Annotated in this window: 43 protein-coding genes and 1 pseudogene (1 of these 44 running past the window's edge); 32 read left to right on the forward strand and 12 right to left on the reverse strand. The window is 59.9% G+C overall.

All coding sequences use genetic code 11. From position 1 onward, the window contains the following. Nucleotides 1-507: the 3' portion of a DUF799 domain-containing protein gene (locus HK23_RS06680; protein ID WP_179193829.1), read on the forward strand. 165 nt of this gene lie to the left of the window's left edge; only the last 507 of its 672 coding nucleotides appear in the window; the start codon falls outside the window, past its left edge; it ends in the stop codon at nucleotides 505-507. Between the two features lie 104 nt (nucleotides 508-611). On the opposite strand, the gene HK23_RS06685 is transcribed toward HK23_RS06680, so the two are convergent. The 3 genes from HK23_RS06685 to HK23_RS06695 form a co-directional block, all read right to left on the reverse strand. Next, nucleotides 612-914 (reverse strand): putative quinol monooxygenase, encoded by a 303-nt coding sequence (locus HK23_RS06685; RefSeq protein WP_086653369.1) that lies wholly within the window; start codon nucleotides 912-914, stop codon nucleotides 612-614. Nucleotides 915-987: 73 nt separating this feature from the next. After that, on the reverse strand, nucleotides 988-1,977 hold the full coding sequence (locus HK23_RS06690) for a TPM domain-containing protein (RefSeq protein WP_179193830.1): 990 nt from the start codon (nucleotides 1,975-1,977) through the stop codon (nucleotides 988-990). Nucleotides 1,978-2,002: 25 nt separating this feature from the next. Continuing rightward, complete coding sequence (locus HK23_RS06695; protein ID WP_061491548.1) at nucleotides 2,003-2,596, reverse strand: LemA family protein; 594 nt, start codon at nucleotides 2,594-2,596, stop codon at nucleotides 2,003-2,005. 194 nt (nucleotides 2,597-2,790) lie between these two features. On the opposite strand from HK23_RS06695, the gene rfaD reads away from it, so the two are divergent. Genes rfaD through HK23_RS06720 form a run of 5 tightly spaced genes read left to right on the forward strand, consistent with a single transcriptional unit; the run spans nucleotide 2,791 to nucleotide 7,502 of the window. Further along, nucleotides 2,791-3,771, forward strand: a complete 981-nt coding sequence (gene rfaD, locus HK23_RS06700; protein ID WP_086653371.1) for an ADP-glyceromanno-heptose 6-epimerase — start codon at nucleotides 2,791-2,793, stop codon at nucleotides 3,769-3,771. A gap of 26 nt (nucleotides 3,772-3,797) precedes the next feature. Further along, nucleotides 3,798-4,652 carry a prolipoprotein diacylglyceryl transferase gene (lgt, locus tag HK23_RS06705; RefSeq protein ID WP_086653372.1) on the forward strand — a complete coding sequence of 285 codons (855 nt, stop codon included), beginning with the start codon at nucleotides 3,798-3,800 and terminating at the stop codon, nucleotides 4,650-4,652. A 14-nt stretch (nucleotides 4,653-4,666) separates the two neighbouring features. Beyond that, nucleotides 4,667-5,758 (forward strand): class I SAM-dependent methyltransferase, encoded by a 1,092-nt coding sequence (locus tag HK23_RS06710; RefSeq protein WP_086653373.1) that lies wholly within the window; start codon nucleotides 4,667-4,669, stop codon nucleotides 5,756-5,758. After that, nucleotides 5,755-6,555 (forward strand): peptidoglycan editing factor PgeF, encoded by an 801-nt coding sequence (pgeF, locus tag HK23_RS06715; RefSeq protein ID WP_086653374.1) that lies wholly within the window; start codon nucleotides 5,755-5,757, stop codon nucleotides 6,553-6,555. Before HK23_RS06710 ends, pgeF begins: the two co-directional genes overlap by 4 nt. Then, the gene (locus tag HK23_RS06720; RefSeq protein ID WP_063907012.1) at nucleotides 6,552-7,502 is read left to right on the forward strand and encodes a hypothetical protein; all 951 of its coding nucleotides are present in this window, start codon (nucleotides 6,552-6,554) and stop codon (nucleotides 7,500-7,502) included. The genes pgeF and HK23_RS06720 overlap by 4 nt, the downstream gene beginning before the upstream one ends. Nucleotides 7,503-7,585: 83 nt before the next feature. Here HK23_RS06720 and HK23_RS14750 read toward each other — a convergent pair whose 3' ends face one another. Both HK23_RS14750 and HK23_RS06730 read right to left on the reverse strand, forming a co-directional pair. Next, the gene (locus HK23_RS14750) at nucleotides 7,586-9,037 is read right to left on the reverse strand and encodes a hypothetical protein (protein ID WP_256940098.1); all 1,452 of its coding nucleotides are present in this window, start codon (nucleotides 9,035-9,037) and stop codon (nucleotides 7,586-7,588) included. A 290-nt stretch (nucleotides 9,038-9,327) separates the two neighbouring features. Beyond that, entirely contained in the window at nucleotides 9,328-10,767 is a 1,440-nt protein-coding gene (locus HK23_RS06730) for a transglycosylase SLT domain-containing protein (RefSeq protein ID WP_086653375.1), read from the reverse strand. A 228-nt stretch (nucleotides 10,768-10,995) separates the two neighbouring features. Between HK23_RS06730 and HK23_RS06735 the strand changes: the two genes are divergently transcribed. The 3 genes from HK23_RS06735 to HK23_RS06745 are packed head-to-tail and all read left to right on the forward strand — an operon-like array spanning nucleotide 10,996 to nucleotide 13,060. Next, complete coding sequence (locus tag HK23_RS06735) at nucleotides 10,996-11,862, forward strand: ABC transporter permease (RefSeq protein WP_086653376.1); 867 nt, start codon at nucleotides 10,996-10,998, stop codon at nucleotides 11,860-11,862. Then, complete coding sequence (locus tag HK23_RS06740; protein WP_086653377.1) at nucleotides 11,859-12,707, forward strand: ABC transporter ATP-binding protein; 849 nt, start codon at nucleotides 11,859-11,861, stop codon at nucleotides 12,705-12,707. The genes HK23_RS06735 and HK23_RS06740 overlap by 4 nt, the downstream gene beginning before the upstream one ends. A gap of 17 nt (nucleotides 12,708-12,724) precedes the next feature. After that, a complete protein-coding gene (locus HK23_RS06745; protein ID WP_043549575.1) occupies nucleotides 12,725-13,060 on the forward strand; it encodes a YnfA family protein in 336 nt (111 codons plus the stop codon). Nucleotides 13,061-13,110: 50 nt separating this feature from the next. Here HK23_RS06745 and HK23_RS06750 read toward each other — a convergent pair whose 3' ends face one another. The 5 genes from HK23_RS06750 to HK23_RS06770 form a co-directional block, all read right to left on the reverse strand. Next, entirely contained in the window at nucleotides 13,111-14,466 is a 1,356-nt protein-coding gene (locus HK23_RS06750) for an inorganic phosphate transporter (RefSeq protein WP_086653408.1), read from the reverse strand. Nucleotides 14,467-14,697: 231 nt separating this feature from the next. Further along, nucleotides 14,698-15,756, reverse strand: a complete 1,059-nt coding sequence (locus HK23_RS06755; protein WP_086653379.1) for a transporter — start codon at nucleotides 15,754-15,756, stop codon at nucleotides 14,698-14,700. Nucleotides 15,757-15,904: 148 nt separating this feature from the next. Continuing rightward, nucleotides 15,905-16,180, reverse strand: a complete 276-nt coding sequence (locus HK23_RS06760; RefSeq protein WP_086653409.1) for a hypothetical protein — start codon at nucleotides 16,178-16,180, stop codon at nucleotides 15,905-15,907. 174 nt (nucleotides 16,181-16,354) lie between these two features. After that, the gene (hisC, locus tag HK23_RS06765; RefSeq protein WP_086653380.1) at nucleotides 16,355-17,422 is read right to left on the reverse strand and encodes a histidinol-phosphate transaminase; all 1,068 of its coding nucleotides are present in this window, start codon (nucleotides 17,420-17,422) and stop codon (nucleotides 16,355-16,357) included. A 92-nt stretch (nucleotides 17,423-17,514) separates the two neighbouring features. Then, nucleotides 17,515-18,090: an ankyrin repeat domain-containing protein gene (locus HK23_RS06770; protein WP_086653381.1), complete on the reverse strand. Its 576-nt coding sequence runs from the start codon at nucleotides 18,088-18,090 to the stop codon at nucleotides 17,515-17,517. 546 nt (nucleotides 18,091-18,636) lie between these two features. Here HK23_RS06770 and tkt point away from each other — a divergent pair. The 9 genes and pseudogenes from tkt (at nucleotide 18,637) to HK23_RS06815 (ending at nucleotide 28,891) form a co-directional block, all read left to right on the forward strand. Continuing rightward, entirely contained in the window at nucleotides 18,637-20,739 is a 2,103-nt protein-coding gene (gene tkt / locus HK23_RS06775) for a transketolase (protein ID WP_086653382.1), read from the forward strand. 86 nt (nucleotides 20,740-20,825) lie between these two features. Beyond that, nucleotides 20,826-23,681 carry a bifunctional transaldolase/phosoglucose isomerase gene (locus HK23_RS06780; RefSeq protein ID WP_086653383.1) on the forward strand — a complete coding sequence of 952 codons (2,856 nt, stop codon included), beginning with the start codon at nucleotides 20,826-20,828 and terminating at the stop codon, nucleotides 23,679-23,681. Between the two features lie 33 nt (nucleotides 23,682-23,714). Further along, the gene (gnd, locus tag HK23_RS06785; RefSeq protein ID WP_086653384.1) at nucleotides 23,715-24,713 is read left to right on the forward strand and encodes a phosphogluconate dehydrogenase (NAD(+)-dependent, decarboxylating); all 999 of its coding nucleotides are present in this window, start codon (nucleotides 23,715-23,717) and stop codon (nucleotides 24,711-24,713) included. Between the two features lie 45 nt (nucleotides 24,714-24,758). Next, a complete protein-coding gene (locus HK23_RS06790; RefSeq protein ID WP_086653385.1) occupies nucleotides 24,759-25,673 on the forward strand; it encodes a Cof-type HAD-IIB family hydrolase in 915 nt (304 codons plus the stop codon). Nucleotides 25,674-25,676: 3 nt separating this feature from the next. Next, a complete protein-coding gene (locus HK23_RS06795; RefSeq protein ID WP_086653386.1) occupies nucleotides 25,677-26,495 on the forward strand; it encodes a Cof-type HAD-IIB family hydrolase in 819 nt (272 codons plus the stop codon). Between the two features lie 4 nt (nucleotides 26,496-26,499). Then, on the forward strand, nucleotides 26,500-27,243 hold the full coding sequence (pgl, locus tag HK23_RS06800; RefSeq protein WP_086653387.1) for a 6-phosphogluconolactonase: 744 nt from the start codon (nucleotides 26,500-26,502) through the stop codon (nucleotides 27,241-27,243). 56 nt (nucleotides 27,244-27,299) lie between these two features. Further along, nucleotides 27,300-28,001, forward strand: a pseudogene (rpiA, locus tag HK23_RS06805) (ribose-5-phosphate isomerase RpiA); the annotation flags it as partial. 153 nt (nucleotides 28,002-28,154) lie between these two features. Next, nucleotides 28,155-28,637, forward strand: a complete 483-nt coding sequence (locus tag HK23_RS06810) for a gluconokinase (protein WP_086653410.1) — start codon at nucleotides 28,155-28,157, stop codon at nucleotides 28,635-28,637. A 23-nt stretch (nucleotides 28,638-28,660) separates the two neighbouring features. Next, on the forward strand, nucleotides 28,661-28,891 hold the full coding sequence (locus tag HK23_RS06815) for a hypothetical protein (protein WP_062142184.1): 231 nt from the start codon (nucleotides 28,661-28,663) through the stop codon (nucleotides 28,889-28,891). Here HK23_RS06815 and HK23_RS06820 read toward each other — a convergent pair. Further along, nucleotides 28,888-29,088 carry a hypothetical protein gene (locus HK23_RS06820; RefSeq protein WP_179193831.1) on the reverse strand — a complete coding sequence of 67 codons (201 nt, stop codon included), beginning with the start codon at nucleotides 29,086-29,088 and terminating at the stop codon, nucleotides 28,888-28,890. The genes HK23_RS06815 and HK23_RS06820 overlap by 4 nt on opposite strands. A gap of 104 nt (nucleotides 29,089-29,192) precedes the next feature. Between HK23_RS06820 and HK23_RS06825 the strand changes: the two genes are divergently transcribed. The 13 genes from HK23_RS06825 (at nucleotide 29,193) to HK23_RS06890 (ending at nucleotide 45,657) form a co-directional block, all read left to right on the forward strand. Next, entirely contained in the window at nucleotides 29,193-30,329 is a 1,137-nt protein-coding gene (locus tag HK23_RS06825; RefSeq protein WP_256940099.1) for an ABC transporter substrate-binding protein, read from the forward strand. 161 nt (nucleotides 30,330-30,490) lie between these two features. Continuing rightward, a complete protein-coding gene (locus tag HK23_RS06830; protein ID WP_086653389.1) occupies nucleotides 30,491-32,260 on the forward strand; it encodes a chloride channel protein in 1,770 nt (589 codons plus the stop codon). A 58-nt stretch (nucleotides 32,261-32,318) separates the two neighbouring features. Continuing rightward, nucleotides 32,319-32,891 (forward strand): Dabb family protein, encoded by a 573-nt coding sequence (locus HK23_RS06835; RefSeq protein WP_086653390.1) that lies wholly within the window; start codon nucleotides 32,319-32,321, stop codon nucleotides 32,889-32,891. A gap of 131 nt (nucleotides 32,892-33,022) precedes the next feature. Then, the gene (gene dld, locus HK23_RS06840) at nucleotides 33,023-34,744 is read left to right on the forward strand and encodes a D-lactate dehydrogenase (RefSeq protein ID WP_063906995.1); all 1,722 of its coding nucleotides are present in this window, start codon (nucleotides 33,023-33,025) and stop codon (nucleotides 34,742-34,744) included. A gap of 49 nt (nucleotides 34,745-34,793) precedes the next feature. Then, nucleotides 34,794-36,443, forward strand: coding sequence for an ABC-F family ATP-binding cassette domain-containing protein (locus tag HK23_RS06845; RefSeq protein ID WP_086653391.1), 1,650 nt, complete (start codon nucleotides 34,794-34,796; stop codon nucleotides 36,441-36,443). Nucleotides 36,444-36,463: 20 nt separating this feature from the next. Further along, the gene (arfB, locus tag HK23_RS06850; protein ID WP_373270313.1) at nucleotides 36,464-36,889 is read left to right on the forward strand and encodes an alternative ribosome rescue aminoacyl-tRNA hydrolase ArfB; all 426 of its coding nucleotides are present in this window, start codon (nucleotides 36,464-36,466) and stop codon (nucleotides 36,887-36,889) included. A gap of 171 nt (nucleotides 36,890-37,060) precedes the next feature. Continuing rightward, nucleotides 37,061-38,017: an alpha/beta hydrolase gene (locus tag HK23_RS06855; protein ID WP_086653392.1), complete on the forward strand. Its 957-nt coding sequence runs from the start codon at nucleotides 37,061-37,063 to the stop codon at nucleotides 38,015-38,017. Between the two features lie 134 nt (nucleotides 38,018-38,151). Continuing rightward, nucleotides 38,152-39,186, forward strand: a complete 1,035-nt coding sequence (locus HK23_RS06860) for an NAD(P)H-quinone oxidoreductase (RefSeq protein ID WP_256940100.1) — start codon at nucleotides 38,152-38,154, stop codon at nucleotides 39,184-39,186. A 116-nt stretch (nucleotides 39,187-39,302) separates the two neighbouring features. Then, the gene (locus tag HK23_RS06865) at nucleotides 39,303-39,986 is read left to right on the forward strand and encodes a YggS family pyridoxal phosphate-dependent enzyme (RefSeq protein ID WP_086653393.1); all 684 of its coding nucleotides are present in this window, start codon (nucleotides 39,303-39,305) and stop codon (nucleotides 39,984-39,986) included. Between the two features lie 96 nt (nucleotides 39,987-40,082). Further along, entirely contained in the window at nucleotides 40,083-42,080 is a 1,998-nt protein-coding gene (locus HK23_RS06870; protein WP_063906990.1) for a potassium transporter Kup, read from the forward strand. Nucleotides 42,081-42,088: 8 nt separating this feature from the next. After that, nucleotides 42,089-43,249 (forward strand): radical SAM family heme chaperone HemW, encoded by a 1,161-nt coding sequence (gene hemW / locus HK23_RS06875; RefSeq protein ID WP_086653394.1) that lies wholly within the window; start codon nucleotides 42,089-42,091, stop codon nucleotides 43,247-43,249. A gap of 426 nt (nucleotides 43,250-43,675) precedes the next feature. Further along, on the forward strand, nucleotides 43,676-44,788 hold the full coding sequence (locus tag HK23_RS06880) for a nucleoside hydrolase (protein WP_082881589.1): 1,113 nt from the start codon (nucleotides 43,676-43,678) through the stop codon (nucleotides 44,786-44,788). A 428-nt stretch (nucleotides 44,789-45,216) separates the two neighbouring features. Next, on the forward strand, nucleotides 45,217-45,657 hold the full coding sequence (locus HK23_RS06890) for a DUF1489 family protein (protein ID WP_086653396.1): 441 nt from the start codon (nucleotides 45,217-45,219) through the stop codon (nucleotides 45,655-45,657). 96 nt (nucleotides 45,658-45,753) lie between these two features. On the opposite strand, the gene HK23_RS06895 is transcribed toward HK23_RS06890, so the two are convergent. Continuing rightward, nucleotides 45,754-48,705, reverse strand: a complete 2,952-nt coding sequence (locus tag HK23_RS06895; RefSeq protein WP_086653397.1) for a TonB-dependent receptor domain-containing protein — start codon at nucleotides 48,703-48,705, stop codon at nucleotides 45,754-45,756. A gap of 368 nt (nucleotides 48,706-49,073) precedes the next feature. On the opposite strand from HK23_RS06895, the gene HK23_RS06900 reads away from it, so the two are divergent. Then, nucleotides 49,074-51,209 carry a M3 family metallopeptidase gene (locus HK23_RS06900; RefSeq protein ID WP_086653398.1) on the forward strand — a complete coding sequence of 712 codons (2,136 nt, stop codon included), beginning with the start codon at nucleotides 49,074-49,076 and terminating at the stop codon, nucleotides 51,207-51,209. Nucleotides 51,210-51,304 lie beyond the last annotated feature (95 nt).

Genomic DNA, 51,304 nt, shown 5'->3' on the forward strand with positions numbered 1-51,304 from the left:
GCCTCCAATGGTCTGATTGCACAGATGACGCACCCACTGGCTGAAGGCGGCTATTATGTGGTGCCGGTGGCCGTGGAAATTGAAACTTTCCGCCAGAACGGGCTGGATACGCCGGATGACATCATGCAGGCCCCGGCAGCCAAATTGCAGTCCGTCTTTGGGGCAGATGCCGCGCTGTACACCACCATTACGGCCTATGGGTCTGTCTATCAGGTTCTCAGCAGCAATACGGTTGTCACGGCCACGTCCAAATTGGTGGATCTAAAAACCGGCAGCGTTCTGTGGAGCGGTTCCGGCACAGCCAATAGTGGAGATGTGGGAGACCCGCAGGTGGCAGCTGGGGGGATTATCGGCCTGCTCGTCACCGCTGCCGTGAAACAGGCTGTGCATAATCTGACAGACCAGAGCTTTGATGTGGCCCATGTGGCGGCAGAACGTCTGCTGCGGGTGGGGCCCCCAGATGGGCTGCTCTATGGCCCGCGGTCCGTAAAATACGGCACGGACTGAGTTCGCCTCAACGGCGGCCAGCACACGCTCTGCGCACAGACACAAAAAAACCGGGAGAGCCATCAGGCCATCCCGGTTTTTTTAACTCTCAGGACTGATGAAAATCAGATCCCGGCAACCGGCTTGAGTACATGCACAGCAGGCGGGGCAGCCAGATGGTCCTTCACGCTGGCAATCAGCACTTTGAAGTGCGGGGTTTCCATATGCTCGTTCAGAGTCTGGCGGCTGGTCCAGCGCTCCACAAACACAAAGGTCTGTGCATCGTCCTGATCCTGCTGCGGCACATAGGAAATGTTGCCCTCTTCCTTCAGCGTGGGGGCTACGCAGGCTGCCATGGCATCCGCCACGATCTGCTCTGAACCCGGTTTAGCTTTCAAAAAAGCGACAACTGTAATTTCTTCACTCACGTCGTTTATCTTCCACTCAGATCATTTTTAAAACAGGGCCAGACGGTTCAGGGACCACACGCCCCTGCCCGTCTTACCAGGAGTTTTGCGAGCCGCCGCCGCCGGAATCCCCTCCGCCGCCGCTAAAGCCGCCGCCTCCGCCCGAGGACCCGCCACCCCGGCCACCGCCACGACTTTGCAGAATGGCGGAGAGGATGTTGAGACCAAGGTTGAGGAAGAAGCTCATCTTAGCACTCCGCTCGGCCTGCACTTCCGGCGGCACATAGCCCCCCGGATACAGCGCGGCGCGGCGGCGAGACCGGCGGATCAGCCAGATCGGCAGCACGACAAACAGCAGGCCCAGCACAACCAGACCAATCAGCGCTTCCATAGCGTCTGTCTGGGAATCCGGCTGTTTGGCAGAAGCGCCCCCACCAATATCAGCAGGGTCCGCATGCGTCAGTTCAGAGGCCAGCGCATCCACAATACCGTTGATGGCCTGTGCGTAATGGCCTGCCTGCAGGTCGGGTTTGGCGGCTTGCAGGATGTCATTGGTTTGCAGGTCGGTCAGCACACCTTCCAGCCCGTAGCCTACCTCAATGCGGGACTGACGGTCCGGGATGTCCAGCACAACCAGCAGGCCGTTATCGACACCCTTTTTACCAATGCCGGTCTTGTGGAAAGCCTCGTTGGCATAGAGGCTGATATCCTCCACATGGCCGGGCAGAGAGACCAGAATCTGCGGGTTGCCCGGTACAGTCTGGGAGAGCTGATAGAGCTTGTGGGACAGAGCCGCGTTCTCATCGGCTGAGAGAACATTTTGCGGGTCCGTCACCCACTGCCGCAGCAGCACGCCATCATCCGCCCATGCCGGGGCAGCAAGACCTGCGCCCAGCCCGCACAACACCAGCCCCAGAAGTGAGGCCAGACCAAATGCACGGGCGCGGGCAACACGCGGCAGCGCCTGCCCCGCCAGCCAGCGGAACAGGAGCAGGCCAGAGCAGGCAGCCGCCATACGCGCCAGAAAACCAGCCTGCATCACCGGCTGCAAAGCGCGGAACGTCGTGGGGTCATCCTGCCGCATGGTGTTATGCCTCAACGCGCTGGTTTTAGTGTTTGGAGAAATCAACAACCGGCGGCGTCTGGGCTTCCGGGGAAGCCTGATAATAGACGCGGGCATGGTAGCCCATAATGCCGGCCACCAGATTACCGGGGAAGTGCATGACCGTCTGGTTATAAGACAGAATGGCCTGCTGGAGACGCTGGCGCGCTACGGTAATGCGGTTCTGGGAGCCTTCCAGCTGCACCATCAGGCGGGAGAAATCCTGATTGGCCTGAAGCTGCGGGGACTGTTCCACAACAGCGTTAATGGCGCTGATTTCCTTGGCGTTGCGGGTCTGGGCTTCCAGAATTTTCTGCTGGAGCGTGGCGTTGTCCACCGTGCGGGGGTCAATGCGGTTCAGCGGGGTTTCACCAGAGCGGGCGGCTGCGTAGTCGGTCAGCGTGTCATGCTCATGGGTGGCATAACCCTTCACGGTGTTGACCAGATTGGGGATGAGGTCAGACTGGCGCTGCACTTCATTCTGCAACTGGCCGGTTTGTTCCTGCACGTTCTGGTCTGCCGCCATGAAGCGGTTATAGCTGGACCCGAAAATAAACAGCAGGCCAACAATCAGAATCGCGGGGATGAGAAGCTTCTTCATCTAGGTATCCTTAGTAAACGCATCAAAACAGATCCGTTTCAGGGGACGCAAACCACCCCTCACGGTTCCGTGTGTTGCTTCTCTTTACGCGAAAACACTCCCGGAATGCGAAATATTTCCTTCTCTATAAAAAGAGAGCGCAAAAACCGCCTTACATCTTGGAGGGAGGGGCTGCGCCCTTTATAACTCCCGCCATGATTATCATTACCGGTGGCGCCGGTTTCATTGGCTCATGCCTTCAGGCTTCCCTCGCCCGACGCGGGGAGGAAACCGTCGTGGTGGACTGGCTGGGGTCTGACCTCAAATGGCGGAATCTGGCAGCCCATGCTCCGTCTCGCGTTGTGGCACCCGAAGAGCTTGAGGCTTTTCTGGCCACAAACCCCAAAGTGGACGCCGTGTTCCACATGGGTGCCATCAGTGAGACCACCGCACGGGATGCCGACCTTGTGTGGCGGACCAACGTGGCGCTGCCCCAGACGCTGTGGGACTGGTGCGCCCGCACGGACACACGCTTTATCTATGCGTCCTCCGCCGCCACCTATGGCGCTGCCGACAAGCCGGAGCTGTTCTCTGATGATCCGGCCAAGCTCGACCAGCTCACCCCGCTCAATCTGTATGGCTGGTCCAAACACACTTTTGATCAGCATGTGATGGCCGGGCTGAAAAAGCACGCACCGCAGCCCCCGCAATGGGCCGGGCTGAAGTTCTTCAACGTCTATGGCCCGAACGAATACCACAAGGGCAAGATGATCTCTGTGGTGAAGGTGAAGTATGACGAGGTGAAAGCCGGCAACCCGGCCCGCCTCTTCCGCTCAGACCGCCCGGACATTGCCGACGGCCAGCAGATGCGTGACTTCATCTGGGTGGGTGACGTCGTGAATGTCATGCTGTGGCTGTATGACACCCCCTCCGTCTCCGGCCTGTTCAACTGCGGCAGTGGCGTCGCCCGGTCCTATCTGGATCTGGCGCATGCCGTGTGTGACGCCGCCGGGTGCGAACGGCGCGTAGACTTTATCGACATGCCGGAAAGCCTGCGCGGGCAGTATCAGTCCTACACGCAGGCAGACCTCACCCGCTTGCGGGCGGCTGGCTACACCGGCACGTTTACCACGCTTGAAGACGGTATCCGCCAGTATGTGCAAGGCTACCTTGCCACGGGCAACCCGTATCTCTGATCCCCTCTGTCCGGACATCCTGACGCATGCTGCCAGTTCTTCTCTTTCCGCAATTTGACCCGGTGCTGGTGCATCTGGGGCCACTGACGATCCGGTGGTATGCGCTGTCCTACATTATCGGCATTGTGCTGGGGATTTCCCTGCTGCGCCGGCTGGTGCGCCTGACCCCGCGCGCGGCCACGACCGATCAGGCCGATGATTTTCTGGGCTGGGTCACGCTGGGTGTCCTGCTGGGCGGTCGGCTGGGCTATGTGCTGTTCTATCAGCCGGGCTATTACCTCACCCATCCGCTGTCCATTGTGCAGGTCTGGAAAGGGGGCATGTCCTTCCATGGCGGGGCGCTGGGCGTCATTATCGCCATGGCGCTGTTTGCCTGGCGCTACAAAATCAACTTTCTGGCGTTTGCAGACCGCGTGACTGTGGCCGTGCCTGTGGGCCTGGGGCTTGGACGCATTGCCAACTTTATCAACGGGGAACTGTGGGGGCGGGAAGCACCCACCACTCTGCCCTGGGCGATGATTTTCCCCGATGCCGGGCCGATCCCGCGCCATCCGTCCGAACTGTATGAAGCCCTGACGGAAGGGCTGCTGCTGTTCCTCGTCATGTTTATAGCCTCCCGCAAGCAGAGCGTGCGTGAGCGCCCGGGTTTTCTGGCCGGGCTGTTTCTGGCGGGCTATGCCTGCGCGCGCAGCTTTTGCGAGTTCTTCCGGGAACCGGATGCGTTTCTGGGCTTCCTGCCCGGAGGGGTCACCATGGGTCAGGTTCTGTGCGTGCCCATGCTGCTGGCCGGTGTGGCGCTGATGGTGCATGCCCGCCGCAACCCGGTTTACGCCGGTCTGCCCGAACCCGCCTCTGACACCACGCAGGGCCCCAAGGCCTGACGAGGCGCAGCGCTATGCCCGCGCATTCTCCTGCTCCCGACGGGCTGCCGCCACAACGGTCTGCGTCGGGACCTGAGCAGCAGCCAGAACGGCTGGATGCCTTCATGGCGCGGGCCAATGCGCAGTATTACGCCACGCATCCTCTGCTGACTGATTTTATTACCGCACCGGAAATCTCGCAGGTCTTTGGGGAGCTTCTGGGCGCATGGGCTGCCACCGTGTGGCTCAGCATGGGCCAGCCCAAGCGAGTCATTCTCGCAGAGGCCGGACCGGGGCGCGGCACCCTGATGGCCGACATGCTCCGGCTAATTACCGCCCGCGTGCCCGCTTTTGCGCAGGCGCTTGAGGTGCATCTGGTGGAAACCTCACCGCTGATGCAGCAGGCGCAGGCCAAAGCCCTTGCACCTTTTGTAGCCCGCTTTCCGGGGATTGCTCCGGTCTGGCACACCACGCTGGACAGCCTGCCGGACGGGCCGTTGATTCTGGTGGCCAATGAGTTTCTGGATGCGCTGCCCATCCGCCAGTTTCTGCACACTGCCGAGGGCTGGCAGGAGCATTACGTGCAAAACGGCGCATTCTGCTGTGTGCCCTGCCCCGCTCCCAGCCTGCCGGATGGCCGGACGCTGGACCCGGAGTACGTGGTGGAAGTATGTGAGCCGGCACTTGAGGTTGCCCGCCTGCTCGGCAACCGTTTTGCACGCTCACCCGGTGCCGCGCTTTTTCTGGATTACGGCCACACTTCCAGCAGGACCGGAGACTCTCTGCAAGCCCTGCGCCATGCCCGCCCCGCCAAACCGCTGGAAGCCGCTGGCGAGGCCGACCTGACAGCCCATGTGGACTTTACCGCTTTTGCCGCTGCGGCGCAGCAGGCCGGAGCAACGGTCCGGGGGGCTGTCACACAAGGGACGTTTTTACGTGCTTTAGGGCTGATGGAACGCACAGAACAGCTCGCCGCCCATGCCAGCCCGCAGGATGCGGCTGACCTGCGTAGCGGCGCACACAGACTGGCCGCACCGGAAAAGATGGGGCATCTTTTCCGGGTTATGGCCCTCACCTCCCCCTCACTCCCCATGCCCCCCGGCTTTATGAAAGGACCGGCTGAATGACATCCGGCCAGACCGCTCCCACACGTCCATCCCCCCTGACCAGCCCGCTGCTGGCCCCGGCCCGGCATGGCTTTTTTACGCGGGAAGGCGGCGTGTCGACCGGCCCGTATGCCAGCCTGAACTGCTCCACCCGTGCCGGGGATGACCCGGCCAATCTGGCTGAAAACCGCCGCCGCGTGGCCGAGTGCATGGGCGTAGCCCCGGAGAAGCTGCTGGGTGTCACGCAGATCCACTGCCCGCGCGTGATTACGGTGGAAACCCCATGGGCACCGGGGCAAGGCGAGCAGGCGGACGCTATGGTGACACGCCTGCCGGATGTAGCGCTGGGCGTGATTACCGCGGATTGTGCGCCGGTTCTGTTCGCCTCCAGGGACGGCCAAACCGTGGGTGCGGCCCATGCGGGATGGCGCGGGGCGCTGGCCGGGGTGCTGGAAACCACGCTGGAGGCCATGCAGGCACTGGGCGTGAAGCCCACCGATGTGCGCGCCGTGGTTGGCCCCTGCATTGCGCAGGAAAGCTATGAAACCGGTGAGGATATGCACGCCGCCATTACCTCAGCCGACCCTCAGGCCGCTCGCTTTTTTACCCCCGGCAAGCCCGGCCATTATCAGTTTGATCTGGCTGGCTGGTGCGTCTTCCGGCTGGAACGGGCAGGCGTTGGGCAGGTCGCCGCCCTTGGGGTGGACACGCGGTCGGACGAGAAACGGTTTTTCAGCCATCGGCGGCGTACGCTGGCCGGGGGCGGGCCGATCGGGCACCAGATTTCAGTGATTGCGACAGGAGTGCAGAACGGATGAGCGGTTTCTTCCGCCACACGGCCCTTCCTCTTTCGGGCCTGATCCTGCTGAGCGGCTGTATTGATATGCCGCGCCCCTTTGCCAACCCCGGCAAGGAAGCCACGCGACTGGCGGCCAATGCGCCTCCGTCCCGGCTGGATATCCCCGTCCCGACCGATAGCCAGCTTTCTCCCGATGCTGCAAAACTCTGGACCAAGGATGTGGCAGCGGAACTGCTGCAACAGACCATTCCGGCCATGGCCCAGCCCGTGCGCCCCGGTGACTGGTGGCTGAAGATGCGGGCCGACGTGCGGGGTGACCAGATTGTGCCGGTCTATATGGTCATGACGCCAAAGAACGAAATTCGCGCCACGCAGGAAGGTGAGCCGCTACAGGCCCAGCTCTGGGCGGCGGCAGACCCGGCCACACTCAGCCTTGCCGCACAGGATGCCGCCCCCAAGGTGGCCTCCGTGCTGACGGGCATTCAGGCCGATGACATGGAAAAAGACCCGCACAGCCTGAAGCATCGTGCTGCGCGCGTGTATTTTAAAGGTGTGACGGGGGCGCCGGGCGATGGCGATATCTCGCTCAGCCGCGCCTTTGCGGCATCCTTCCGCAACACGGCGGACACGCTCCAGAATGCGGCGGAAAACGCGGACTTCTCCGTTGCCACCACCGTCAAGCTGAGCCCCGGCCCCTCTGGCACCACGGGCCACCCGCAGCAGCATATTGAGATTGTCTGGCGCGTTGTGGACAAAAACGGCAAGGAAGCCGGGGCCGCCACGCAGCTGCATGATATTGAAGCACACTCACTGGACGGCTACTGGGGCGACATCGCCGTGGTTGCTGCGCAGGAAGCCGCAGGCGCTGTCCGCCAGATTATCGACCGCTATTCCGGCCGGGATAACGCGCCGCTGCCGCCGCCTGCCGCAGGAAGCAAAGACCAGAAAAAAGCAGGGAAAAACTGACACGCGCCGGATAGCATAAACAAATCGGCGCAAACTGCGGGGGTCTATCAGATGACAGGCCCCCGTTTTGCTATCGGTGTGTCTTACTGTGCGAGCCGGTCTTTGCGGACATAGACATCCGGGATACCGGGAAGCTGTCCGTACTGCGTCTGTAGAATTTCCACAGCACAGCCCATGAATTGCTCTGGCTTCCACAGCCCCCACACGGTCCAGTTATTAAAATAAATGACCGGCGGAAGATCTTTGGGAAGATCGACGCAGATATCACGCTCGTAGCCTTTGACAGGATGCTTTGCGTAATCCGCCTCCCACGGCAGATAATCATGATATTTTTTGATCGGGAGACGGTCGGCTTCAATATAGACATTCGGATTATACGGAAGCACCAGAATACGCTCATCCGGATGGGCATAGTCTCGGATTTTCTGATCAATCAGATCATTGCTGGCCATAAACGGATGGAAGCCTGAGCGTTTGCGCTGCACGTAATCCTCCCCAAAGGGAGAGGACACCGCATGCACCCCGACCAGAAGAGAACAGCCCACCAGAACCGCGGCACAAGAACTGAGCCTGAACCGTGTTTCATCCAGCCAGACGGGCAGCATTTGTGAAACCAGCCCCAAAGCTGCGACGACAAAAGCGCCATCATGAAACGTCGTGCCGCCACGGGCATCCAGAGAAAAAATACCGGCAATGGCAATCAACGCGGCCAGTTTGTAGCGGGTTTTAACAACAAGAATGAGGCTGCCAATCAGCAGCGTCAGGACCGCGAGGGTTTGCACCAGATTTTCTGGCAGCACAGACGGACGAAGGCTTTTGAGAACTGCGCCAAAACTAAACGGAATATAGTGCGCATAGTAAAACTGGTTGTTGATGAAATGGTAAACCACAAAGCCTTTCAGGTCTGCGTAAACCAGCATCCACACAAGGAAAATGGCGAAGGCCCCAAACGCTCCGGCAAGGCCGTAAACTGCGTCCGTCTTGCTCAGCTTTGAAGAGCGCCGGCACAAGACAACAAGAAGGCAGAGGGTGAACAGGAAGGTCACTGGCAGGAAGGAATAGGCAACAAAAGGCAGTAGAGCCAGCGCAGCCCCACCCCCTACAGCGCCCCATTTTTTAACAGGGAGGTCCAGAAGTGCCGGCACAACCAGCAGGGAGCCAGCCAGAACCGTCAGATCCCCGCCAAAAATCCAGTACCCATTCATGTTCAGGGCCTGAATAATCCAGACAGGTGCCAGCAAACCAAGAAAGAGGGCCGGGGAAAGCAGGCGCTCCCGCCATGACGCGGCGTTACTGGCATAATACAAACCAAATGCAGCCAGTAGCGTGATGAAAACAGCGTTCAGGCGGAACAGAAAGGCATATTTATAGCCAACAACTTTCCCTAAAAGCCATGTTGCGAAGAAAACAAGGGGGCCGTGGGCGTCAATATAGTCTCTGTAAAGGATATCACCCTTTTCAATAGCCCAGCCGCCAATATCATGCCCGGATTCATCCCCAAAGGAATGATAACCAAAGCCATAATAAACCTGCACCAGAAATATTGAAAAAGAAATGAGTGCGAATAATATTATTCTATTTCTTCCTGATAGCAGAGATTGAATTTCTCCACCCCAAAAACCCATTTTTTTATTGATCATAATCGCAAGAGAGCCCCTACACACATACGCCTCAGGGCCATGTCCATACATGGTCTCAATACGAAAAGCTTTTCTTTTTTCCGGGAAAACAGGGGCTTTTGAGCCAAAAAAAGACCAGTCTCAAACCCCGAAGGTTCAAGACTGGTCTTTTCTATAGCCTGCTTAAAAGAGGTGCTCGCCTGAAATCAGGACCGTGAAGAGTCCGGAGAAACCAGCACACATCCGCTCAGGCGGCGGCAGGCGGCTACGGCATCAGTGTGAGACAGGTTGGTCAGGCGGGCACGGTAGAGGCGGCCTTTTTTGACCTGCACGGCAGCGACCTGAGCCTTGGCACCAGACAGCGTGGCCTGATTACGCGCCTGCCCTGTGGCCTGCTGCGCCATGGAAGCCGTATTGAACGCCCCCACCTGAATGGCCCAGTTCCGTGGCTCCTGCGCACGGGCCTTCTTGCTCAGCAGCGGCGCCGGTTCTGCCATAGCCGGAGAGACCAGATGGAAGGACCGGCTGCGGCTAGGTGTGGCGGCAGGTGTGACAGCGGCAATGCGCAGCACATGGGGCTGAGCCGGAGCAACCGTTGCGGGGGTTGCGGCGGCCTGCGCTTCGTCCGCAGCATCCTCAACCGGTTCAGACGCATCAACCGCCTGCGCCACCTGCACGGGTGCCTCAGACGTGCCGCTATTTGCAGAACCAGAGCTTGCAAGACGCTGCGCCCAGACGGAGCTGACATCATTGCGCGTGGACGCCGGCGTTGTGGCGCGAGAGACCGGATGCCAGTCCGCACCGTAGGACGGAGCATCGGACCCGCTGCTGTCGGTTGCGGCTTCCGCCACCTGCACAGGCTGGCTGTCCGTCGGCAGGCCAGACTGCCTGCGCTGCCATGCCGTGCGGACGGAGCTTGTTGCCGTATTGGACTGCACCGGCTGATACGCCAGAGCCATGCTGTCATGGCTGGCCACCAGCATATCCGCCTGAGAACGGTTGACCGGCCAGATGCCCACAATCCGGCGGCCAATGGAGGCCACATAATTCCGGGTTTCACGCGGCAGGGTGCGGTTGCGCGTCAGGAAGTCCTCAAGCCGTCCGGGGCCAGCGTTATACGCCGCCAGAAAGCCGGGGGAGCCATACACATCATACATCTGACGGATATAGGCCGTGCCCGCCATGATGTTGTCATGCGGGTCAAACGCATCATCACCCAGATTGTAAGCGTAGCGCAGGGCATCGTACGTCGGCGGCATCAGCTGCATCAGGCCCATTGCACCGGGCGCCGAGGTGACAAACTGACCATTATGGAACAGGCGGCCACCGGATTCCTGCTGCATGACGGCACGAACCCATTCTTCCGGCACGTCAAACTTTTTGGAAGCTTCCTGAATATACGGTCCCCACGGATCTTCCGGCGGGCCGGGCGGGGCATAGTAAGAGCGGGCGTGGGCGCGATACTGCTCGGCTTCTTCCGCCACCGGCATGGAGGGTGAGCCACCGGTACCCGGCTGCCCCGCACAGGCCGCCAGCAGCGCCAGCAGGCCCAGAAGGGGAGACGTCCGCACAGCACGACGCAGAGCCTTGCGCCGCTGCGGGGCAAGGGACTGATAAAAACGGAAGGGGGGTCGTCTGGATGTCATGGATTATATCCGCCCTGCCCACGCGAGGAGGCACCACGGGCCAGCCCGGGATTCTCCTGAGAGTATATGGAAAGAATCTTCTCTAAGTCTCTATAACGCCAGCCTGCCTCATGCAACAGATCATCCCGGCTTCCGCCGCACTTCCGCCCGACTTTTCGGGCAGGGTTCCGGTTCTGCAGGATGGCGCAGGAGTTGCGGGCCGCTGCGTGATCGGATAGGCGAGAGAGCATGATGGTCAGTTCCGGTTCCCCCGAACATACGGGCTTTAAAGCCCCTGCCCCGCTGGATGCGGCACCGCGCACACGCTCACGCGTGATGATGGCCTGCAAGGATATTGCAGATGGCTTCCGGCTGTGGCGTCTGGCGGCAACATTGGGGTGGCTGGATATCCGGCTGCAATTCAGCGGGTCCACACTGGGGCCGTTCTGGCTGACGCTGACGACGGCAATCATGATCGGCTCCATGGGGTTGATCTATTCCCAGCTGTTTCATCTTGTTCTGAAAGATTACCTGCCCTACCTCTCAATTTCGATAATTCTATGGCAGACAGGCTTGTCCGCCCTGATTCTTGAGAGTTGTTCGACCTTTACCCGCGCCACGGAAACGCTGCGCTCGGTCAACATGCCGTATACAGTGCAGGCCCTGCGGACCATGATGCGCTGCGGAATTGTCTTTAGTTACAATCTGGTGGTGCCGGTCGTCGTCTTTCTGATTTTTGGCATCTCCCCCGGACCTGATGTGGTGCTGGCCCTGCCTGCCCTGCTGCTCTGGCTGGTGGATAGTGTGGCGCTGTGCCTGCTGCTGGGCTGCGCGTGTGCGCGCTTCCGCGATATTCCGCCCATTGTGGGCAGCGTCATGCAGATTATCTTCTACATCACGCCCATTATCTGGGAGCCCAAGCAGGTGGCCGCGCATGCCTGGCTGCTGTATTTCAACCCCTTCTATTCCCTGCTGGAAATTGTGCGCAGGCCGTTCCTCGGGCAGATCCCCTCCGCGACGTCCTGGCTGATTGCCGGGGCGACCAGCGTGGTCTTCTGCCTGCTCGCGCTGTTTGTGTTCTCCCGCTCCCGCAGCAAACTGGCGTTCTGGGTATGAGTGGCTCCGTTTTTGATGCCGGGCGCGTAGCCCCCGGCACGTCCTCCATCAGCATTCGAGACCTCTCGCTCGACTTCCCGATTTTTCATGGGGGCGCACGCTCGCTCAAGAAGCTGCTGTTCAAACGCGGCAAGGCGGCTCTCACCAGTTCCCGCAGCCTGCGCACCGGCGGTGAAGTGCGGATGGACCGGCCTGATGGCGGGCCGATTTATGTGCAGGCGCTGGACGATGTTTCCGTAGAAATCCGGACCGGAGAACGGGTTGGGCTGATTGGCCATAATGGCGCGGGCAAATCCACCCTGCTGCGCGTCATGGCGGGCATTTACATGCCGGACGCCCCCAATGTGGATATTCGCGGGCAGGTTGCGGCCCTGCTGGATGTGAATTCCGGCATGAACCCGGAACTGACGGGGCGTGAAAACATCACCCTGATGGGCCGCCACAAAGGGCTGAATACGGCACAGATCCGCCAGCTTGAGCAGGATGTGGAAGAGTTTGCCCAGCTAGATACCTTCCTCGACTTGCCGGTGCGGCTTTATTCCTCCGGCATGATTGTGCGTCTGGGCTTTGGACTGGCCACCGCCATAACCCCGCAGATTCTGCTGATGGACGAATGGTTCATGGCCGGGGATTTCCACTTCCGGGAGCGCGCGGAAAAGCGCCTGTCTTCCGTGGTGAACAACACGGATATTCTGGTCATTACCTCCCACGCGCTGGATGTGCTGGAAGAATGGTGCACCCGGCTGATCTGGATGGAAGGGGGGCAGATCCGCATGGATGGCCCGACTGCCGAGGTCATGGCAGCCTACCGCACGGACATGCAGGTGCCGGACGACAAGGCCTGAACAAACGGGGACAGACCGTGCTTTTGCTCAAACCGTTTCTGATTTATCTGGCTGCCGGATTTGCGGAAATTGCTGGATGCTTTGCTGTCTGGCTGTGGCTGAAGGAAGGCCGCTCCGCATGGTTGCTGGTGCCCGGCCTTGTCAGCCTGATTGTCTTCGCCCTTCTGCTCACCCGTATTGAGTCAGACTCCGCAGGCCGGGCCTACGCAGCTTATGGCGGGATTTACATCACTGCATCGCTCATCTGGATGCGCGTGGTAGAAGGCCGCACCCCGGACAAATGGGAACTGCTGGGCGCGCTGATCTGTCTGGGTGGGGCGTCCATGATCCTGCTGGCTCCCCGAGGAACCTGAGCAGTAAGCCCACTGCCCGCGCACAGTAGCGCAGGCAGAGGGCGCCGGTTTTACATGCTGATGACGTAAAACAGCGTCGCTGCAATAGCGATGGTAATGGGCAGGGTGAAGATCCATGCCAGAGCAATTTTGGTCAGCATCTTCGGGTTGATGCCACTGCCAGAGCCAAGCATGGTCCCGGCAATGCCAGCCGTGATGATGTGCGTGGTGGAAACCGGCAGACCGGTATAACCCGCCGTGGCAATCAGGCCCGCTCCCACCAGTTCGGCAGATGCACCCTGTGCGGGGGTCAGGTGGGTATTGCCAATCTTCTCACCCAGCGTGTGCACAATCCGCTTATAGCCGATCATGGTGCCAAGGCCGAGGCACAGGGCGCTGAGCAGACGCACCCACCAGGGGGCGTATTCTACGGTCGGGCGCAAAATGCCGCTGATGTCTTTGGCACTTTTCTTGTCCGCGGCAGATGCCTCGGTGCTGGAAGACACAGACTTCAGGCCAGCCAGAACTTCATAAATATCCGCGCGCAGCTGAGAAGCGACGACGTTGCTCGGGTCAGTCGTCTGCAGGCGTGCGACGGAGGCCAGTGCTTCTTCACGCAGGCCGTCATGGTCATACTGTTGCAGCAGCGGGGCTGCGATCACCGCCTGCGGAGCGATCTGCGGAATGTGGGAACCAGCGTTCGGGCTGAGTGCGAACGTGGCGGGCAGGATGCCGATAATGGTCAGCATGATCAGGCCGATGCTCTTCTGACCATCGTTGCTGCCGTGAGAGAAGCTGACGCCCGTGCAGGTGAGGATCAGCAGGCCGCGCACCCAGCCGTGCGGGGGCTTTTCACCCTGCGGCGGCTGATAGAGTTCCGGGTCCTTCACCACATGCTTCATGATGAAATAGAGGCCACCCGCGCCAACCAGACCAAGGATGGGGGAAATGGCCAGTGCGCGCAGCACTTTCCAGATCTGGGACCAGTCCACACTGTTGCCCAGCCCGCGTGTGTGCAGGAAGGCATCGCCAATGGCCACGCCAATCAGCGCGCCAATGACGCAGTGAGAGCTGGAGTTGGGGATACCGAACCACCAGGTCACCAGGTTCCATGCCAGCGCGGTGCCGAACAGAGAGATCAGCATCGGGATGGCCGGGTCTCCGTTGGGGGGAGACAGCACGTCCGCCGGCAGCAGCTCCACCAGCCCGTAGGCAACGCTGATGCCCCCGGCCAGCACGCCGACAAAGTTCATCAGGCCGGACCAGATGACGGCTACGCGCGGCTTGAGGGAGTGAGTGTAGATAACCGTGGCCACGGCATTGGCCGTGTCATGAAAACCGTTAACAAATTCAAAAACGCAGACCAGCAGAAAGCAGGTGGTCAGCGCCAGGATGGAAAGCACCGAATACGGAGCAAAATGAAGCATGGGAACCAGTACCTGTGTTGCACTGCCTCGCATTAAGACCAGTTTTATAGTTTTTTCATCGCCTCAACAGCGAAATTCATAAAACCTTAACTGATCCTGCTTTGTCTTTTTCTTGCGGCCAACTGGGAACGACCTGCCTTACGCACTCTGCCAAAGCAGTACAGATCCGAAACTTTCCAAGCAATTTTCGGGGCTTAGGAAAACCGGCAAGACCAGCCCCTCCGGCTCCGTTCAGAGCAGACGGGTGAACTTCAGCAGAACCCAGGTGCCCAGCATGATGGCAAAGCAGAGGCCGCCCGCTTCCACCGTGCCCCATGAGCCATCCGTGAGGAACATGCCGCCGGTGTTCATACCGAAAAAGCCGGTAACAAACGTGGCAGGCAGCATCAACGTCGTGCCGACGGAGACGATATACAGGCGATGGTTGGTTTCTTCCGCCTGATTGGACGTCAGCTCGTCCTGCAAAGAGCGCGCGCGGTCCTGCAACGCCAGAAGGTCATCCAGTGCGGCGTGAACCTGACGGTGAGACCGGTCACGCAGGTCATCCTCTGCCCATTCCGGCAGTTCCATCTCTTCATCTTTGAAAATACGGTCCACCGGGGCCAGCACGCGACGCAGTTCTGTAGAACGACGGCGCACAAGGCCGAGCAGACCGCTCATGCGGCCCAGATCGGTGTCCCGGTCCAGCATCAGCAGGACATCTTCCGCACGGTCCAGCTGGTCATCCAGCCGCGCGAAGTCCCGCCGCAGGGTATCGGCAAATTCCAGCAGCGCACGGTCCACCAGATTAGCGGGGGAACGCGGCACCAGCCCGCGCCGGAGTTCATGAAACACCACGCCAAGGGCGGGAATCGGGTGGCGGCGGGTGGTGATCAGCAAATCCGGCTCAAGCGCGAACCGCCATGTGCTGACGTTACGGTCATCATCCGTCGTTGTGTCATCAAAGGCAGGCAGCGCGCCAAACACCGTCTCGTCTTCACTATCCAGACGGATGCTGCGCTCAAGATTGGTGAGCACCTGCCGCACTTCTTCCGGCAGGGAGGGAATGCTTTCAATCTGGGTGCGGGAAAGTGTGTGGACAATATCAAAGTGGAACCACGCCCACCCGTCCGTATTGGCCAGTTCCGGCGGAAAAGCGCCGGTAAGCAGGCGTTGAGTCACAACGTCCCGCTCAAGCTCCACCGGCTCATGCCCCGGGCGGCAGAAAATGGCCCAGATCAGACCATCACGCAGCAATGTGCCGCCTTCCGAGATTGACTCAGGTAAAGTGGAGGAGGCTTTTCCGGCCATCACTGAACTCCCTGTTTCCCGAAAGGGCGATCGTTGCCTGTCCCGTAAGGAAGCGCACTGTCCACGACCGGTCGCCGCAAACTGGTCCGCTTCATATCACAGCAGGCTTACGGGACCAAGGCTCCCTTATTTTTGCGGTATGTTGACCTCAGCGCGGGCGCACGGGGCGGGCCGGACGACGGGCATCCCCGCCCGCACGGGCACCGGCTGCGGCAGGCTTACGGGCCGGTTTGAGCGCCGGGGCAGCCTTAATTTCCGCTTCAAGCTGGGCAATCCGCTTCCGCACGCTCTCCTTGAGGGCGGGAGAGGTGTGGGATTTCATGGCGGCCAGCGTTTCCTTCAGGTCGCGCAGCTGTTTCTGCTTTTCCGGCAGGCTGCGGCGGATGGGCTGGTTGTCTGACATTTGACCATGAAAGGCACGCATGGGTTTACTCCCTTGTTTATTGTAACAGCCCTTCAGCAGCCACAGGCTGCCAGAGCACACAGACACACGCCCGCCTCCGGACAAAGCCGGACAGGCGGGGAAAACACCGTTTTTTTATGTAGAGTACGCACAAATACCCATCTGGCAGGCTCAAGACCTGCCCGAACGCCGTATTCAGCGGTTGCGGAGGAGAATCTCCCGCAGGGCAGAGAGCAGCATCTCGCACTGCTGGTCTGTTCCAACCGTGATCCGCAGCCACGAGGATGTGCGCACACCGCGCAGATGCCGGACGATAATGGCGCGCTCCCGCAGGTCCGCCGCCAGTTCCGCGGCATCGCGGTCAGCATGGTGAACATAGACAAAATTAGCCTGTGAAGGCAAGACCTTGAAGCCCAGTTCAGCCAGTTTGGCAGACAGGATTTTGCGGGTGGTGATCACCTTTTCCACGCTGTTCAGAAACCAGCCTTCATCTTCCACCGCAGCGGTGGCCCCGGCCTGCGCAATGCGGTCCAGCGGGTAGGAATTAAAGCTGTCCTTGACCCGCGTCAGCCCTTCAATCAGCTCGGGCTGGGCAAAGGCAAAGCCCACCCGTGCCCCGGCCAGCGCGCGGGATTTGGAGAAGGTCTGTACCACCAGCAGGTTCGGATAGTCCTTCACCAGTGCCACGGCGCTTTCCGCGCCAAAATCCACATAGGCTTCATCCACCAGCACCACGCGGTCCGGGTGCATTTCAAGCAGGCGGCGGACATCATTCAGGTCCAGCGCGATGCCGGTTGGTGCATTGGGGTTGGCCAGCACCACGCCGCTGCATGGGCCGCCATAATCGGCCACATCAATACCCATCTCGTCATTCAGCGGCACAAGGCGATACGGCAGATCATACAGGCCGCAATAGACCTTGTAGAAACTGTAGGTGACATCCGCGAACAGGATCGGCTCGCCATGCGCAAAGAAGGCCTGAAAAGCGTGGGCCAGCACTTCATCCGAGCCATTGCCGACAAACACGTTTTCCGCCTTCAGCCCGACGCGCTCACCCAGCACGGTGCGCAGGCGGGTGGCTTCCGGGTCCGGATACAGGCGCATGCTGTCATCCGCAGCGGCCTTCATGGCCTCCAGCGCACGGGGGGACGGCCCGTAGGGGGATTCATTGGTGTTCAGCTTGATCAGGTCGGCCATTTTGGGCTGCTCGCCCGGCACATACGGCGTCAGGCGGTGAACAAGAGGACTCCAGAAACGGCTCATGGCTGAAACATCCGCAAAAAGAAAAGGCAGCCCCCGAATGGACTGCCTTCACCCCTAAACGATGCGTTTCCGCCTGAAAAGCCTGAGAGGCTTCAAGCCTGCCCGGCTTCCTGCGCCTTGATCAGCGCGACCAGCGCGGCATTGCCCTGCCGCTGAGCCAGATCGAGCGCATTCAGGCCCTCACCATCACGGTGGGTGGGGCTGGCCCCGGCTTTCAGCAGCAGCTTTGCCATATCATCACGCCCGAACATGACGGCAAACATCAGCGGCGTGCGGCCCACAGCGTTCGGCACATCGACCTTTGCACCGGCGTCCAGCAGCAGGCGGCCAATAGGCAGAAAACCTTTAAACGCCACGCCGGCCAGCGCCGTAGCGCCTTTTTCATCCTGCAAATCAGGCTTGGCCCCACGCGCCAGCAACGTGCTGACGGCTTCCAGATGGCCATTATAGGAAGCCAGAATCAGCGGGGTGTAGCCTTTTTCCGCCCGCAGGTTGGGGTCCATCCCCGCGTCCAGAAAGCTGGAAAGCAGGTCAGCCTCCCCTTCCCGCGCCGCGTTGATGAACAGGGCTTCCACCTGTTCCTGCGTAAAGTCACCAAAGAGCCCAGGTCCGGCCCCCGGGGTCTGCGTGCCCTGAGAACGCGGGTCCTGAGAAGAAACCTGTGTCATGCTCGACCTCCGGAAAAATTCTTACACATTAAAATGCAGCGTCTGCCACCCTCTATACTGCAAACGCCCCACCCTGTGCACCGTTTCCTGACCATGGCGGGGCTGACCTGCCGGACGCTGGCAACAGAGCACACCACCCCCGAAGGCAGATGGGGGAGAGCAAACCGCCTCTTTCTGCTGCCTCACGCGCAAGTGATAGAACGCGCAAAAGCAACGCCTTGTGATCGTCCGCCTGCAAAAAACGGGAGAAAAACCGGCTTTAACAGCTGCATTTCTGGAGGAAGAAAAGCCGGTTTTACGCTGCGGGACAGTCTCAATAATGAGATTCAACTCTGCACCAACGCAGCCACCACCCGCCATGCTGCGTTGGCTGTTCAGTCATCTGCCATCCGGGCGGCAAGGAAGAGGCAAAGTCTCGCACCTGCTCTCTTGCCCAATAACGCCGGACCGTGTGATTGTGCACAACCCTGATCTCTGCCGGGCTGCTCCGGTGCGTGGTCTCACCGGGCCAAAACAAAAAACGTCCACTCTGAAGGATAGGTTAGCATGCGTGCCTCTTTTCCCACCCCTCTTCGCGCACCGAACGGTTTGGAAGCCGGGGGGACGGCCAACCTCGATAACCTGTGCATCAACACCATCCGCACGCTCTCCATGGATGGGGTTCAGAAAGCCAATTCCGGCCACCCCGGCACTGCTATGGCGCTGGCTCCGGTGGCCTATACCCTGTGGCAGGACGTTCTGAACTACGACCCGGCAGATCCGCTCTGGCCCAACCGGGACCGCTTTGTGCTGTCCATCGGCCATGCCTCCATGCTTATCTATTCGCTGATCTACCTTGCCGGTGTCCGGCAGGTGAAGAACGGCAAGGTGACCAATGAGCCGTCCCTGACGATTGCCGACCTTGAGCAGTTCCGTCAGCTCGATTCCAAAACCCCCGGCCACCCGGAATACGGCCACACCACCGGCGTTGAGACGACCACCGGCCCGCTCGGGCAGGGCTGTGGTAACTCCGTCGGCATGGCAATGGCGGAAAAATGGCTCGCCGCACGCTTCAACAAGCCGGGCTTTGAGCTGTTCAACCACCATGTCTATACGCTGTGTGGCGATGGCGACATGATGGAAGGCATCTCCAGCGAGGCCGCCTCCACCGCAGGGCACCTCAAGCTGGGCAATCTGGTGTGGATGTATGATGCCAACCGCATCTCCATTGAAGGCTCCACCGACATTGCGCTGACAGAAGATGTCGCCGCCCGCTTTGCCGCCTATGGCTGGCAGGTGCTGGTGCTGAAGGACGCGAACGATACCGCCGCCCTGAAGGACCTTCTGGCGCAGGCCAAAGCCGAGACGGAACGCCCCACCTTTATTCTGGTCCATTCCGTGATTGCATGGGGTGCGCCGCACAAGGCAGGCACCGCCGCAGCCCACGGTGAACCGCTGGGTGTGGAAGAAATCCGCGAGACCAAAAAGGCCTATGGCTGGCCGGAAGACCAGAGCTTCTATGTGCCGGACGGCGTGCAGGCCCACATGCAGGACGGCATGGGCGCACGCGGCGCCAAAGCCCGCGCGGCGTGGGAAAAGCTGTTTGCCGAGTATCACACAGCCCACCCGGAACTGGCGGCTGAACTGGACGCCATCCTGAATGGCAAGCTGCCGGAAGGCTGGGATGCGCAGATCCCGGTTTATGAAACCAGCGAGAAAGGCATTGCCTCCCGCGCCAGCTCTGGTGAAGTGCTGAACGCTGTTGCGGGCCGCCTGCCCTGGCTGCTGGGTGGCTCGGCTGACCTTGCCCCCTCCACCAAAACGCTGCTGAAGGGTGAAGAAAGCTTCCAGCCTGCCGCATGGAATGGCTCCTACGCAGGCCGCAACGTCCACTTTGGTGTGCGTGAGCACGCCATGGGCGCGATTGTGAACGGCATGGCCCTGTATGGCCTGCGCCCCTTCTGCGCCGGGTTCCTGATCTTCTCCGATTACATGAAGGCCCCCATCCGGCTTTCTGCCCTGATGCACCTGCCGGTGACCTACATCTTCACGCATGATTCCATCGGCGTGGGGGAAGACGGGCCGACGCATCAGCCTATCGAACAGCTGGTGCAGCTGCGCGCCACACCGGGCATGACCATCTTCCGCCCCGGTGATGCGAACGAAGTGGCCGAAGTCTGGCGCTACCTGATTGCCAAGCAGGATGGCCCGGTGGCACTGGCCCTCAGCCGCCAGAACCTGCCCACGCTGGACCGCACCCGCTTTGCTCCGGCCTCGGGCGCGGCAAAAGGCGGCTATATTCTGGCCGACAGCAAGGAAACGCCGAAGGTGATCCTGATTGCCTCCGGGAGTGAACTGGCTCTGGCTGTCTCCGCGTATGAAGCCCTGACAAAAGACGGCATTCCGGCCCGCGTGGTCTCCCTGCCGAGCTGGGAAGTGTTTGAAGCACAGCCACAATCTTACCGTGATACGGTGCTACCGCCTTCCATCACAGGCCGCGTGACGATTGAAGCGGCCTCCCCCATCGGCTGGGATCGCTATGCCGGCCCGACGGGTGAAATTATTGCCATGCGCGGCTTTGGGGCATCTGCTCCGGCTGGCCAGCTGGCAAAGAAATTCGGTTTTACACCGGAAGCCGTTCTGGAAGCAGCCCGCCGTCAGGCGCGCTGAGGCCACGGCTTCATACGATAGTAGATGCTTCTATGCCGCCCGGCTCAGTCTGAAGTGCCGGGCGGTATGCAGAAAGGACGCCAAGCATGACTGCCTCTTCTTCTAAAGGTGCCAACCCGCTGCGGGGCCTTGCCTCGGTCCAGCAGTCTCCGTGGCTTGATTTCATCCGCCGCTCCTTTGTTGAAGACGGCTCTCTGGCCCGCCTTGTGCAGGACGATGATATTCGTGGCGTGACCTCCAACCCGGCCATTTTCCAGAAGGCAATGGGTGAAGGCACGGAATATGACGCGCAGATCCGCGATGTTCTGGCGCATGACAATGTCTCCCCCGGTGCGCTGTATGAAAAGCTGGCCGTGCGGGACATCAAGACGGCAGCCCATGTTCTGGCTCCGGTTTATGAGGCCACCCACAAGAAAGACGGGTTTGTCAGCCTTGAAGTCTCCCCCTATCTGGCGCGGGACGAAAAAGGCACGGCGCATGAAGCCGCGCGCCTGTGGGCCGATGTGGCTGAACCCAACCTGATGATCAAAATTCCGGCCACACCGGAAAGCATTCCGGCCATCCGGGAGACCATTGCTAAGGGCATCAACGTCAACGTCACGCTGATTTTCGCGCTGTCTGCCTACAAGGCCGTTGTGGATGCATGGCTGTCCGGGCTTGAAGACCTGCACAAAAAGGGCGGCGATCTGTCCAAAGTCGCGTCCGTGGCCTCCTTCTTCGTCAGCCGTATTGACGGCAAGATCGACGCCGAAATTGATCGGCGCGTGAAAGCGGGCGACAAGGATGCCGAAGCCCTGAAAGCCCTGCGCGGCAAGGTTGCCATTGCCAACGCCAAGGTAGCCTATGGCTACTGGCAGGAAATGATGCAGACCCCGCGCTGGAAGGCTCTGGAAGCCGCCGGGGCCCAGCCGCAGCGCCTGCTGTGGGCCTCCACCGGCACCAAGGACAAAGCCTATAGCGACGTGCTGTATGTGGACAGCCTGATTGGCCCGCACACCGTCAACACCGTGCCGCCCGCAACCATGGATGCGTTCCGTGACCACGGCACCGTGGGCGAAACGCTGACGGCCGGTCTGGCCGACGCCCGCCATGTGATGGACGAAGCCGAACGGCTGAAGCTGGATCTGGCTGGTGTGACCGCGACACTGGTGGATGAGGGCGTGACCTCCTTTGAGGAAGCGTTTGACAGCCTGCTCGGCTCCGTGGCTGCCAAGCAGCAGGCCATGCTGGGTGACAAGCTGACCGACATGAAGATCAGCCTCCCCGCCCCGCTGGAAGACGCGGTGCAGAAAGGGCTGACCGCATGGCGCAAAGACGGCACCATCCGCAAGCTGTGGAACAAGGATGCCTCTGTCTGGACCAATGGCCCGGAAAGCAAATGGCTGAACTGGCTGAACATTGTTGAAGACCGTCTGGCCCACCTGTCCGAACTGGAAAGCTTTCAGGCCGAAGTGAAAGCCCGCAACTTCCATCAGGTTCTGCTGATGGGCATGGGCGGCTCCAGCCTTGGGCCGGAAGTGCTGGCCATGACCTTTGGCAAGCATGAAGGCTTTGGCCACCTGTATGTGCTGGACAGCACGGACCCGCAGCAGGTTGCCTCCTTCGAGAAGAAGATTGACCCGGCGAACACGCTGTTCATCGTCGCCTCCAAATCCGGTGGCACGCTTGAGCCGAACATCATGCTGGCCTACTTCCATGACCTTGCCAAACGCGCGCTGGGTGAGAAGGCTGGCTCCCACTTTGTGGCCATTACCGACCCCGGCTCCAAGCTGGAAGCATTGGCCAAAAAAGACGGCTTCTGGAAGATTTTTGCTGGCGATCCGCAGATTGGTGGCCGCTACTCCGTGCTGTCCAACTTCGGCATGGTCCCCGCCGCAGCGGCTGGTCTGCCGCTGAAGCTGTTCCTGGAAGATGCTCTGCGCGGCGTGCGCATGAGCGATGCCAGCGTGCCGCCTGCCCAGAACCCGGGCGTGACACTGGGCACCATCATGGGGGTAGCCGCAACGCAGTTCGGGCGCGATAAGCTGACCATTATTGCCACCCCGCAGATTGCCGACTTCGGCGCATGGATGGAGCAGCTGATTGCTGAATCCACCGGCAAGCACGGCAAGGGCATCATCCCCATTGATGATGAAACACTGGGTGGCCCGAAACGCTACGGCGCAGACCGCCTGTTTGTTTACCTGCGTCTGGTGCCCGAACACCGGCATGAGCAGGATGAAGCCATTGCCACGCTGATTGACGCCGGGCAGCCGGTTCTCACCATCAATCTGCACAGCAAGCGCCAGATTGCGCAGGAATTCTTCCGCTGGGAGATTGCAACGGCTGTGGCCGGGGCATTCCTGGGGATTGATCCGTTCGATCAGCCGGATGTGGAAGCCAGCAAGGTGGAAACCCGCAAACTGACCGACGCTTATAACGAAACCGGCAAACTGCCTGCCGAGCAGCCGTTTGCCCAGCACGGGTCGTTCTCCTTCTTTGCGGACGCAGCCAATGCCAAAGCCCTGAAGGGCGATAGCGCAGAAGCTATTCTGAAAGCCCATTTCGACCGCGTGAAAGCGGGCGATTATGTCGGTCTGCTGGCCTATATCGAACGTGACCGTGCAACAATGGAATGGATCCAGCACGCACGGCTGAAAATCCGTGATGCCAAGACCATTGCCACGGCCGCAGAATTTGGCCCGCGCTTCCTGCACTCCACGGGGCAAGCCTACAAAGGCGGACCCAACACGGGCGTGTTCCTACAGATTACAGCGGATGACGCGAAGGATCTGCCGGTGCCGGGTGCAAACTACAGCTTTGGGGTGGTGAAAGCCGCACAGGCGCGTGGTGACTTTGATGTTCTGGCCGAACGGGGCCGCCGTGCGCTGCGTGTGCATATCCACGGTTCCCTGAAAGACGGTCTGGCCGCTCTGGCTACTGCGCTGCACGGCGCCCTGTAAGACACGATAAGAAACGATAAGGAAAAACTGAGTATGCAGATCGGCATCGTCGGGCTTGGCAGAATGGGCGGCAATATTGCCGTCCGCCTCACACGGCATGGACATGACGTGGTGGTCTATGACCGTGACCCCGCAGCTGTTGAAAAAGTGGTGGCCCGTGCGGAAGCCGGTCGTGCCGTTGGTGCAAGCAGCCTGACGGACGTGGTGGAGAAACTGGCAGGCCCGAAGCGGATTGTCTGGTCCATGCTCCCGGCTGGTGAGATTACGGAAGAAACCGTGATGTCACTGGGTGGGCTGATGCAGCGCGGCGATATTGTGATTGATGGCGGCAACACCTACTACAAGGACGATATCCGCCGCGCCCAAACGCTGGCTGAAAAAGGCATTGATTACGTTGATGTCGGCACCTCCGGCGGCGTCTGGGGGCTGGAGCGCGGCTACTGCATGATGTACGGCGGCGCAAAAGAAGCCGCTGAACATATCGACCCCATTCTGTCGGCTCTGGCCCCCGGAATTGGCGATATTCCGCGCACCCCCGGCCGTGACCGCGAGGGCGTGGACCCCCGTGCCGAGCAGGGCTACCTGTATTGCGGCCCGGCAGGCTCCGGCCACTTCGTCAAAATGGTCCATAACGGCATTGAATACGGCATGATGCAGGCCTTTGCCGAAGGCTTTGACGTGATGTACCGTAAGGACTCCCCGCTGCTGCCGGAAGATGAACGCTTCTCGCTCAACATGGCGGATATTGCGGAAGTCTGGCGGCGTGGCAGCGTGGTCTCCTCCTGGCTGCTGGATCTGACAGCGCAGGCGCTGACCAAGAATGAGTCCCTCTCCGAATTCTCCGGGGAAGTGAATGATTCCGGGGAAGGCCGCTGGACCATTGAAGCCGCGATTGAAGAAGCCGTGCCCGTGCCGGTAATGACGGCTGCGCTCTTCACCCGCTTCCGCTCCCGCTCTGGCAACACTTTCTCGGAGAAAGTGCTGTCTGCCATGCGGTATGGATTTGGCGGACACGTTGAAACAAAAGACTAAGTGCGTATTTTAGCACACGTTTAACACTGGGAGCGCAAACGCAGCATGACGGTTACCGATAACGCCCTTCACGCCGCTCTTGCGCCCCCGGCGTCTCGCATCAAGATGGTGGTGTCCGATATGGACGGCACCTTGCTGACCCCGGAAAAACAGGTCACGCACCACACGCTGGCTGCGGTACAGGCGCTGAAGCAGGCAGGGATTCCGCTTTGCCTCGTCAGCAGCCGTCCGCCCGGCGGGATTGAAATGTATTTTGACGTGCTCGGCCTGCACACGCCCTATGGCGCGCTGAATGGCGGCACAATCTTCAATGCCGATCGCACTGTGCGCTCCCAGCTGGCGCTGGACCCGGGAGCGGTGCAGGACGCGCTGGATATGCTGAAAGTGCATAATCTGGATGCCTGGCTGTTCCGTGGGCATGAATGGCTGGTGGACAATCCCACCGGCGCCTACGTGGAACCGGAACGCAAAGCCGTGCGCATGGAGCCGCAGATTGTCTCCAGCTTTGCAGGTTCCACCACCGGCATTGGCAAAATCACCGGCTCTTCTGCCGATTATGACGCCGTAGCCCGGCAGGAAGCCGAGATTGGGATGCTGCTGGAAGGCCGCGCCAGCGTGGCCCGTTCCAGCCAGTGGTTTCTTGATATTACCCCGCTGGACGCCAACAAGGGCAATGCCCTGCGGCATCTGGCAGAGTTCTATGGGATTGACCCCTCCGAAGTGGCCTGCATTGGCGATATGGACAATGATGTGCCGATGTTCAAAGTCGCAGGCCTTGCCATCGCCATGGGGCAGGCCTCCGATGGTGTGGCGGCACAGGCGCATTTTGTGACAGCCGCCAACACGGATGAGGGCTGGTCGAAGGCCATTAACTCCATCGTGCTGCCCCGTGCGGTCTCCCCGAACGAACAGCCCGCCAACGCGCCTGCCGCATCCCCCGGCGCGCCTGCCGGAGCCTGACCCATGCCCCGCCCGCCCCATGACATCCGGCTGGTGCTGGCTGATGTGGATGGCACACTGGTCACGCGGGAGAAAATTCTCACCCCGCGGGCCATCCGGGCCGTGCAGGCCTTGCGGGAGCGGGATATCCTGTTTGCCATTACCTCCGGCAGGCCGCCCCGTGGCATGGCCATGCTCATTGAACCGCTGGGCCTGACAACACCGCTGGCGGGCTTTAACGGCGGCATGATGGTGCAGCCGGATATGCACCTTATCAGCGCCCTGCGGCTCCCCCGTGCGGTTGCCGAAAAAACCCTCGCCCTGTTGAAAGAGCATGGTGTGCCCGCCTGGGTTTACACCTCGCAGGACTGGCTGGTGCCGGATGCCTCTGCCCCGCATGTGGCGCGGGAACAGTGGACAGTCAAATTCCCGCCGCGCGTGACCAGCTCTTATGACGACGTGCTGGATGACGTCATCAAAATTACCGGCGTGAGTGACAATGCGGAGCTGATGCGCAGCGTTGCCGCCACTCTGGCGCAGGAGCTGGGGGCTTCGGCCTCGGCCGCTCTGTCTCAACCCTATTATGTTGACATCACCCACCCGGATGCCAACAAAGGTGGCGTTGTCCACACGCTGGAACGCCTGCTGAACATACCCGCCACCGCCATGCTCACGGTTGGGGATCAGCCCAATGATGTGCTGATGTTCCGCGCCAGTGGCACCTCCATTGCCATGGGGCAGGCGACAGAAAGCGTGCAAACCAGCGCCACATGGACAACTGCGTCTTCTGAAGAGGACGGATTTGCCAAAGGCATCGAACGGTTTGTGCTCGGAAAGGACTGATATCATGACCGGACAGAACACCCGCACAGGCAAGGTTGCCGTTTTTGCAGACAGAGAAGCCGCCACACGCCATCTGGCAGACTGGCTGTTGCAGGAGGCGCTGGCCAAAAAGGATGGGCCGTTCAGCATTGCCCTGTCCGGCGGCAGCACCCCGCAACCGCTGTACAGCATGATGGCGTCCGAGCCGTATGCCAGCCGCTTCCCGTGGGCGCGCATGGAGTTCTTTCTGGGTGATGACCGCTTTCTGGCGCACGACCATGAAGACAGTAATTCCGGCATGCTCCAGCGCCTGCTGTTCTCCCGCGTGCCAGTGCCAGCAGAAAATGTGCATCTCATCCCCACGGCAGGCACGGCGGAAGACGCCGCCAAAGAGTATGACGCTGAACTGAAGACGTTTTACGGGGCGGATACTCTCCAGCCCGGCAAACCGCTGTTTGACGTCAATCTGCTCGGGCTGGGCAGCGATGGCCACACGGCCTCCCTCTTCCCCGGTCAGCCGGTGCTGAAGGAGCGGACTGCGTGGGTTTCCACCTGCGTGCCGCCCGTTGCGCCTTACACGCGCCTGACCATGACCTACCCGGCCATTGATGCCAGCCGCCATGTTGTCTTTCTGGTAGAAGGCGCGTCCAAGCGGGAGACCGTGGCCAAAGTCCGCGCGCAGGACCCCACCTGCCCTGCCAGCGCGATTACCTCTATGGGAGATCTGACCTGGGTGCTGGACCGTGACGCCGCCCCGGCAGACGTATAAAACACGCACAGCCTGACCAAACCCGACGATAAAAAACAAAAATAAGGACCATCTCCATGACCGGCACACCACTCGACCCCGCCGCCAAGCTGAAACAGCAATCCGCCATCAAGGCTGCGGCACTCGTGCAGGACGGGATGGCTGTCGGTCTTGGAACAGGCTCCACAGCGTTTTTTGTCGTGGCAGAACTCGGCCGCCGTGTGCGGGAGGAAGGGCTGAAAATCTGCGCCATTCCCACCTCCGACGCCACGGAAGCACAGGCGCGGGAAGAAGGGATTCCGCTCACCACCTTCGGCGCGCACCCGGAACTGGACATCACCATTGATGGCGCGGATGAAATTGAGCCGCGCACACTCAACCTCGTCAAAGGCCGGGGTGGTGCGCTGCTGCGGGAAAAGATTGTTGCCTCCGCGGCAAAGCAGTTTGTGATTGTGGCCGACAGCAGCAAGTATGTTGACCATCTGGGCATGCTTTGCCCCGTGCCGGTGGAAGTCATTCCCTTCGGCTGGGAGAATGTAGCCGTCCAGCTGGGCCGCATGGGCGCACACGTCACCCCGCGCAAAAAACGGGACGGGTCTTTTTATCTGACGGATGAAAAAAACCTGATTATGGACTGCGTGTTCGGCCCGATTGAAGACCCGCACAAGCTGGGCACGGATATCCACAGCATTGTCGGTGTGGTGGAACACGGGCTGTTTATTAGCATGGCAACACAGGCCATTACTGCCGGGCCGGAAGGGATCCGCGTGATTACCCCCACCGTGTCAGACGGGCTGATTGCCACCCCGGCGCTGGACCCGGCAGCCCCCGTTACCCGCGTGCCGCCCGTGCCGAACCAAAACGCCAGCAGCAAAACCGTGCTGCCGACACAGCCGGTGGCCGAAGGGATCAAAAAGCGCCTGCTGGTGATTATGGGTGTTTCAGGCTCTGGCAAAACTACCATTGCGGAAGGCCTGCGCAACGAGCTGGGCTGGCCTTTTCAGGAAGGGGATGACCTGCACCCCGCCGCCAATGTTGCCAAAATGGCTGCCAGCATCCCGCTGAATGATGAGGACCGCTGGCCCTGGCTGGCCCGCTGCCAGGAATGGCTGGCCGAGTGTGAACAGGCTGGCACCGGCGGGATTCTCACCTGTTCCGCCCTGAAACATTCCTACCGGGATGCGCTGCGCAAAGACGGCCTGGACCCCATCTTTATCTATCTGCACACAACGGAATCCGTTCTGCTGGAACGGCTGAAGCGCCGGAAGGGCCACTACATGCCCCCTACCCTGCTGCCCAGCCAGTTGCAGACGCTGGAAGTGCCGAGCACGGACGAGCACGCCCTCAGCATGTCCGCTGACACCAATCCGGCTGAAACCATTGCGGAAATTCTGTCCTATCTGAAAACCGCCTGATTGAAGACAAAGGGGAACGCGCCGTGGGCCATAATTACGCAAAACCGCTGACATCTGGCCAGAAGATGGAACGGTTGCTCACCCGCATTCCCCCCTCATGGGCCATAAAGATGGAGCGCGTGACAGGCTCCGCCACATGGCGCGCCACGGTCCATGCCCCGGAAGCGACCGAGGGCGCGTGGAGTGACGCCCATCAGGACCCGGCTGACGCGCTGGAAGACGCATGGCGGCGCAACCGGACCGTGCTGGCTTAACGCACCCGCCCACGTTTACGGGGCTGGCCGGTAAGCGGGTTGATCTGCTCCCGGCGCGGTGGTTTGGGCGTAGTATCCGGCACCACATGGCAGGGCACGCCCTCCGCCCGACGGGCCGCTGCAAAACGTTCCGCATGGCTTAATTGCGCGGCCTGATACAGCACTTTATCCCCCAGCATTACCTTGTGTTGTCGCACCGGTTTTTCCTTTTCCTCTGCGGAAAGCCACCATATTGCACCCGCGCCTTCTGTATTCTAACGTATATAATACGATCAGGTCCGGGATACTCATGCGCTCTTTCATGCTCCGTTGCAGATTGCTCTGCTCCTCATCCCTCATGCTCAGCCTGCTGGGCGTGGGGCTGGCCGCCCCTCTGGCTGTGTCCGGTCAGGCCGCGGCACAGGCCGCGCATCCGGCAGAAGGCCCCAGCGCGCACGTTGTCGCACAGGCTGTGGCCACCATGCCGGCGGTGAATAATATCCCGGTCTATCCCCGCACGGTTAAGGATATGAGTGGCACCAGCGTTGCGCTGGACAAAAGTGCCCACAACATTGCCGACCTCTGGTTTGCCCATAACGAAATTACCGTCATGCTGGGTGGCGCGGAGCGCATCAAGGTCTCGGCAGACAAACCGGCGGACCTGCCCTGGCTGTTCAAGGTCGCCCCGATGCTGCGCTCGGCTGAAACCGGCATCCACCCGGAAAGCGTCAACCCGGAAGACCTGCTGAACCGCCATATCGGGCTGGTGTTTGTGCCCACCCACGCCAAGGCGGAAGAACTGCGCAAAACCGGCCTGCCCACGCTGGACGCACATTACACCACGCTGCCGCAGATGCTGACCTCCGTGGACATGACGGCCGACGCACTGGCCACGCCTTATGCGCATGAGATCGCCAGCGTATACCGCCAGAAGCTGGAAGCGTTGCAGCAGATCCTGCATGCCCGCACGGCCGCGCTGCCCGCATCCGCCCGCCCGCGCGTGCTGCATATTGCCCGCCTGAACCCCTTGCAGATTGACGGCACGGATACGCTGATTGATGCGTGGATTCAGGCCGCGGGCGGTCGCAATGCGGCAGCCGAGGTTTCCGGCAACCACCGCCCCGTCACGTTTGAGCAGATTGCTGCCTGGAACCCGGACATGATTGTCATCGGGGCCAACGCCGGCACACTGGCGGCAGACGCCCCGCTGCGCACCCTTGCGGCCTTCCAGAACGGCAAGGCGTGGACCAACCCGCAGGGCGTGTTCCCATGGGATCGCTATGGATGTGAAGTCCTGCTCCAGCTGGAATGGGCCGCCCAGCACTTTCAGCCGGAAATCTTCAAGGACATCGACCTCCGCCGGGACCTGAAAGCGTTCTACACACAATTCTTCCGCTACACCCTGACGGATGATGATGTAACGCGGATTCTGGCAGGCCAGCCCCCCGCCACGCCCTGAGCACAGCCCCGCGCCTGAGTGTACGTGGGGAACGCTGCGGGACTGACGCCGTTCTCTTACTGTTGGAATGAAATTAGCCCTTCCCTCCCGCAGGAGAAAACAGGCATTAGGGACAGCGTGAAACACCAGACAGACGCTCCTCTGCCTGTTTCAGCCCAGCCATGACCGGCTTGCTGGACCATATGCGCACCCACAACACGCCGCCCCGGCTTCTGGCGGCGCTCAGGGCGCTTGTCCGCAAAGATACTCTGTGGCTGATCGCGCTGGCCGCCCTTGTTGGCGTGCTGGCGGGTGGTGTGGTCAGCCTGATGACCCTCGCAACCTTCCTTGCTCATCATCTGCTGGCCCCCGGTTCCGGCCGCCTGTCTGGCCTGACAACCGTCAACCCTGTGCGCGCCCTGCTGGTCCCCATGGGCGGCGGGCTGCTGCTGGGACTGACCGGCCTGTATCTGGCCCGCAAAACCCGCTTCCGCCCGGCTGACCCGATTGAAGCCAATGCCCTGCATGGGGGGCGGATGTCCTTTCGAGACAGTCTGATTCTGGCCGGACAGACCATTCTCTCCAATGGCTGCGGGGCGTCACTGGGGCTGGAAGCCGGGTTCAGCCAGTTGGGCGCGGCCTTTGGCTCCCGCATTGGTCGGCAGTTGCGCATGCACCGGGCGGATGTGCGCCTGCTGGTGGGCTGCGGGGCAGCCGGAGCCATTGGCGCGGCGTTTGATGCGCCTCTGGCCGGGGCCTTTTATGCGTTTGAACTGATTATTGGCTCCTACACCTTTACCGCGCTGGCTCCGGTGGCGCTGGCCGCCATCTGTGGCATTGGCGTTGTGCATCTGACGGGCACCGTACTGCCGCCCGTCTGGGTGGCCACACCGCAGGGTATTCCGCTGCTGGCTTACTTCCCCATTATTCTGCTGGGCATTTTTGCCGGTCTGGTGGGGGTGATGCTGATGCGCGGTGTCACGCTGACGGAATATACCTTCCAGCGCCTGCCTCTGCCTGTCTGGCTGCGGCCCGCGCTGGGCGGCCTGCTGGTGGGCGGGCTGGCGCTTATTTCCCCCTCCGTGCTGTCTTCCGGCCATATGGCCATGCGGGCAGGCCTGATCAGCTCGCCGCCCTTTATGCTCGCCCTCGGTCTGCTGGGGCTTAAGGCGCTGGCCTCCGCCATTTCCATTGGCTCGGGTTTTCGCGGCGGACTGTTTTTTGCCTCGCTGTATCTGGGGGTTCTGACGGGCGCGGTCTTTGCCGGGGCACTCGCCCCTCTGGCCGTGCTGCCGGTTTCCGTCTGCACCATTGTGGGCATGTGCGCGCTGGCTGTGGCCGTTATTGGCGGCCCCATGACCATGATCTTTCTGGCGCTGGAAACCACCGGCAGCCTGCCGCTGACGGGCGCTGTGGTGGTCTCGGCCATTGTATCCTCCATGACGGTGCGGCGGACCTTTGGCTATTCCTTCGCCACATGGCGCTTCCATCTGCGTGGGGAAAATATCCGCTCCGGCGTGGATGTGGGCTGGATGCGCACGCTGACGGTGGAGCGGATGATGCGCACGGAAGTCGCCACCTTCCCCGCGACGGAAACCGTGCAGGCCGCCCGCCTCGCCTTCCCCAACCAGACGCCGCGCTACATCGTTCTGTGTGATGAGCAGAATCACTATAAGGGGCTGGTGGAAAACGTGCTGTTCCACGCCAACCGCGTGCCGGAAACCACGCCTCTGACCGAACTTGTCGCCCCGGATGATCTGGCACTGACCCCGGCGCTCTCCCTCTCCACCGCCATTGATACCTTTGAGCGGCTGGCGCGTCCGGCGCTGGCTGTGGTGGATGACACCAACCACATTCTGGGCCTGCTGAGTGAACGCTACGTGCTGCGCCGCTATGCGGAAGAACTGGAACGCACCCGGCGGGAACTGGCGGGGGAAAAATACCGGGTTTAACCGGGCATGCACTTTATACCATTCGATGCGTTGATGATTTCAGTCAGGAGAACCCTTTATGTCTCGCACCGCTTTTCTCAAAACATGCCTGCTGGCCTGCGCCCCGGCGGCTCTGGCTCTTGGGGTAGCTGGCCCCGCCCTGAGCGCCCCGGCTCCTAAAGCCGCCTCGGCCACTCCCCCCACGCTGGATGCCGCAGCCCTTGCCGTGCGAGCCGAACTGAAATCCGTGGGGGCGGCCCGCTTTACCGCTCCGGACTACAAGCTCGGTGTGGTGCGCCATATAGTGATGTTCACCTTCCGCCCCGGCACCACAGCGGCACAGCGCGCGGAGGTCACCCGGCGCTTTGTGGCTCTCACCACTCTCTCCCGCAGGCCAGATGGTAAGACGGTCGTGACGTCCATTGAGACAGGGGCGCAGAACAGCGGGGAAAATTCCGACCTCGGGCTGGAGCAGGGCTATCTGGTCACCTTCCAGTCCGAAGGGGACAGGAATTTTTACGTTGGCCGCCCGATTGTCACCCAGACAGGCTGCTTTGACCCGGCGCATGATGCCTTCAAAACCTTTGCCGGGCCTTATCTGGCGAAGGTCGTGGTGTTTGACTTCACCCCCACGCCTCCGGCGGCCCTTTAACGCAGTGGCCTTCCCGCATGGAACGGGAGGCCGCACCAACGCAAACGCATATCTGTGATCTGGCACGGACGCAGAACAGTGTTATAACAGCCCTTCCTTTTTAAGCCTGATCCAGACGGAGCCATTCCCTTATGACCGCCCCTGCCCAGACCCCGGCGAACCAGTCTCTTCTGGGCCGCCTGAAGGACATTGCCGGACACAGCCACGTGCTGACCAGCGAGGCCGAAACCTACCGCTTCCGCCATGGCTTCCGCTTTGGCGCGGGCAAGGTGCTGGCCGTGGTGCAGCCCGGCACGCTGGTGGAACTCTGGCGGGTGGCGCAGGCCTGTGTGGATGCGGGCAAGATTATCATCATGCAGGCCGCCAATACCGGCCTGACGGGCGGCTCCACGCCGGATGGTAATGATTATGACCGTGAGATCGTGCTGATCAGCACCCTTCGGCTGACCGGCGCGCATCTGATTGGCGGCGGCAAGCAGGTTGTCTGTCTGCCCGGTTCTACGCTGTATGAGCTGGAAAATATGCTGGGTGCCATTGGGCGCGAGCCGCATTCCGTTATCGGCTCGTCCTGCATTGGCGCGTCTGTTCTGGGTGGCATCAGCAACAACTCCGGCGGTGCGCTGGTGCAGCGTGGCCCGGCCTATACGGAAATGGCCGTGTTTGGTCAGGTAGGGGAAGACGGTAAGCTCCAGCTCGTCAACCATCTGGGCATCCAGCTGGGGAATGACCCGGAAGCCATTCTGAACAAGCTTCAGGCCGGCACGTTCTCCGATGCGGATATCGACTGGGATGCCGGCCGCGGGCATGACAACAATTACATCACCCATGTGCGTGATGTGGATGCGGACACCCCTGCCCGCTTTAATGCCGACCCGGCCCGCTGGCATGAGGCCGCAGGCTGCGCTGGCAAGCTGGTGGTGTTTGCCGTGCGTCTGGACACCTTCCCCGCCGCAAAAGACCCCGCCGTGTTCTACATTGGCTCCAACAGCACGGACGAGCTGGAAGACCTCCGCCGCCATATGCTGACAGGGTTTGAAGAACTGCCGATTGCAGGTGAATACATCCACCGCGATGCGTTCAATATTGCCGAGAAATACGGCAAGGACACGTTTGCCGTCATCCGCAAGTTCGGCACGAAATTCCTGCCGAAAATGTTTGCGATGAAGTCCCGGTTTGACATTTTTGCCAAGCAGTTCGGCTTCCTGCCTGAAAACCTGAGCGACCGCATCATGCAGGCGCTCAGCGTGTTCATCCCCAACCAGCTGCCCAACCGGATGCTGGAGTATCGGGACAAGTTTGAACACCACCTGATGCTGAAAACCTCCGCCACGCTGGCAGGCCCGATGAAGGCCTATCTGGAGCAGTTCTTCAGCAAGGCAACGGGGGAGTTTTTTGAATGCACGCCCGATGAAGGCACCCGCGCCTTCCTGCACCGCTTTGCCGCTGCGGGGGCTGCTGTGCGTTACCGTGCTGTGCATCACCGTGAGGCCGAAGACATTGTGGCGCTGGACGTCGCCCTGCGCCGGAATGACCGGGAATGGTTTGAAAAACTGCCCAAAGAGATTGAAGACAAGATTATCGTCAAACTCTATTACGGCCACTTCCTGTGCCATGTGATGCATCAGGATTACGTCATCAAAAAAGGCTACAACGCCATGGCGGTGGAGCACAGCATGCTCCCCGGGCTGGACCAGCGCGGCGCGCGCTACCCGGCGGAACATAACGTAGGCCATCTCTATCAGGCCCCGGATGTCATGCTGGCGCATTACCGGGAACTGGACCCCTGCAACTGCATGAACCCTGGCATTGGTCTGGCCACTAAAAAGAAGAACTGGGTGGCGGAAAGCGTCTAAAACGCGATAGAGAGGTCCGGCCCTTCCCTGTTACCGGACCTCTCGCTTTATGCTCCAGATCGACAGCCTCGTGTTCAACGCATGGGGACGCCAGTTTTTTAATCGTGCCAGCGTCAGCCTGCCCAACCCCTCCAAGGTCTCTCTTGTGGGGCGGAACGGGGTTGGTAAATCCACGCTGTTCAAGCTGATTAAAGGCGAGTTGCAGCCGGACTCCGGTGAAATTTCCATCCCCAAAGCTGCCCGTATTGCGGCGGTGGATCAGGAACATCCGGCCACGGATGTCACGTTGCTGGAAACCATTCTGGCAGCAGATCTGGAACGCGCCACGCTAATGGCCGAGCTGGAAACCGCCGAGCCGGAGCGCATGGGCGATATCTGGATGCGGCTGATTGAAATTGATGCCGACAGCGCGCCCTCCCGCGCTGCGGAAATTCTGAACGGCCTTGGCTTTTCCACCGAAGATCTGGACCGCCCGATGGCGGAATTCTCCGGTGGCTGGCGGATGCGTGTGGCGCTGGCCGCCGCCCTGTTCTCCGAGCCTGACCTGCTGCTGCTGGATGAGCCGACCAACTATCTGGACCTTGAAGGCGCTTTGTGGCTGGAAGCCCGGCTGGAACGCTACCCGCACTGCGCCCTGATTATCAGCCATGACCGTGAGCTGCTGAACAACTCAGTGGACTTCACGCTGCATGTGACGGAAGGCAAGCTGGAACTCTATACCGGCGGCTATGATTCCTTTGAGCATCAGCGGGCTGAAAAAATCCGCCTGCAAAGCGCCACCCGCGCCAAGCAGGAAGCCGAGCGCGCGCATCTGCAATCCTTTGTGGACCGCTTCAAAGCCTCCGCCGCCAAAGCCGCTCAGGCCCAGAGCCGCGTGAAACGTCTGGCCAAGCTGACGCCGATTGAAACCACCATTGAGGCACAGGTTTCCCCCTTCATCCTGCCCTCCCCGCCGCGCCCGCTGGCCCCGCCCTTGCTGCGGCTGGAAAATGTGGATGTCGGCTACGGGGATGACCCGGCCATTCTGAAAGACCTTGATCTGCGGCTGGATGTGGATGACCGCATCGGCCTGCTGGGCGTCAACGGGGCCGGTAAATCCACCTTTGCCAAGCTGGTAGCCGGCGCATTGCAGGCACGGTCCGGGCGTGTGTCCCGCTCGGCCCGGCTGGAAGTGGGCTGGTTCCATCAGCATCAGATTGAAGCGCTGGACCCGCAGCAGACCCCGCTGGATATCATGCGCGAAGCCCGCCCGACGGACAGTGACCAGTCTCATCGTTCCCGGCTGGCGCAGTTTGGCATTCATTTTGAAAAGCAGGGCACCAAGGTGGAGGCGCTCTCCGGTGGGGAACGCGCCCGCCTGCTGCTGAACATGGTCGCCATGTCCGCCCCGCATCTGCTCATTCTGGATGAACCGACCAACCATCTGGATATCGACAGCCGCCGCGCCCTGCTGGATGCGCTGAACGCGTATGAAGGGGCTGTGCTGCTGATTACCCATGACCGCTCACTGATGGAGCTGGTCGCCGACCGCCTGTGGCTGGCAGCGGACAACACCATTGTGCCGTTTGATGGCGATATGGATGACTACGCCCGCTTTGTGATTGAACGCGCCCGTGGCGGCACAGCAGCCCCCTCGCAGCGCGCTGCGAAGGAAAAGCGGAACAAGAAAGACAAAAAAGAGAAGAAGAAAAAGTCCTGAACAGAACGTAGGACGGACCCTTGGCGCAGATTGCCATCACCCCCAGCCTTGCTCTGGATGACTCGGAACTCTCCTTTACCTACATTCTGGCCTCCGGCCCCGGCGGCCAGAATGTGAACAAGGTGGCGACCGCTGCGCAGTTGCGGTTTGATGCTGCCAATTCGCCCTCCCTGCCCGAACGGGTGCGCACCCGCCTGCTCACACTGGCCGGGAGCCGCGCCACGCGGGACGGGGTGATTGTCATCACCGCGCGCAATTACCGCACCCAGCAGCAGAACCGGGAGGACGCGACCCAACGTCTGGCTGAACTGATCCGGCAGGCCGCACATAAGCAGGCCTACCGTGTGCCCACCCGCCCCAGCAAAGGCGCACGCCAGCGGCGGCTGGACGGCAAATCCCGCCGCTCCAGCATCAAGCAGGGCCGCAGTAAGCGATTTGATGATTAGGCATAGAAATCCTTTATTGGTGACATAATAAAAATTTCTAAGGCTATAGTTCATATTGAAAATGCGTTTGTTTATTTTGACTTCCATCAAATAAAACACACACACCGCACGCTATAACTTCTTTCAGCAAGACGATCTGTGATGTCGCTTGTTAAAAGGAGATGACGCACCATGCCGAAATCTGTCGTAAATCCCGAATTTCTTCCTGTTCTTGAAAAAATGCCGTCTTTTGACGGCCTTTCGGGCATGTCCCTGCCGGAAGTGCGGGAAACATTCCTGACCTCCGTGCGCCTTATAGAAGGTAAACCTCTGCCGGACGTGGAAGCACAGGAAGAGTATGTGCCCGGCCTGAACAACGCGCCGGACGTGCGTATTCTGACCTACAGCCCCCGCAAACCCGCACCCAGAGCACCAGCCATGATCTATATCCACGGCGGCGGCCTTGTGTCCGGCCACCCGGAAGTGGATGACCCCAAATGCCAGAAACTGGCCAGCCAACTGGGGTTGAAGGTTTTTTCCGTCGATTATCGTCTGGCGCCGGAAGTCAAATACCCTGGCGCGATTGAAGATTGTTACGCGGTGCTGAAATGGGTGCACGAAAACGCCGATCAACTCGGCATCGACCGTGAAAAGGTTGTTGTCGCGGGGGAAAGCGCCGGTGGTGGCCTGAGTGCGGCCCTCTCGCTGATGGCGCGGGACAAGAAAGAATACAAGCTGGCCTATCAGCTGCTCATCTACCCCATGCTGGATGACCGCACGGCCACAACGGCTGACCCCGCCGCAGATTTTGGCGAGTTTGTCTGGACCCGCTCCGCCAATAAATTTGCCTGGCAGGCTTATCTGGGGAACGACGCCGGGGGCGCCAACACCCCGGTTTATGCGTCCGCCGCCCGCGCGAAGGATCTGGCCGGTCTGCCCCCCACCTTTATTGGGGTCGGGTCCATGGACCTCTTCCTGTGTGAAGATCTGGATTACGCCAAACGCCTGATGGCCGCAGGTGTGCCGACCGAAGTCATGGTGGTGCCCGGTGCCTACCATGTGTTCGACATGTATGTGCCGGATGCCGAACTGTCCCGCCGCTTTGCAGACGCATACTGCGCGGGCCTGAAGCGGGTTCTGGGTCTGTAACCCCCTGGCCGGGCGCTGACTGAAAGCCGGTGCCCGGCCAGCGCCTATCCCAGACGTGAAGAGCCCCCCTCTTTTGCCGGATTGAGAAATCGGGCTTCATGCTGCCTCACGGTTTTTCTCCGCGAGGCGCATTGATGACAGCTTTCCACCGCCCCACTCAGTCCAGCACCATGACGGCCATCTGTTTTGCCGAGCCGGGCGGACCGGATGTGCTGCATTGTGAAACGCTCCCCATCCCGCAGCCGGGCCGGGGTGAAGTGCTGGTGCGCGTGCAGGCCGCTGGCGTAAACCGGCCAGACCTGATGCAGCGCGCCGGGCTTTACCCTCCGCCGCCCGGCGCCAACCCGCGCCTTGGTCTGGAAATTGCCGGGGAGATTGTGGCGTGCGGTGCGCCGCTGGAAGGCACCCCCATGCCGGAAATTGGCAGCGCTGTGTGTGCCCTGGCCAATGGCGGCGGCTATGCGGACTATTGTCTGGTGCCCGCCGGGCAATGCCTGCCCTGGCCCAAAGGGTATGATGCCGTGCAGGCTGCATCCCTGCCGGAAACCTTTTTTACAGTCTGGTCCAACCTGTTCATGCCCGCGCCCCCGGCTGTGGGGCAGCGTGTGCTGATCCACGGCGGCAGCAGCGGCATTGGCGTGACGGCCATCCAGCTGGTGCGGGCATTTGGAGCCATTCCCTACGTCACGGCAGGAAGTGCGGAAAAATGCGCCCTGTGTGAAAAGCTCGGCGCCATTGCCATCAACTACCATGAGGAAGATTTTGCCGCCCGCCTGCGGGAGCTGACGGATGGCAACGGCGTCAACCTCATTCTGGATATGATCGGCGGCGCGTATTTTGACCGCAACATCAAAAGTCTGGCGATGGATGGCCGACTGGTGATTATCGCGCTGCAAGGCGGGGCCAAGGCGGAGCAGGCCGATCTGGCGCGGATCATGACGCGGCGGCTGATCGTCACCGGCAGCACACTCCGCGGACGAGACACCGCAACCAAAGCGCGCATTGCACGGGAATTACACGCGCAGGTATGGCCCCTGCTGGCCAGCGGCACCATCCGCCCCCGGATTGATACCGTCCTGCCTTTCTCCAAAGCCGCAGAGGCTCACCAGATGATGGAAGACAACAAACATCTGGGCCGCATTATTCTGGTACCTGACGCAAAAGCCTGATGCGTGGCCCGTGCGGGGCTGCACATAGCACCATGTCCGCACGGCCATTCCCCTCATGGGGCTTTTTTCGCTACAAGAAGAGATCTGATCCCTCTCTTTGAGAAGCTTCGTTTTTTATGGCCCCAACTTCCTCTCTTGCGGACAGGCTTGCTGATGTCCGCGCCCGCATCACCGCAGCAGCGCTGGATGCCGGGCGAGACCCTGCCTCTGTCTCTCTGGTAGCGGTTTCCAAGTTCCACCCTGCCAGCAGCGTGCAGGAGGCCATTGCCGCAGGCCAGACGGTGTTTGGTGAAAACCGCGTGCAGGAAGCCGCCGCCAAGTTCCCGCCCTTGCGGGAGCAGAACCCGGCGCTGCGCCTGCATCTGATCGGCGGCCTGCAAACCAACAAGGCCAAAGACGCCGTACGCATTGCAGATATGATTGAGAGCCTCGATCGGCCTGCGCTGGCCGACGCCATTGCGCGCGCAGCAGACAGTGTTGGCCGAATGCCGGAGCTGCTGATTGAGGTCAACACGGGCGACGAACCTCAGAAATTTGGTGTGCCGAAGGAAGAGGCTGACAGCTTTATCCGCATCTGCCGCCAACGGTTTGGTGACAGTTTGCGCGGGCTGATGTGCATCCCGCCCGCAGAGCAGGACCCCACCCCGCATTTCCGCCTGCTGCGCAGCATGGCGCAGACGCACGGCCTGCCGGTGCTCTCCATGGGCATGTCCGCCGATTACCCGATTGCCATTGCCGAGGGCGCGACACTGGTGCGCGTGGGCACAGCCATTTTTGGCCCGCGCCCACCCACCGCCTGACGGGCGGAGACCAGATAACTTGCAATTCCCCGGCCTGACCCCCTATGCAAACGCCGGGACTCATTTTCCCACGAGCGACGTGGAGCCAGAACTGACATGACAGACCCTGCTAATACCCCCGGAACAGACCCGCAGTCTGGCACGCCACCGCACGCTGCGGCACAGCCCGCTCCGGCTCACGCTGAAAAGCCGCAGATTACGGAATTTGACGCCGACCACCCGCAACATGCTGCAGCCCCCGTTGGCTTTGCCGCGCTGCTGGGTGTGCTGGGCGTGGTGTATGGGGATATCGGGACCAGCCCGCTTTATGCCTTCCGCTCCACAGTGGAAGTCATTTCCGGGCACCATAGCGTCGCGCCGTGGGAAATTATGGGGGTCGCCAGTCTTATTTTCTGGACCCTTATCCTCATTGTGACGGTGAAATACGTCATTCTGATTATGCGGGCCGACCATAATGGCGAGGGCGGCATTCTCGCCATCATGTCCCTCGCCCAGCGTATGGCCACCAGTCCAAAAACCCGGTGGGCGCTCGGATTGGTGGGAATTGTCGGGGCCTGTCTGTTCTTTGGGGATGGCATTATTACCCCGGCCATTTCCGTGCTTTCCGCCATTGAGGGCGTGGAAGTCAGTGTGCCCGCCGCGCATGACTTTGTGATTCCCATCGCCATTCTGGTCATTATCAGTCTGTTCAGCGTGCAGTGGATCGGCACCGGCAAAGTCGGCACCATTTTCGGGCCGGTCATGCTGCTGTGGTTCGGCACGCTGGGGGCGCTGGGCGTTGTGCAGATCCTGCATCACCCCGGTATTCTGATGGCACTTTCCCCCACCTATGCGCTGGAATTTGTGTTTTATCACGGCAGGCTCTCGTTTCTGGCCCTTGGTTCCGTGGTGCTGTGCGTCACCGGGGCCGAGGCACTCTATGCCGATATGGGCCATTTTGGCCGCGCGCCCATCCGCTACGCGTGGCTGTTCTTTGTGCTGCCCATGCTGGTGCTGAACTACTTCGGGCAGGCTGCACTGGTGATTGCCGACCCCAAGGCGCTGGTGAACCCGTTCTTCCTGATGTGCCCGCACTGGATGCAGGGGCCGATGGTGGTGCTGTCCACCTTCGCCACCGTTATTGCCAGTCAGGCCGGGATTTCCGGCGGCTTCTCCATCTGTCGCCAGCTTATCCAGCTTGGCTACATGCCGCGCCTGCGCATTACCCACACCAATGCGGAAGAGGAAGGCCAGATCTATCTGCCGGACTTCAACCGCTTTCTGGCCGTGGGCGCCGTGCTGCTGGTTGTGGCGTTCCGTAGCTCCGATGCACTGGCCTCGGCTTACGGTATTGCCGTGACAGGCACCTTCATCTGCACCTCCATTCTGGCCATTGTCGTCTTCCGCAAACACTTCAACTGGCCGGTCTGGCAGGTGGCACTTGTGTTTGGCGGCTTCCTGGCGCTGGACAGCACCTTCTTTGCTGCCAACGCGCTGAAGATCCCCGATGGGGGCTGGGTGCCGGTGCTGCTGGGCTGTGTGCTGACCCTGATGATGACCACATGGAAGAAGGGCCGTGGCCTGATTGTGGCCCGCCAGCGGCAGGACAGCCTGCCCATGGGCTCCTTCATCGCGCGTCTGCCGCAGTCCCGCATTATCCGCGTGCCGGGCATGGCCGTGTTCATGACGGGCACGCCGGACTTTGTGCCGCCCTGCCTGCTGCATAACCTGCGCCACAACAAGATCCTGCATGACCACGTTCTGTTTGTCACCGTGCAGAACCTTGACCAGCCAGAAGCCGACCGCGGCCACCGCGTGGCGGTGGAAGAGCTGGCCCCCAATATCTACCGCGTCATCCTGCGCTACGGCTTTATGGAAATGCCGAACATCCCGCGCGCGCTGGAAGACCTGAAGTCCAACGGCGTGGATTTTGATGCCCTGCAAGCTTCCTATTTCACCTCGCGCGAACTGATTACCCGCTCCTCTGTGCCCCGTATTTCGCACTGGCGGATGTCTCTGTTCCTGTTCATGGCGCGCAATGCCACGTCCAGCATGGAATTCTTCCGTATTCCGCCGGACCGCGTGGTGCAGCTGGGCGTGAAGGTGGCCATCTGACCGCCCTCGTGCCCTCCAGCGCTGACCCCCTCGCGCTCTATATCCACTGGCCATTCTGTCTGGCCAAATGCCCGTACTGTGACTTCAACTCACACGTGCGGGAACGGATGCCGGAGGCCCGCTTTGCTGCCGCCCTGCGCACGGAACTGGCGCATGAGGCCGCACGGCTGGGCCGTCGCAAACTCGGCTCCATTTTTTTTGGCGGGGGCACGCCCTCTCTGATGGCACCCGAGAGTGTGGCCGCGCTGATTGCCGACGCCACGACACTTTTCGAGCCTCTCCCCAACCTTGAAATCACGCTGGAAGCCAACCCCACCAGCGTAGAATCCGGCCGCCTGAGCGCCTTCCGGCAGGCAGGGGTAAACCGCGTTTCTCTGGGGATTCAGGCGCTGGATGATGCCTCGCTCAAATTTCTGGGCCGGGAACATTCAGCCAAACAGGCCCTCGCGGCGCTGGAAATTGCCCGGGGTCTGTTCCCCCGCATTACGTTTGACCTGATTTACGCCCGCCCCGGCCAGACACTGGCCGACTGGCAGGCGGAACTGGATACGGCGCTCAGTCTGGTGGCAGACCATGTCTCGCTCTACCAGCTGACCATTGAGCCCGGCACCAAGTTTGAAGCCCTGTATCGCACCGGCGCGTTCACCCTGCCGGATGAAGACACCGCAGCCCGCCTGTATCAGGAAACCAGCGAGGTCACCGCGCGGCACGGGCTGGCAGGCTATGAAGTCTCCAATTATGCCCGCCCCGGCAGTGAAAGCCGCCATAACCTGACCTACTGGCGCTATGGCGATTATCTGGGCCTCGGCCCCGGCGCGCATGGACGCATCACGCAAGGCGACGCCCTGTTTGCCACCCGCCGCCATCGTGCGCCGGAACCCTGGGCGGATCTGGTGGAACGCACCGGCACCGGCCAGACCTCGCAGGATGCGCTGGACCCGACAGACCGCGCGCGGGAAATGCTGCTGATGGGCCTGCGCGTGACGGAAGGCATCAACGCCCCCCGCTTTACCGCCCGCACCGGCCTGAGCCTGCACGACGCGCTGGATCCGGTGATTCTGGAAGCCGCTCTTGAGGAAGGTTATCTGGAGCAAACCACCGAAACCCTCCGCGCCACCCCGGAAGGCCGCCTGCGGCTGGAAGCCCTGCTGGGCGCGCTGGTGCTGTAAGCAGTTCTGCTATTTTTTACACAGCAACTCATGAACAGAGATGATCTGAGATAAGATGATCACCAGAACTCCCCAGAAAGAAAAATCATAAATACATCTATAGGTTTCACAGATGATGATAAAAATCACAGAAACCAAACAAAAAATAAGAAAAGCCAAAGACCATTTATATCTGGAATTTCCCATTCTCTATAATCCCACCCAATCACTATAATGATTTAATACTTTCCGCACTTTCAAATACCACACGAACCCCGGCATCTGCTATGCCATCCAAGGACTACGTGGCAATGGTTTAAAATACCCGACCTTTATCCCCTGCGAATTAAATTTTTGCCCACCCATATTCCCTTCCCATTCCATTTAACGATACGCTTGCGGCATGGTATCTGATCGGGTGCCGTTCTTAACCAACCGAGGCTTTTCATGCGCCAGCGTTCCCTGACTCATCGCCCTTTTCTGCGGCTGACTTCCGCTCTTGCCGCAACGCTGGCCGTGCTGTGCGCCGCCCCCCATGCCCGTGCGGATGAAAAATCCGACGCCCCGGAACTGGTGATTGAAGACAACGACTTTCTCGGTCCGGGTGGTTCAGACATTCAGTCCACCATCCCGCTGCTGGCCAACCCGCATATCAAGGTTCTCGGCTTTACCGTTTGCGCGGGGGATGACTGGGAGAATGCGGAATCCGCCCACCTGCGCCGCTTTCTGGAAATTGCTCACCGTGAGGATATTCCGGTGGCCGATGGCGCTGTGTATCCGCTGATCAACAGCGTGGAACTCATGCGCCTGCGTGAGCAGCAATATGGCGCCATTCCGTGGAAAGGCGCATGGGGTGGCCCCGGCTCCATGGCTAATGTGCCCTCCACCCAGCCGCCGCTACCCAAATTTACAGAAGGCGCCCCCAAAACTCCCGCCATTGCAGAACCGGCGGCCATGTTCCTGATCCGCATGGTGCATGCGCACCCGCATCAGGTGACAATTTATGAAGCGGGCCCGATGACCAATCTGGCGCTGGCCATCCGTCTGGACCCAACCTTTGCCGCCACTGCCAAACAGCTGGTGTTCATGGGTGGGCTGATTGACACCAGCATGATGTCCATCACCGGCAGCGCGAACTTTGCGTCTGATTTCAACATGATTTTTGACCCGGAAGCCGCCCACATCACGCTAACCGCCGCATGGCCGTCCATCACGGTAGTGGGGAATGTGTCCAACGATATCATGATGACAAAGCCTTACATGGCCCGCATTGCCAGCAAGAACACTCCGGTGACCAGCTACATGAGCCGCAATTTCTCCCCGCTGCCGCTGTGGGATGAAATGGCCGCCGCCATTGCGGCTGATCCGTCGCTCGTGAAACAGTCTGTCAAAGCCTACATGGATGTGGAAATCGCCAAAGGCTACAGCTACGGCCATGCCCATGTCTGGCCCAAAAATCTCGCTCCCGTCAAAATGGGCGTGCGGGAAGTAACACTGGTGCAGAAAATTGATGCTGAGAAGTTTCAGGAAAACTTCGTGAAGCAGGCGCAGGGTCTTTGAAAAAAAATGCTCTTCAGATTCACGCGATCTGAAGAGCACTCATTAAGACTTTTATAAATTTCAGACTGCTTACGGCTCAAATTTTCCGCCCCAGCATTCAACGGGTATTCCTGCAATCACAGCACATTTCTGACCGTTGGGGTACGTCACAATAAGATGATGATGAGTCTCCTCAGCACTTCGCAGGTATGATCCAACATCACTGCTTGAGGTAAGGGAGACCGTCGCCTGCGCTTTCGGAGAAACCCCGGCATAGGAAACCAGTAGACCGGTAAGAGACATGGAAGCGAACACAAAAGTTCTAAATTTCTTCATTGAAACATCCTTCCTGCTATACCTAAACCAATCATGTTCAGGAGATAATTATTAACTCCCTGAAATCTTACCCTGTCAATAAATTAATCCGAACTCAAAACGTAAAGGTCACAATGATTTCTTCTGGCCTCAACCTCATTAAACTGGTTGTCGGTGTCAGTTCGGTTGAAGAACTGGCGGAACGACAGAAAGACCCCCACAACACCCGGCAGCACCCGCAGCACGGCGCGCGCTTGCCAGTGGTGCATACCCGCACCTTTCCGCGCCAGAGTGAGGAAATCCTGCAGGGTGGCTCTCTCTATCGGGTTATCAGCAGCCTGATCCAGTGCCGCCAGCAGGTGCTGGACCTGCAAACCGAAACACGGGCAGATGGCACACAGGGCACGCTCATCCTGCTCTCCCCAGAGATCATCCGGGTTGAACCCCGCGCCATGCGCCCTTTTCAGGGATGGCGCTACCTGAAACCTGCCGACGCCCCGCCAGATCTTTCCGGCACACAAAGCTCAAACCTGCCGCCGCATTTGCAGAAAGAGCTGACGCTGCTGGGGCTGTAAAAAAGCTTCGGTCATAAAAAAAGCCCCCTTCTGAACGAAGGGGGCTTTTTTGTCTGTGCGAGGGAGCGGGAAAACACCGCTCCGACTGGTCAGAGTTTAGAAGTCTGCGCCAACCTGCATGAACACATAACGACCAATCATCTCAGACCCATAGAGCTGAGCATTGGTGTTGGTTGCACCGTCGGCCACAAACGGGGCTTTCTTGTCCAGAATGTTGTTCACACCCGCAGACAGGTTCCAGCGGCCCATGGTGTAACCCACTGTGACATCATGCGTGAAGATGCCAGGCGTTTTGCAATAGGAATACGTGGAGCAGGACACATCGCTCGTTCCATCATTCCATTTCATGCCGCCCATGTAGGACATCATGTAGGTCAGGCGGAAGTTGTTATGGTTCCAGGTGACCGTTGCATAGTCACGCACACGCGGCTGGCCTGAGCCGTAACCCTGATAGAACATACGGCCAGCATAGTTGTTCCACTCACCGCCCGGCTCGTTCTGCTGGAGGTAGGAGACCAGCTGCTGGAAATTGTTGTTCAGAACAATCATGTCCTGCCAGCCCAGACGCAGGCGATAGGTCAGGTCAAAATCAATACCACTCGTGCGCAGGCCACCAACGTTCTGATAGATATTTTCCACCGTCGTCAGCTGACCAGTCGAGTTACGCGGGTTCACAAACTGGCACTGGTAAGAATTACCGGTTGCACAGGAGTCAACGATGTACTGCGTCGGCAGCGTGCCGATCATGTTCTTGATCGTGTAGTGCCAGTAATCAACCGTTGCGGTCAGGCCAGGAATCCAACGGGGAGTAACCGTCGTCCCGATGGTGTAGGTCCGAGCTGTTTCCGGAGACAGATGCGAGTTCCCACCCGTTACAGTAGAAATCTGGTTGTTGGGCTGTTTGAAGGTTGCGGTGTTGATGCCCATTTTCTGGCAATACGCCGTAACAGCAGCAGACTGAGAACCGTAAGATGACGCCTGTGCACAGGGGTCATTCGCAGTATCGTAGCTGATGCCCTGACCGCCATACAGTTCGTTCACGCTTGGCTGACGGAAGGACGTACCCAGCGTTGCATAGAACCGGATGTCACGCACCGGTGCCCAGTCAATGGAGAGTTTCCAGGTCTGGGTGCTGCCGAAGGTGTTATAGTGAGACCAGCGGCCCTGCCCGTCGACAGACAGATCTTTTGCCAGAAAAGCATCACGCAGCAGCGGGATTTTTGCTTCTGCATAGACTTCCGTTGCGTTAAATCCGCCACCGGTGTTGGAGGAAGAGTTCCCTGCGGAATCGCCGTTCATGGTCAGCGGGTCGGCATGGTAGCTGGCCTGCTCACTGCGGTGTTCGATACCGCCAGCAACACCAATCGTGCCACCATGCTCATACGGCAGCTTCACAACTTTGTCGTTGTGAACGCGCGCATTGAAGTCACGCAGCTGGTAATCAGCATGATCATGTTCATTGAACGTGGCGTACTGCTTCGCCTTACCCGTCAGATTCTGCATCGGATCAGCCAGCGCACAGCCAGCAGAGGCCTGACAGACTGAAGGATCATACGTCACAGCACTGCTGGAGCTCGTGGGGTCCAGCTGACGGATGCCATAGACCTGCATCAGATGGTTGTAGTTGATCTGATTGAGGGTGTTGTAGGTCGTCTGGCTATCGCCATAGCCCATGGAAACATCATATTCCCAGTTTCCGACAATCTTACCCTTGGCACCCGCCGTCACCTGATAGGTGTCAGATGCCTGATTGCTCTCACGACCGCCCAGCTCTGTATAACGACGATACATATAGGAGTTTTCCCCCCAGGAGCTGTCATAATACGGAGCATTGGTGGGCATGGTCAGCGGATTGACCAGGTCGGACGGATAGACACTCCCCGTCACCGGCATCCCCGCCATCATCTGGGAAGAAGCCTTATGAGTGTACTGAACATTGGCATAAAGCTTGAAATGTTCGTTCACATCATAATGCGCATCGCCATTCAGAGAGCCCTGCTCCAGGTAGCTGAGCAGAGAGGACGTGCTACCGTAGTTATAGCGGTCAGCTGATGTATAAGGGTGTGTGCCGTTGCCATTGGCGTTGGCGACAACATCCAGCCCTGTCGCATCGTTCATGATGCGGGAACCCGCCGTAATACCCGAGCCGAACGTAGGATCGCTACCAATCGTCGGATCTGTCGCCCAGGGCCTGGACAGATAATTACGGTCTTTCTGCATGATCCCGCCCTGCGTCATATACTGACCGAAGACCGAGATATTGCCCTTGTCGTGATCGAAATTGAATCCGTAATGGCCGGAAATTTTGCCGGTGCGGTCATCGCCGACATCGGTGATGCCACCGCGCACGGTGATGTTGCCGCCCTGAATATTATGCTTGAGCTTGACGTTGATCACACCCGCCACAGCATCAGCACCGTACAGTTCGGAGCCACCATCTTTCAGGATTTCGATGCTCTCAACCATGTCGGACGGGATGTTGTTCAGATCCGCACAGGAAGCACCGTTACCCATGGTCTGGATCATGCGCTTGCCGTCAACCAGCACCAGAACGCGGCTGGAACCGAGGTTACGGATATCCGCGCAGGACATGCCGCCACCGCCATTCTGCGTGGTGTTCTGCGTGCCGCTGCTCCCAATGGAGGGGAGACGCTGCAGGTAATCACCAATGGTCGTGGCGGAAGTCTGCTGAATTTCTTTAGCCGTAACCGTCTGCACCGGGTTGGGGTTGTAACGGCCAGAGCGCAGAGCGGAGCCCGTTACAACCACGTTTTCAGGGCTGTTGGATTCCTTGGGAGACGTATCGGCAACGCTTTTAAGTGTCGCACTATTCTTTTTGGTGGCCGTTACTTTCCGGGCAACAGGCTGTGCTGTTGTTTTGGAAGCCGTGCGGGCTGCCGTCTTGCTGGCAACAGTTGTCTTGCCAGCTTTTGCTTCAACATCCGCAGCCTGAGCTATGGCAGGCGATACCGCAGCAAAAACCGGCAACGCATAAAGGAGGGAGAAAGAGAGCGGCAGGCGCGTCTTTCTGCGATCAGTATGGGACATAGGTGTTTCCTGCGCGATATTACATTTTGATTACGATAAGTATCTCCGAATTAAGAAACAGCTCTGCGCGTGTCACGCTTAAATTTCGATACAAAAACCTTTTCTCGAAATATGCGGCATCAAAAACACACCACTATCGTAACGATGTCACTTTGTTTCCGAAACCAGACTCCAATCGACCAAAAAGATCTTTCGATTCAACATTTTCTTTCCGAAAAGAAAAATCGTTTTGAACCCATTCTTTCTGTTACCCGGATGCCACACAGCTTTCTTGACTCGCTCCTCTCCTGCCCCCTAACCGTGAAGGCCCTACCCCACTGGTGCGGCGGGACTCTCGCGCGCTCCGGGGCATTTGAGGAGAGTTCTGAATGATCCGTCGTCCCTGGCTGTACGCCGCGACAGCCGCAACCTGCCTGGCAGGCTGGAGCACAGCCGCCACCGCAGCCCCCCTGCCGGCGTCCAACCCGTTTGCCGCAGAAAGCACCCTGCCCTACCACGCCCCGCGCTTTGATCTGATCAAGGACACGGACTACCAGCCCGCGCTGGAGCAGGGCATGGCCGAGCAGGCAGAAGAAATGGAGCGAATCGCCAACAGTTCCGAACCGGCGACGTTTGAGAACACCATTTCCGCCATGGAACGCTCCGGCCGCCTGCTGGACCGCACGCTGGAAACCTTCAGCGGTGTGTATTCCGCCAACACCAACCCGGTTCTGGATAAAGTGCAGGAAGTGGTGGGGCCAAAACTGTCCGCGCATGAAGACAGCATTTTCCTCAACCCCAAACTGTTCGCACGCATCCAGTATCTGCACGCCCGCAAGGATACGCTGGGACTGAACGCTGAGCAGAAGCAGGTTCTGGACGTCTATTACCAGAACTTCGTGCAGGCTGGCGCGCAGCTCTCTGATGATGACAAAGCCAAACTGCGTGACCTGAACACCCGCCTCTCCAAACTGGAAACCGTGTTCCAGCAGAAGCTGCTGGCAGGCACCAAGGCCTCCGCACTGGTTGTGTCGGACAAAGCCAGACTGGCTGGTCTGGATGCCGCCGCCATTACCGCTGCACAGACAGCTGCCACAGAGCGCAAGCTTGACGGCAAATGGCTCCTGCCGCTGCAAAACACCACGCAGCAGCCGACCATGGAAACCCTGACGGACCGTGAAACCCGTCAGGCACTGTTTGAACAGTCCTGGACCCGTGTAGAAAAAGGTGGTGACGGCGATACGCGTGACACCATTGCCACCATCGCCCAGTTGCGTGCCCAGAAAGCCGCTCTGTTTGGCTACAAGAACTATGCGGCCTATGTGCTGGCAGACCAGATGGCCAAAACGCCTGAAGCCGTGCACAGCTTTATTGCGCAGATCGTCCCGGCCCTCGCCGCCGAACAGAAGCGTGAAGCCGCTGACATTCAGAAGACCATCACCAAAAGCGGTGCGTCCTTTGAGCTCAAGCCGTGGGACTGGCCTTACTATGCCGCTCAGGTGCGCAAGGCCCGCCTCAACTTTGATGAAAATCAGGTCAAACCTTATTTTGAGCTGAATACAGTTCTGCAGGATGGCGTCTTTTTTGCCGCCAACAGCCTGTATGGCGTCACCTTCAAGCGCCGCACGGATATTCCGACCTACAACCCGGATGTCATGGTGTTTGAAGTGTTCGATAAAGACGGGTCCGAACTCGGCCTGATCTATTTCGATTACTTCCAGCGCGACAACAAAAACGGCGGCGCATGGATGTCCAACTTTGTGGGGCAGTCTGCTCTGCTGGGCACCAAGCCGGTTGTGTATAACGTGGCCAACTTCACCAAACCGGCTCAGGGCGAACCTGCTCTGATCAGCTTTGATGACGTGACGACCATGTTCCATGAATTTGGGCACGCGCTGCACGGTCTGTTTGCCAAGCAGACTTACCCGATTATCTCCGGCACCTCCGTGGCGCGGGACTTTGTGGAATTCCCCTCACAGTTCAACGAACACTGGGCGCTGAACGCTCCGGTGCTGGCCCACTATGCCCGCCATTACAAAACTGGTGCGCCCATGCCAGAAAATCTGGTGGCGCTGCTGAAAAAGGCTGCAACCTTCAATCAGGGTTACCGTCTGGGTGAAGTGGTGAGCGCCGCAGAACTGGATATGGACTGGCACAGCCTGGGTGCCGATGCGCCGAAGCAGGATGTGGATGTGTTTGAAAAATCCGCTCTGAGCAAAATGGGGCTGGAAACGGACATGGTGCCGCCGCGCTACCGCTCCAGCTACTTCCTGCACATCTGGTCCAATGGCTATTCCGCCGGATATTACGCCTATCTGTGGACGGAAATGCTAGATGACGACACGTTCGCATGGTTCGAGAAAAACGGTGGCCTGACGCGTAAGAATGGCGACCGCTTCCGTGACATGATCCTCTCCCGCGGCCATACGCAGGATTACGGCCCGATGTTCCGCGCCTTCTATGGCAAGGACCCGGATATTGGCCCGATGCTGACATTCCGTGGCCTGAACGGTTCCAAAAACTAACGCTCTTCTCTCAGGGTGTCTCCGGGCACCCGCCTGAGCGTTTTTCAAACGGCGGTTAGTCTACACTCTGCGGAATAACCGCCGTTCCTGTATAC

It is taken from the genome of Acetobacter malorum (assembly GCF_002153605.1).
Classification (GTDB): domain Bacteria; phylum Pseudomonadota; class Alphaproteobacteria; order Acetobacterales; family Acetobacteraceae; genus Acetobacter; species Acetobacter malorum_A.

Coding starts and splice junctions, on each gene's coding strand:
- HK23_RS06690 (WP_179193830.1), bottom strand. CDS start 1,977: ATGCGGCAGGATGACCCCACGACGTTCCGCGCTTTGCAGCCGGTGATG.
- HK23_RS06695 (WP_061491548.1), bottom strand. CDS start 2,596: ATGAAGAAGCTTCTCATCCCCGCGATTCTGATTGTTGGCCTGCTGTTT.
- rfaD (WP_086653371.1), top strand. CDS start 2,791: ATGATTATCATTACCGGTGGCGCCGGTTTCATTGGCTCATGCCTTCAG.
- lgt (WP_086653372.1), top strand. CDS start 3,798: ATGCTGCCAGTTCTTCTCTTTCCGCAATTTGACCCGGTGCTGGTGCAT.
- HK23_RS06710 (WP_086653373.1), top strand. CDS start 4,667: ATGCCCGCGCATTCTCCTGCTCCCGACGGGCTGCCGCCACAACGGTCT.
- pgeF (WP_086653374.1), top strand. CDS start 5,755: ATGACATCCGGCCAGACCGCTCCCACACGTCCATCCCCCCTGACCAGC.
- HK23_RS06720 (WP_063907012.1), top strand. CDS start 6,552: ATGAGCGGTTTCTTCCGCCACACGGCCCTTCCTCTTTCGGGCCTGATC.
- HK23_RS06730 (WP_086653375.1), bottom strand. CDS start 10,767: ATGACATCCAGACGACCCCCCTTCCGTTTTTATCAGTCCCTTGCCCCG.
- HK23_RS06735 (WP_086653376.1), top strand. CDS start 10,996: ATGATGGTCAGTTCCGGTTCCCCCGAACATACGGGCTTTAAAGCCCCT.
- HK23_RS06740 (WP_086653377.1), top strand. CDS start 11,859: ATGAGTGGCTCCGTTTTTGATGCCGGGCGCGTAGCCCCCGGCACGTCC.
- HK23_RS06750 (WP_086653408.1), bottom strand. CDS start 14,466: ATGCTTCATTTTGCTCCGTATTCGGTGCTTTCCATCCTGGCGCTGACC.
- HK23_RS06755 (WP_086653379.1), bottom strand. CDS start 15,756: ATGGCCGGAAAAGCCTCCTCCACTTTACCTGAGTCAATCTCGGAAGGC.
- HK23_RS06760 (WP_086653409.1), bottom strand. CDS start 16,180: ATGCGTGCCTTTCATGGTCAAATGTCAGACAACCAGCCCATCCGCCGC.
- hisC (WP_086653380.1), bottom strand. CDS start 17,422: ATGAGCCGTTTCTGGAGTCCTCTTGTTCACCGCCTGACGCCGTATGTG.
- HK23_RS06770 (WP_086653381.1), bottom strand. CDS start 18,090: ATGACACAGGTTTCTTCTCAGGACCCGCGTTCTCAGGGCACGCAGACC.
- tkt (WP_086653382.1), top strand. CDS start 18,637: ATGCGTGCCTCTTTTCCCACCCCTCTTCGCGCACCGAACGGTTTGGAA.
- HK23_RS06780 (WP_086653383.1), top strand. CDS start 20,826: ATGACTGCCTCTTCTTCTAAAGGTGCCAACCCGCTGCGGGGCCTTGCC.
- gnd (WP_086653384.1), top strand. CDS start 23,715: ATGCAGATCGGCATCGTCGGGCTTGGCAGAATGGGCGGCAATATTGCC.
- HK23_RS06790 (WP_086653385.1), top strand. CDS start 24,759: ATGACGGTTACCGATAACGCCCTTCACGCCGCTCTTGCGCCCCCGGCG.
- HK23_RS06795 (WP_086653386.1), top strand. CDS start 25,677: ATGCCCCGCCCGCCCCATGACATCCGGCTGGTGCTGGCTGATGTGGAT.
- pgl (WP_086653387.1), top strand. CDS start 26,500: ATGACCGGACAGAACACCCGCACAGGCAAGGTTGCCGTTTTTGCAGAC.
- HK23_RS06810 (WP_086653410.1), top strand. CDS start 28,155: ATGGGTGTTTCAGGCTCTGGCAAAACTACCATTGCGGAAGGCCTGCGC.
- HK23_RS06825 (WP_256940099.1), top strand. CDS start 29,193: ATGCTCCGTTGCAGATTGCTCTGCTCCTCATCCCTCATGCTCAGCCTG.
- HK23_RS06830 (WP_086653389.1), top strand. CDS start 30,491: ATGACCGGCTTGCTGGACCATATGCGCACCCACAACACGCCGCCCCGG.
- HK23_RS06835 (WP_086653390.1), top strand. CDS start 32,319: ATGTCTCGCACCGCTTTTCTCAAAACATGCCTGCTGGCCTGCGCCCCG.
- dld (WP_063906995.1), top strand. CDS start 33,023: ATGACCGCCCCTGCCCAGACCCCGGCGAACCAGTCTCTTCTGGGCCGC.
- HK23_RS06845 (WP_086653391.1), top strand. CDS start 34,794: ATGCTCCAGATCGACAGCCTCGTGTTCAACGCATGGGGACGCCAGTTT.
- HK23_RS06855 (WP_086653392.1), top strand. CDS start 37,061: ATGCCGAAATCTGTCGTAAATCCCGAATTTCTTCCTGTTCTTGAAAAA.
- HK23_RS06860 (WP_256940100.1), top strand. CDS start 38,152: ATGACAGCTTTCCACCGCCCCACTCAGTCCAGCACCATGACGGCCATC.
- HK23_RS06865 (WP_086653393.1), top strand. CDS start 39,303: ATGGCCCCAACTTCCTCTCTTGCGGACAGGCTTGCTGATGTCCGCGCC.
- HK23_RS06870 (WP_063906990.1), top strand. CDS start 40,083: ATGACAGACCCTGCTAATACCCCCGGAACAGACCCGCAGTCTGGCACG.
- HK23_RS06880 (WP_082881589.1), top strand. CDS start 43,676: ATGCGCCAGCGTTCCCTGACTCATCGCCCTTTTCTGCGGCTGACTTCC.
- HK23_RS06890 (WP_086653396.1), top strand. CDS start 45,217: ATGATTTCTTCTGGCCTCAACCTCATTAAACTGGTTGTCGGTGTCAGT.
- HK23_RS06895 (WP_086653397.1), bottom strand. CDS start 48,705: ATGTCCCATACTGATCGCAGAAAGACGCGCCTGCCGCTCTCTTTCTCC.
- HK23_RS06900 (WP_086653398.1), top strand. CDS start 49,074: ATGATCCGTCGTCCCTGGCTGTACGCCGCGACAGCCGCAACCTGCCTG.